Below are 42526 nucleotides of genomic sequence, written 5' to 3'. Positions count from 1 at the left end.
CCGCCGATGTGGATCGTGCGGTGGTTGCTGCGCGGGCTGCGTTTGAGCGGGTGTGGGGGCCGATGCCGGGTCGGGAGCGGGCGAAGTATTTGTTCCGGATCGCTCGGATCATTCAGGAGCGTGCCCGGGAGTTGGCTGTGCTGGAGTCGGTTGATAACGGTAAGCCGATCCGGGAGTCGCGGGATGTGGATGTGCCGTTGGTGGCGGCGTATTTCTTCTACTACGCGGGGTGGGCGGACAAGCTGGAGCATGCCGGGTTCGGGGCCGATCCTGGGCCGGTGGGGGTGGCCGGGCAGATCATCCCGTGGAACTTCCCGCTGCTCATGCTGGCGTGGAAGATCGCCCCCGCGTTGGCGTGTGGGAACACCGTGGTGCTCAAGCCGGCCGAGACGACGCCGTTGACGGCGTTGGTGTTCGCTGACATCTGTCGGCAGGCCGACCTGCCGGCGGGGGTGGTCAACATCGTCACCGGGGCGGGGGAGACCGGCCGGGTGTTGGCCGCTCACCCGGGGGTGGACAAGGTGGCGTTCACCGGCTCGACGGAGGTGGGTAAGCAGATCGCCCGCGCGGTGGCCGGCAGCCGCAAGCGGCTGACGCTGGAGTTGGGTGGTAAGGCCGCCAACATCGTGTTCGAGGATGCCCCGTTGGATCAGGCGGTGGAGGGGGTGGTCAACGGGATCTTCTTCAACCAGGGGCAGGTGTGCTGCGCCGGCTCGCGGCTGCTGGTGCAGGAATCGATCGCCGAGGAGTTGCTGGAGCGCCTCAAGGCGCGGATGGCGACGCTGCGGGTGGGGGACCCGTTGGATAAGAACACCGATGTGGGGGCGATCAACTCCGCCGCCCAACTCGCCAAGATCCGGGAGTTGGCGCAGGCCGGTGAGGATGAGGGCGCGGCGCGTTGGTCGCCGGCGTGTGTGTTGCCGCAGCGGGGGTTTTGGTTTGCGCCGACGGTGTTCACCGGGGTGGCGCAATCGCATCGGATCGCGCGGGAGGAGATCTTCGGGCCGGTGTTGTCGGTGTTGACCTTCCGCACTCCGGCCGAGGCGGTGGAGAAGGCCAACAACACCCCCTACGGGCTGTCGGCGGGGGTGTGGACCGACAAGGGGTCACGGATGTTGTGGATGGCGCAGCGGCTGCGCGCCGGGGTGGTGTGGGCCAACACCTTCAACAAGTTCGACCCCGCCTCCCCGTTCGGCGGCTACAAGGAATCCGGTTTCGGCCGCGAGGGCGGACGCCACGGACTGGAGGCCTACCTCAATGTCTAACCCAACCCCCAACACGCCGGTGCCCGATTCGCCGTCCGGTTCGCCGATGCCTGCTTCGCCGAGGTCTGGTCCCAGGTCTGGTGCGCCGCGCTTGGCCGTGCGTAAGACCTACAAGTTGTTCATCGCCGGGGCCTTCCCCCGCTCGGAGTCCGGCAGGTCGTACGTGGTCAACGACGCCAAGGGCGCCTTCCTGGCCTATGCCGCCCACGCCTCCCGCAAAGACGCCCGCGACGCCGTCACGGCGGCGCGTAAGGCGTTCGCCGGCTGGGCGGGGCGTGCCGCCTACAACCGGGGGCAGATCCTGTACCGCATCGCCGAGATGCTGGAGGGCCGCCGCGCCCAGTTCATCGACGAACTCCGCGCCGCAGGATTGGCCAAGACCGCCGCGGCCGGTGAGGTGGAGGCGGCCATCGACCGGTGGGTGTGGTACGCTGGCTGGGCCGACAAACTCACCACCGTCGCCGGGTCGGCCAACCCGATCTCCGGGCCGTTCTTCAACGTCTCCACCCCCGAACCCACCGGTGTCGTCGCCGTCATCGCCCCCGACTCCCCCCTGCTCGGCCTGGTCTCGGTCCTCGCCCCCGTCATCGTGACCGGTAACACCTGTGTGGTCATCGCCTCCGAGCCGGCGCCGCTACCGGCGATCACCCTGGCCGAGGTGCTGGCCACCTCCGACCTCCCGGGCGGGGTGGTCAACATCCTCACCGGCCACCGCGAGGAGTTGGCCCCCATCCTGGCCAGCCACATGGACGTCAACGCCCTCGACCTGGCCGGCACCCCCACCGACCAGGCCGGCCCCCTACAAGAGGCCGCCGCCGGCAACCTCAAACGGGTGCTGCCCCCCACCGGCGACGAGTGGACCACCGACCCCGCAACCACCCGGATGACCGCCTTCCTAGAAACCAAAACCGTCTGGCACCCCATCGGCATGTGAGAGACGGTCAGCAGGTGTGACCCGGAAACGGGTGTAGTGCAACGGTAACCGTGGAATGGAACCCCCAGGCTGATCATTACGGGGGGTAGATCAGGTGCCTGCGAAAACCACATCCCGCACGGGCCGCAGCACGGCCACACGTGCGAAGAGCACGGCCGCCGGGAAGACCGGCACCGCCCGGAGGACCACCGGCGGGCGGACGAAGACCACCGCCGGCAAGAGGTCCACCCGGGCGGCCACGTCCGGCAGGCGGCGGACGACCGCGCCGGCCGCCGAGACCTCGGCGACCGAGCAGATGAAGTCGGTGGCCGCCAAGACGGCCTCCACCGCCAAGACGTCGGTGGGCGTCGTGACCAAGGCGGTCACCACCGCCGGCAAGGCGATGGTCGGCGCCACCAAGACGGTGGTCGGCGTGGCCAAGGCCCTCGGCACGTCCGGGGCCACCGACACCAGGAGAGGAACCTCCAGGGGCAGGAAGACCACGACCGGCCGGGCCGCCGGGGGGAGGACCACCGCCGCCAGGCAGCCCGCGCGCAAGTCCACCACGTCCAGGACGACCACCGCCAAGAAGTCCACCAGGACGAAATCCGGCGCGGCCAAGACAACCGGGGCCAAGACGACGGCCCGCAAGCCGGCGGCCAAGAGCACGACGGCCAGGGGGAGGACGTCGGCGGCCGGCGGCGCCAGGAGCACCGCCACCGCGCGCTCGGCCGCACCGAAGGCGTCCGCCGGCGGCACGGCCGCCGGGCCCGGGTCGGTGACGGGCGGAACTACGGCCGGGCGCGGACCGGTGGGCGGGCGGTCGGCCGCCGAGACCGAGCGGACGGCCGGCTCCGCCGGGCGCGCGGGCGAGACCACCGGGTTCGTGGAGCCCAAGACCGACCTCGGCGCCATGCAGCATTCGACGGAGACCAGCGGAGGCTTCCTCAGCGGGCTGACGAACGCCGACGAGCCGGAGAACGGATGAGCGGCCGTCCGGTCGCCAGAGCCCCGTCCTGAGCCGGGAGGGGGCTCTGGCGCTCCTCGAAGGGAGGATCGTCATGGACGAGCGGGACATCCTGGTACGCATCGGTGAACTCGTGGAGGAGGAGCGCCGGCTGCGCGATCTGCACGAGAGGGGCGAGCTGAACCAGGCGGAGGAACAGCGGCGCCTGATGCGGCTCGAGGTGGCGCTCGATCAGTTCTGGGACCTGCTCAGGCAGCGCCGCGCCAAGGACCGCGCCGGGGAGGACCCCGACGAGGCCGACGTCCGCCCGCCCGGCGAGGTGGAGGGCTACCTCCAGTAGCGGGGGACGTCCGCGGCGCTCACGGGGAACGGAGCGTTCCCGGGGAACGGGGCGGCGGGTCCGTCACGGGCCGGGTTCCGGCCGGGCGGGCGGCTCCTGCTCCGTCCTGTGCTCCTTGGCCTCTTTGGCCTCCTTGTCGGCCTTCTCGCCGAGGCGCAGGACGAAGCGGGAGGTGCGGGTGGCCGCGATCTGGTCGCGGATCCGCTCCACGATGTGCCCGGCGGCCAGTTCGTGGGCGAGCAGGCAGGCCGAGGTGATCGCCCGTGCCCGTGAGGCCCCGTGGGCGATGACCACCGTGCCGTTCAGTCCCAGCAGCACCCCGCCGCCGTAGGTCTCCGAGCTCAGCCGGTCCCGAAGCGCCTGGAGGCGGCGGCGCTGCAGCAGCGCGCCCATCTTCGCGGTCGTGCTCGACCTGAGCGTCTCCTGGAGCTCGGCCATCGCCATCCGGGCCGCGCCCTCCATCGTCTTGAGGGCGACGTTGCCGGTGAAGCCGTCGGTCACCACCACGTCCACCGCGCCCGTCAGCAGGTCGTCGCCCTCGACGTTGCCGGCGAACTCGATCCCGTGCTGGCCCCCGGCCAGCAGTTCGTGCGCCCGCCGGACGACCTTGTTGCCCTTGCCCGGCTCGGCGCCGATGGTCAGCAGTCCCACCCGGGGCCGTTCGACGCCCAGCGCGACCTGGGCGTAGGCGGTGCCGAGCGCGGCGAACTGCACCAGCGCCTCGGGCTTGACGTCGGCGGTGGCGCCCGAGTCCAGCAGCACCGTGGGCCGGGGCCGGGTGGGCAGGGTCACCGCGATGGCCGGGCGCAGCACCCCCTGCTGGGCCTTGAGCCGCAGCCGGGAGGTGGCCACCACGCCGGCGGTGGTGCCGGCCGACACCAGCGCCGAGGCCCGGCCGGTCTTGATCAGATGGCACGCCACCGCCACCGAGGAGCGGGGCTTGCGCCAGCTGGCCAGCGCGCCCTCGTCCATCGCCAGCGTCTCCTCGGCGTGCACGATGGGGATCTCCCGGGTCACGCCGTGCCGGTCCAGCTCGGCCCGCACCCGGGGGGCCTGCCCGACCAGCACCAGCCGCACCCCGTGCTCGCGCACCGCGGTCACCGCACCGGCGATGATCTCCTCGGGCGCGTGATCGCCGCCCATGGTGTCGATCGCCACGGGACGCGCGGGCGCGCCCGTGTCATCGCCGGTCATTCACGGGCTCCAAGATCGGTCGCCGCCGAGGGGCGGCAGGGATGGGGGGCGGTTCACCGAAGGCGGCTCAACGCATGTTAGGTCACGGCCGGCAGCGGTCGGGCACGGCTGGGCGCGCCGGTGGCCTCAGTTCTCGGTGCGGCAGTCGGAACCCAGGCACGGCACGTTCTGCACCACCGGCCGCCCGTCGACCAGGATGGTGAAGAACTCCTGCTTGCCGACGTGCTCGGCGGCCCCGATCACCTCGACCGGCTTGTGGTCCGTGGTGGTGCCGGCGCACCGCACCCGCATCTTGCGTTTCGTCCATCCCGCCATGTCGGCGCACTTCAGCGGGCCGTTCAGGGCGTGCCCTCGGGACCGCAGCTCGGCGGTGGCCAGGGCGGGCATGGCCGTGCGCAGCGCCACCTGGGTCTCGTGCCGCAGTTCCCGGCGATCGGAGAACACCAAGTACGCGATCGTGCCGCTCACCACGAGGACGACGGCGGCGACCGCGCCGATGAGCACCTTCGCCCGCACACCGTCGAGTGACTTCACACCACTGAGTACCTTCACATCACGTAAGGTCACCGATCGGGCACGGGCTCATCCGTCGTGGCGGGCGGGCTTTTCCGGGACTTGGCCGTTCTCGTACCGGGGCTCGTGCTGGTGCACCGGTGTGTGCTGTGCGGTGCAGCCAAGCCCCAGACAGGATTTACGCAGCACCTCCCGGCCTGCGACGGTGATGACGTAGTGCTCGTCCGGGCGGGAGGTGTCGGCGGCTGTGACGACGCCCCGCACCCCGATCGGCTGGCCGGTGACCGTCCGGCCGGTGCAGGTGATCCGCACGACGGTGGGGGAGCCGGTGTCCGGCATGTGGCACTGCGGGCGCCGTTCCGCCGTGATGCCCAGCCGCCGCAGCTCGGCCACCGTCCCGTCCGCCACGGCGGTCCGGTAGGCGCCCGCCGAGATGGTTCGGGTCACCGAGCAGCCGGACAGCAGGAGCGCCAGGCCGGCCAGGGCGGCGCAGGCCGGGAACGGCCGGATCGTCACTGTGGCCCGTCCTCGTCCGCCGGGACGCCCGCGATGACCTCGGCGACGGCCTCGGCGACGGCGTCGGGCCGGTCGAGCTGCACCAGGTGCAGGGCGTCCGGCAGGTCCACCTGCCGCCCGTACGGGCTCATCGCGGCCAGTTCGCGGTGGTCGGCGGTCCAGCCCGCGGCCTTCTCCCCGTCCCCCAGGTCGGCAAGCGCGGTGAGCACCACCAGCGGAACGGGCGGGAACGGCAGTCGCTTGCGCAGCGCGAGCACGTCCGCGGCCATCTCGCGGTAGGCGGCGTTCTCGGCGAGCAGGGTGCCCAGCACCGTGCCGCGCCCGTACACCGCGCGCACCGTTTTGTCCGGCACCGGCGGCTTGCGTCTGCTGGTGAACCGCAGCAGCGATCGGCGGGCTCGGGGGGCGGTCAGCCAGGGGATGCCGGTGAGCCCGAACGCCCGGCCGGCCACCTGGAGGACGGGCTGCATCGCCGCGGAGATCCGTACGCCCGACCACGGCGAGGTCTCGTAGCTGGGGTCCAGCAGCACCAGCCCGCGCACCAGCCGGGGATGGACGCGCGCCAGCGCCTCGGCTTGGAAACCGGCCATGGAGTGGGCCACCACCGTCACCGGCGGGCCCGCCCACCGGGCCAGGGCGGCCAGCAGCCGGACCTCCCGGCGCAGGCTGGGCCTGCTGTGCGCGGCCGGGCTCAGCCCTGTGCCGGGACGGTCGAAGCACAGCACCCGGTTGCCCTCCAGCGCCTCGATCACCGGCTCCCAGTCGAACCAGGCGCCGCCCAGCCCGGAGGTCAGCAGCACCGGCGGGGCGTCCGGCGGGCCGGTCTGCACCAGGTGGATCCGCTCGCCGGCGAGATCGACGAACGTCCCGTCCCGGCGGGTGTCACCGTTCTGGCTCATGGCATCTCCTCGCGGGGCCGGCGGCGAGCACGGACGGGCGGGCCACCCGGTCCTCATGCAGTGCTCGGGCGATGACCAGCAGCCCGGCGCACAGGATGCCGATCTGGACCTGTTGCATCAAGCCCAGCCAGCTTCCGCGGATCATCAACAGCAGGGTGCCCAGCCCGCACAGCGCCTCGGCGACGGCCAGGATCCGGCCCCAGCGGGCCAGCGTCGGCCACCAGCCGTACCGGCGGGCCGCCAGCGACAGGGTGAACAGCGCCAGCACCCCGAAGACGATGACGAAGCTGCTGGTCACTGCGTGGAACTGGTGGGAGAAGGACACCTGCTGGGCCTGCTCGCGCAGCGCGCACCAGGTCTGCAGGCTGGGGGCGCAGTCCAGCGGGAAGACCGCGTCCCCGATGGCGCACGCCCCGAACAGCAGCAGGAACGTCCAGCCGGCCCGGGCCAGCGAACGGCGGGCCAGCCGGGCCAGCGCGGTGACGGCCACCAGCACGGAGCAGACGCCGGTCACCAGGTCGCCGGTGTTGAAGACGGCGCGAAAGGGCTGGTTGACCGCCGACAGTTCGCTGACGTAGGCGTTGATCAGGTCCAGGTCGGGGTTGAGGAAGTGGCCCAGCACGAACGTGCTGTAGCTCAGCCCGGCGATCACGGCCAGGACCACGGCATGGCCCGGCATCCGGCCCGGCCCGGCCTCGTGACGCCCCGGCTTCACCTGTTCCCTCAGTCCCCGCGCTCGCATCGGCATCTCCCTGCTCAGGATAGGGAGGGCTGACCGTGCGCAGCGGAGGGGCGACACTTTCCCGCCTTTGGATCGTTGTACAGATGGCCCCCCTGTTGCCCGACTCGTGTTGGTTCCGGCCGGAAACATGCGCGTTGACCAGTATCTTTACCGAGCGGAGAGGGTATCTGTACATCGTGACGGGGGCGCAGGGGTGAAGGGGTGCAGGGGGCCTTCACATGAACACAAGGAGTACTGCCACGTGACCTTGGTCAATGACGCGGTGCCGTCCACGGAGCGGTCCACCGGCCGCAAGTTCCGTGCCTTCACCGCCAAGCACCTGGACGAACTCACCGTCCGCGCCGGGCTGCCGCCGGAGCAGCGCCTGGCGATCCGGGCGGTGGCCACGGTGCTGCCATTCCGGACCAACAGCTACGTCGTCGAGGAGCTCATCGACTGGTCGGCCGTGCCGGACGACCCGATCTACCGCCTGGTCTTCCCGCAGGAGGACATGCTCCCCGCCGACGACGTCGCGCACATCGGTGACCTGCTGCGCCGCCAGGCCCCCCGGCAGGAGATCGAGGCCGCCGCAAACCGGGTGCGGATGCGGCTGAACCCCCACCCGGCCGGCCAACTGGAGCTCAACGTCCCCAGCTTCGGCGACGGCGCGGTGCCCGGGATGCAGCACAAGTACGACGAGACCGTGCTGTACTTCCCCAAGCAGGGCCAGACCTGTCACGCGTACTGCACGTACTGCTTCCGCTGGGCCCAGTTCGTCGGCGACCCCGACCTCAAGCTGGCCGGTGACGACACCACCCAGCTGCGCGACTACCTGATCGCCCACCCCAAGGTGACCAGCGTGCTGTTCACCGGCGGCGACGCGATGATCATGGGTGAGCCGGTGCTGCGCCGGTACGTGGAGCCGCTGCTGGACCTGGAGCAGCTGGAGTCGATCCGGATCGGCACCAAGTCGCTGGCCTACTGGCCGCAGAAGTTCGTCACCGACCCCGACGCCGACGCCATGCTGCGGCTGTTCGAGCAAGTCGTGGCGGCGGGCAAGAACCTGGCGTTCATGGCGCACTTCACCCACCCGCGCGAGCTGGAGCCGGAGATGGTGCACCGGGCGGTGCGCCGCATCCGCGACACCGGCGCGGTGATCCGCACCCAGGCCCCGCTGATCCGCTCCATCAACGACGACCCGGCGGTCTGGGAGTCCATGTGGCGCACCCAGACCCGGATGGGCATGGTGCCGTACTACATGTTCGTGGAACGCGACACCGGCCCGCAGGACTACTTCGCGGTGCCGCTGGCCCAGGCGCATGAGATCTTCAGCGACGCCTACCGCAACGTCTCCGGGCTGGCCCGGACCGTGCGCGGCCCGTCGATGTCGGCCACCCCCGGCAAGGTCTGCGTGGACGGGGTGGTGGAGCTGGGCGGTGAGAAGGTCTTCGTGCTGCACTTCATCCAGTGCCGCGACGACGCGCTGGTCAACAAGCCCTTCTTCGCCAAGTACGACCCGGCGGCGGTGTGGCTGGACGACCTCAAGCCGGCCTTCGCCGACCGGTTCCCCTTCGAGGACATGGTCCTGCCGTCCCGCTGACCGGCGCTCCGCCGCGTCCGGACGGGCCGTGCGGGCCGTGCGGACTCTGGCGGAGCGCACGGCCCGGAGGGAGCGCACGGCCCGGAGAACGCGCGGGCCCCGCCGTGCCACAGTGGTCACGGCGGGGCCCGCATGTCATGGGTGGGAGCCGGTCAGGACTCGTAGACCGGCACGATGGACGCTCGCGCCAGGGTGTGCGCGGTGATGTTGAAGCCCGCCACCGCCGGCATCACCTCGGAGTCGATGCCCAGCGACTCGGTGTCCAGGGCGTGCACGGTGAACACGTAGCGGTGCGGCTTGCCGGGAGGCGGCGCCGCCCCGCCGTAGGCCTTGTTGCCGTAGTCGTTGCGGGACTGGACGCCCACCGTGGAGTCGGCGGCCCCTGCCCCGGCGGGCAGCTCGGTCACGTTCGCCGGGATGTCGAACAGCACCCAGTGCCAGAACCCGCTGCCGGTCGGGGCGTCGGGGTCGTAGCAGGTCACCGCGAAGCTCTTGGTCTCCTCCGGGAAGCCCGACCAGCGCAGCTGCGGGGAGACGTTGCCTCCGGAGAAACCCCAGTCGTCGAAGACCTGCGCCTCGGCCATGCGCTCGCCGTCGGCGATGTCGTCACTGGTCACCGTGAACGACGGGACCTCGGGCAGATACTCGTGCGGAAGCGGCGGCTGTCCGGGCATGCAGACCTCCTACGGAACGCGCGGTGCGGGATATGGGTTACTTGCCGGTGGCCTCGGTGTAGGCGGCGATGACCTCCTTGGTGTCGCCGTCCATCCGGATCCTGCCCTCGTCCAGCCAGATCACCCGGTTGCAGGTCTCCTCGACCTGGTCGAGGTTGTGGGCGACCAGGAACACCGCGCCGGCGTCCTTGCGCAGCTCGTTGATCTTGGCCTTGCTGCGCCGCTTGAACTTGGCGTCCCCGGTGGCCAGCGCCTCGTCGATGAGGAGCACGTCGTGGGTGCGGGCGGCGGCGATGGCGAAGCGCAGCCGGGCGCCCATCCCCGAGGAGTAGGTGGACATCGGGTACTGGATGAAGCCCGGCTTGAGGTCGGCGAACTTGACGATCTCGTCGTACTTGGCCCTGGTCTCCTCGGGGGTCAGGCCCATCGCCAGGCAGCCCAGCACGATGTTGCGCTCGCCCGACAGCTCCCGCATCAGCGCCGCGTTGACGCCCAGCAGCGATGGCTGGCCCTGGGTGTAGACGCCGCCGCGGGCCGGCGGCAGCAGGCCCGCGATCGCCTTCAGCAGCGTGGACTTGCCCGAGCCGTTGGTGCCGATCACGCCGATCGCATCGCCCCGGTAGGCCACGAAGGACACGCCGCGCACGGCGTGGACCTCCTTCATCTGCGGGCGGTTCTGCCGGCGCAGCACCCGCATCAGCGCGGTGGCGGCGGTGCCCTTGCCGCCGCCGGCCCCGTAGACCCGGTAGACGATGTGCAGGTCGTCGACCACCACGATCGGCTCGCGGGTCGGGTCGATGACCACCTGGGGTTGGGGTGCGGAGTCGCTCACCCGAGCCCTCTCCTTGACCTCAGCCACGGCCGTACCTCTCCTCCGCACGGTGGAAGTACCAGAATCCCCCGACGAAGGCCACCAATGCCCAGGCCAGCGCGTACCACCACAGGTGGGTGTGGCCCCAGTGGTGGGCGGCCAGGTCACCCCGGTAGCTGTCGAGCAGCGAGGTGCGTACCAGCTCGATGTACACCGACGCCGGGTTGGCCTCCAGCACCTTGGCTATCCATGGATAGTCCTGCAGCGCGTCCTTCTCGGCCAGGCTCGCCGTCATGAAGAAGATCCCGGAGAAGTACAGCCAGGTCCGGGTGACGAACGGGAGCAGTTGCTGGATGTCGCGCACGAAGGCGCCCATCCGCGCGATCACCAGGCTGATCCCCATGTTGAAGATCAGCTGCAGCACCAGCACGGGCAGCACCAGCAGCCAGTGCCACGACAGCGGCTCGCCGGTGACCACCACGATCACCGCCAGCACGCACATGGAGACCAGCAACTGCTGCAGCTCCACGATCACCATCGCGAACGGCAGCGACGCCCGGGGGAAGTGCAGCGCCCGGATCAGCGACAGGTTGTTGCCGACCGACCTGGCCCCGGCGGTCAGCGACCGCTGGGTGAACGTGAACACGAACACCCCGGTGATCAGGAAGGCCGAGTAGTTGCTGACGCCCTTGTTGGTGCCCAGCAGCAGTCCGAAGATCAGGTAGTAGACGCCCGCGTTCAGCAGCGGGGTCAGCACCTGCCAGACCTGCCCCAGCCGGGACGAGGTGTACATCGACATGCTCTTGGCCGACGCGAAGTTCCAGATGAACGTGCGTCGCTGCCAGAGGTCCTGGATGTATGTGCGCAGCGGGGGGCGTGCCGCGCTCTGCGTCAGTCCGTGCCGGGCGGCGAATTCGGCCAGGGACTCGGCGCTCTTTCCAGCCAAGGTAGGGGGCTCCGGGATCGTGTCTACCGACTCGCCACCCGGCGGAGTGAACCGGTCCGGGTGACTCATGGGCCGAAGCCTATTGCAGTCACGGAGACCAGGGGGACGTTCACCCCTATGTGACCCCTGATTCGTGATCTTCGGGAGATTCCGCCGGAGTCAGGTCCGTCCTGCGGGGGATATCCGTCGCATGCGCGTCAACCTCCGGCGGCTGGACGCCGCACGTCCCGGCGGATCTTCCGCATCCCGCCCGTTCACCGACCTCGCCCGGCAGGCTCCCGGCACCGGCCGCGGCCGGCGCCGCGCCCGCCTGCGCCACCATCGCGCGCTGCGCGGGCTCTCGGCGATCGACCGGTGGGCGTTCGACGCGGTGGCGACCGCGCGCCTGCCCGGCCTGGAGTACGTCCTGCCCAGGCTGTCGCGGGCCGCCGACAACGGGGTGCTGTGGTTCACCACGGCCGCGGTGCTCGGCACCACCCGCCGGCCCCGGCTGCGCCGCGCCGCGCTGCGCGGCTCCATCGCGATCGCGCTGGCCAGCCCGGCGGTGAACCTGCTGGGCAAGCACGCCTTCCGGCGCCCGCGCCCGGTCGTGGACCTGGTCCCTCAGGTGCGGATCCGCTGGAAGCTGCCGACCTCGCACGCCTTCCCGTCCGGGCACTCGGCCTCCGCCGCCGGGTTCGCCACCGGGGTGGCGCTGGAGGCGTCCCCGATCGTGGCGGTGCCGGTGGCGGTGACCGCCGCCGCGGTGGCGTTCGCCCGGGTCTACACCGGCGCGCACTACCCCGGGGACGTGCTGGCCGGGATCAGCATCGGCGTGGCCGCCGCGCTGGGCACCCGGCTGGTGTGGCCGGCCCGCCCGCCGGTGGCCACCACCGTCCACGGCCTGTTCGTGCCCGGACTGGTCACCGAGGACGGCCGAGGCGTGGTCGCGGTGGTCAACACCGGCGCGGGCGGCGGTGACGGGGTCACCGGGCTGCTGGCGCGCGAACTGCCCGCGGCCGAGATCGTCCGGGCCGATCCGCAGGACGACCTGACCAAGCTGCTCGATGAGGCGGCGGGACGCGCCCGGGTGCTGGCGGTGGTGGGCGGCGACGGCACGGTCAACGCCGGCGCCCGGGCGGCGCTGCGCCACGGGGTGCCGCTGCTGACCGTCCCCGGCGGCACGCTGGACCACTTCTCCCGGGCGCTGGGGATCGAGCATCCGGCCGACGCCGTGGCCGCCTACCGGGCGGGCCGGCTGACCCGGGTGGACGTGGGGACGGTGCGGCAGCCCGGGGAGGAGGCGATCTTCCTCAACACCGCGAGCTTCGGCGCGTACACCGACCTGGTCGACCGGCGCGAGCGGCTGGAACAGCGGATCGGCAAGTGGCCGGCGACGGCGGTGGCGGCGGTCCGCACGTTCCGCCGCGCCGCGCCGATCGAGGTGAGCGTGGACGGCCGGCCACGCCGGGTGTGGCTGGCGTTCGTCGGCAACGGCGTGTACGGGTCGCACGGGCCCGCGCCGACCTGGCGCAGACGGCTGGACGACGGGCGGCTCGACGTCCGGCTGATCTCCTTCTCCGGCGGGCACGTGTCCAGGCTGCGCGCGCTGGCCGCCGTGCTGTTCGGCCACCTGCACCTGACCCCCGGCTACTCGCGCTGGAAGACGACGTCGCTCACGCTGACCGCGCCCCACGGCGACCTGCGGGTGGCGCGGGACGGGGAGACGCACGCGGTGAGCCCGCCGGTCGAGTTCGGCAAACGGCCCGCCGCGCTGACGGTCTTCTGCCCCGCCCACCGGCCGGGGATGACCCCGGCCCGTTGACGCGCTCCCTGGCCTGAAAGGCCGGGATTCAGTCTCGTCCCGGCGGATGCGCGCCGAGTTCCCCGAGCTGGCCCGCCACTACTACCGGGCCAATCGGTTGTGGTCGGCGTCCTACTTCGCCGGATCGGTCGGCGGCGCACCCCTCACGGTGCTGCGGCAGTACATCGAGCAGCAGAACCGGCCGGTCTAGAACGCGACCGGGCCTGACGGCCCGGCCGCGCGGGGCCTTCACCCCCGGGCCTGAAGGCCAGAGCACTGGCCCGGCTCGCGGTAGCCGCGGATACGCGCGGGATGTCCGCAGGATGTTTGCGCGCCGGCGATCGGGTAGGGGCCGGTCCGACCCGTTCAGTGACATACGGCCGATGGGGGAAGCCGATGGGGATTGGTGTCGAGCCCGCCCTGCTCAATGACTCCGACCTGATGCGTGAGCTGAACAACCTGTACGAGACCCGGATGGACGCGCTGCGGCACGCCTCGGATCACGCGCTGGCCGAGCACACGCGGCGTACGGCCGAGCTGGAGGCCGAGTACATACGGCGCAACCCCGCCCGGGAGATCGACCCTGAGCGTCTGCGGGAGGGCGCCCGGGCGAGGGGGCAGTGAGCCATGCCGAGGTTCGGCTACCACCAGGAGTCTGCCGTATGGCCGACTCCCCGAACTGATTAGGAGCCAGACCATGCCCCGTGACAGTGCCAAGCGAAGCCCGCGCGTCGACGACGAGCTCAAGCACGAGACCGAGGGGATGATCCGCGGCGGCGGCCCCACCCACGTCGAGGAGTGGCGGCAGCCCGAGCCCACCGGCGAGCCCCCCGCCTCCGCCCAGATGCCGCCCGAGCGCCAGGGCGGCGGCGTCGATATGACCGCCCGCGAGGTCGAGTGGCGCTCGCAGATCGCCCAGGTGCTGGCCCCGCTCGACTATCCCGCCGACCGCGGCAAGATCCTGGCGTTCCTGGAGCGCAACCACGCCCCCGGCAACGTGGTCACCGCGATGACCGGGCTGCCCAAGGACCGCAAGTTCCACAACGTCGGCGAGATAGCCCGCGCCATCGGCATCCACACCGAGCAGCACCGCATCTGAGGGTCGCAAGCTTCGCCGGAAGCGGCCACACGCGGCCCGGAACGTGCGCGCCGCACCGCGCGCACGGGGCCGCGGCGGCCGGAAACATCGGGTAAACGCCGGGTCATCGGCGGTCCGGCGGGAAAGGTCTCCGGGTAAGCGGACGGCGGTCCCCGGCCGGGATCCGGCCGGGGACCGCCGGTGTCCGGGCCTGCGGCGGTACGGGCAGTGAGTACCCTCGTCTGCGTGAGTCGTGAAGGTGTGACGCCGCAGAGCGAAGATTTCTCCGCCTGGTACAACGAGCTGGTCATCAAGGCGCAGCTGGTGGATCGCGGGCCGGTGCGGGGCACGATGGTCATCCGGCCGTACGGGTACCGGATCTGGGAGCTGCTCCAGGCCGACCTGGACCGGCGGATCAAGGAGGCCGGGCACGACAACGCCTGCTTCCCGATGTTCATCCCCGAGTCGTACCTGCGGCGGGAGGCCGAGCACGTCGAGGGGTTCTCGCCGGAGCTGGCCGTCGTCACCGTCGCGGGCGGCAAGGAGCTGGAGGAGCCGCTGGTGGTGCGGCCCACCTCCGAGACGGTCATCGGCGAGTACATGGCCAAGTGGATCGGCTCGCACCGCGACCTGCCGCTGCTGCTGAACCAGTGGGCCAACGTGGTCCGCTGGGAGATGCGGCCCCGTATGTTCCTGCGCACCACCGAGTTCCTGTGGCAGGAGGGGCACACCGCGCACATCGACGAGGCCGACGCGATGCGCGAGACCATGTGGGCGCTGGACGCCTACGCGGCGGTCGCGCGCGACCTGGCGGCCATGCCGGTCGTGCCGGGGGAGAAGACCCCCGGCGAGCGCTTCGCCGGGGCCGTGCGCACCTACACGATCGAGGGCATGATGCGCGACGGCCGCGCGCTGCAGGCCGGCACGTCCCACTACCTGGGCACGAACTTCGCCAAGGCGTTCGAGATCCAGTACCAGGACGAGGCCGGCAAGCTCACCCTGGCGCACACCACGTCCTGGGGGATGAGCACCCGCATGATCGGCGGGGTCATCATGACGCACGGCGACGACACCGGGCTGGTGCTGCCGCCGCGGCTGGCGCCCTACCAGGTGGTGATCGTGCCGATCGGGCGCAAGGAGCAGGGCGAGGCCACCGCCGCCGAGGCCCGCCGGCTGGGCGCGGCGATCAAGTCGATGGGCATCCGGGTGCACGTGGACGACAATCGGCCGCAGCTGTCGCCCGGCTTCAAGTTCAACGACTGGGAGATGCGCGGCGTCCCGATCCGGCTGGAGATCGGCCCGCGCGACCTAGAGAACGGGGTCGCCACCCTGGTCCGCCGGCTGCCGACCGTCGAGGGCCAGGGCAAGGAGGCCGTCCCGCTGGAGCGGGTGCCGGAGATCATGCCGCAGATCCTGGCCGACTTCCAGGCGTTCCTGCTGGCCCGGGCCGAGACGTTCCGGGGCGACCACACCCGGGCGGTGGAGGTTTGGGACGATTTCGGCGCGCAGGTCGCCGAGGGCTGGGCGCTGGCGTTCCACTGCGGTCGCGCCGAGTGCGAGGACGACATCAAGGCCGACACCGCCGCCACCCCGCGCTGCATCCCCGCCGAGGGCCCGGCCGAGCAGGGCGTCTGCGTCAAGTGCGGCCAGCCGTCGGCCTACGGCAAGCGCGTCATCTTCGGCAAGGCGTATTAACGGTCGCGGCTTCGCCGCGACGGCGAGCGGGCGTGCTCATGGTCGCGGCTCCGCCGCGACGGCGAGCGGGCCTGGGAACGCGCGGTCTTCCCTCGTCGCGGTGAAGATCGCTCGTTCCTCGCGGTCTTCACCGCTCCTGCCGGAGACGATCCGGGTGACGCGTAACCGCAGGTCAGCGGCATGTCCGTGTGACCGGAGCGGTTACGCGTCATCATCTTGTCACCATCTCGCGTTTGTGCTGGTCAGAGCTTCGCCAGGTGCCCGCCGTTCAAGAGGCTGAACGCCGGAACCCTCAGGGATCACGACTTCGTCTCCCCGTGGAGGGCCAGGCACAACGTCACGTGCAGATACGCCAACGCCATGGCCGGAGCCATCGCAGCGTCGGCCGGAGGTGGTGACCATGCGGCACCGGCAGGGGTACGCATGACCTCGGCCATCCATTCCCGAAGCCCGTCATCGGAGCAGAACCCGGTATGCGCGGCGGCAATGGCCTCTGGGGACCGGCCGCTCACCCGCGCCAGTTCCCTTGCCCCGCTTTGCACGATGCCCGCCAGCATCCCCAGGAACCGCAACCGGCCGTGCCGACGAGTCAACGTGGCGGCAAGCCGCTCCACCTCCAAGAACGCCTTTTCGGTGCTCCCGATGCCCTCGGACCCGGTGTACGGGAGGCGCAAACTCGCCTCCAGCAGCCGACGAACATCACGCTCCGCGCCGGCCCGCCCCATCACTGCCCCGCCTCAGAGCCCAGCCGGGCACGGGCTTGAGCGCGCAGCCGCCGCCACCGGCCCCGCCACCCGTCCACCCCCCGGCAGTCCCGTGACGGCCTAGGCCACGGTGCAGGAGGCGACCCCACCGGCATCTCCCGCAGACAGGCCAGCAGTTCCAGCGCCGCCCGGTCCACCTCCACCGCCGGGCACCGCTGGGAGCGGCCCGGCCCCCACGCGATCCACCGCCGCCCGCCGCCGCGCCAGGAGTCGTAAGTCACCACGTACGCCCGCACCATGTCCCCGGACCGCTCCAGCCACGCCACCATGCCCTCACCGAAGGGTGTGACCCGCACCCCGTGCAGGCACAGCAGCCGCGACAGCTCATCCATCTCGCTCACCGAGGCCACTCCCCAGCCCCACCGGTACGCGGCACCTCGAACCACACCGTCGTGAAGCCCTCACCGTTGCGCGCCCAGTCCCACCGGGCCGACAACTCCTGAACGATCAGCAGGCCCCGCCCGCCCAGCACCGAATACGCCGGGATGCGCGGCTCGCCCGCCGTCCCGCCCTGATCGGTGATCTCCACCCGGATCACCTCATCGGTGGCGATCACCGCCGCCCACACCCGCCCGCCCGGCCGACCGCTAGCGGTGTGCAACACCGCGTTCGTGACGATCTCCGAGGCCATCAGGTCCACGTCATCCAGGTCCACCCCCGCGCCGTCCAGTACCTCGCGTAGGTAGGCCCGTACCTCACGCACATGCACCTTGGCGTCCGGCGAGTCATCCTCGGCCGGGAAGCGAAGAGCTTCCACGAACCGCACCCCCGCACCCGCCAGCAGGCCCGCCGTGATCACAGCCGCACCCCCGCGAGTTCCGCCGCCGCCGCTCTCACGTCGTCCATGTCGCTGATCGGCCGACGCCGGGACCCGTCCCACAGGTACGCCCAGTTCTGGCCACGCCGGATCACCACCACCCCAACTGAGTTCCGGCCCCACGCCGACCGCAGCATCAGCACCGCCTCGCCGTTGGCCTCCACCACCATCCGGGACGCCTGACCACGCTCCACCAGCGCGATCGCCAGATCCGCCAGCAGCCGCACCCGCATTTGCGTCAGCGCGGGGTCGGCCCTCCACCGCCCCGTCTGGCCCTTGTCAGGCTCGGTTGCCCGTACCACTGCCACGTGTTCGACCTCCCTACGGTTTGGCGGAGACGCTGACAGCCCAAGCGCGGCCAGCACGGAGGCCGCCGCTTCCTCTGGGGAGACCGCCGAAATCACGTCGCCCCCCGCCCAGGCGAACAGCACCCGCCCGGGGACCCCCTCATCGAGGTGACAGGACACGGTGGCGTTCACCTGCGCGTTCGCCGCGTTAAGAACCCGCAGCGCCGTGCTCTTACGCCCACCACCGCTGTTGAGCATGATCTTTCGGACGACCACGCCCCCGGCCCTCTCAAGGCATGAGGCAAGCGAGTCGAGCGCGCACCGGCATGCCGGATCCTCGGGTGACATAGAATCTTCCTCCGAAAGATCTAACGTCTAAGGTTTCCGGTCGAAGCGTTGCACTCTCGTGACGGGCAGTCAAGGGAAACGTTTAACGTTTGCGAAGTCGTCTATGATCGGGGGACCCGAACGGAGAGAGGCGAGGATGAGCAAGCCGTCGTACCGAGACATCGCCGCGATCTTGCGCCGTGAGATCGAAGCGGGCGACTACGAGCGCGGCTCGCTGTTCCCGCCAGAGCCGGCGCTCGCAGAGCGGTTCAACACCACCAGAGCCACGATCAACAACGTGTTGCGGGTTCTTCGAGCCGAAGGGCTGGTCTCCACGCAACAGGGAAGGGGCACCACCGTGACCGCCATGACCCCCCGCATCAACCGTGACGCCGTGTCGCGGTACCGCAAGGACTCCCGGGAGCGCGCCCGGGGAGCGTTCGACTCCGAGGTTCGCAAGCTCGGGATGGAGCCCCGGTCAGACCTCACCGTGGGCAGGGTGGTACCGCCCGCAGAGGTCGCCGCGATCTTGAACATCGAGCCCGGACAGGAAGTGGTCGTCCGGTCGCGACGCATGTACGCCGACGGCGTTCCCGTTCAGATCGCGCCCAGCTACATCCCGCTCGACATCGCCGCAGGCACCGTGCTGGAGGAGCAGAACCAGGGACAGGGCGGCATGGTCAGCCGGATGGCCGACCTCGGTTACCGCCAGGTGCGGATGACCGAGAGCATCACCGTACGGCCACCGAACGACGACGAAGCGGACTTCCTCCAGATGTCCGCCGATCAGCGGGTCTACGTCATCACCCACGTTGGCTGGACGGCCGACAACCGCCCGGTCGAGGTATGCGTTCACGTCATGCCGACGCATTACTGGACGCTCGAATACGGCTGGGACGTAGACCCGGCCGAGTGACGACACGGCCTGTGTGAGGGATTTCCCTACCAGGTCAAGGAGCGCGCCCGCCAGGCCGGGCGCGCTCATCGCGCGTGGCCGGTCCCGCCCACAGCAGCGGCCAGTGATCGACATCCGGCGGCGGGGCCCCTACCCCACCGGCGGTGTCGATCATTTCCGCACTGTGGACGGACCAGAAAGCGCGAGCGGTCCCAACGGACGGGCGCGCCCGGCGAGAATCCCTTCACCTTGCGCACCCTGTTTCCGGCCGCCCCGTCTCGCCACCTGCACCAACCGCACCGCTCGCCGTGACGACGATCGGCCGGGCTCAGATTCATGACCGCAGGCGCCCGAGTGCCCTCTTCCACACGAACTTCACCGTGACCACTCCCAGCGCGACCAGCCCCACACTGGCGAAATGCTGCCAGGGCGCCACACGGACGGAGAAGCCGAAGAAGAGAGCCGCGATGGCAACGACTACGAACACCGAGCCGACGAGGAAGAGCCCAAAGCGATCAAAGTACTCCTCCATGGACTTCCGATCGGGTCGGCCAGATCCGGAAGATCGCAGGTTCGACACGGCCGCCCTCATCGCTATCAGGCCGCACAGTCCGAAAGCTACGAGCACCAATCCGTCCCACATGGCGAAGGCCCTCCCTGCTCCGCGACCACCGCCAGGATCCCGGTTCGCCGTCTGCACTTCAAGAGGACCCAAACCGGCTGGCACAGCAAGCCGCGATGCTCGCTATCGAGCACAGCACCCCTCAGCCGCAAACGCGGGGGATGATGTGGTACCCACACCCACCCCACCAGCCCCGCCCTGACAACGGCCGCCGCGAAGCGGCCTTTCCCATTCGGGGCGCCCCTCACCGCGCGGGCAACCGAGCACCCGCTGTGATGTCTTGGGACATCGGTGACAGTTCTGTGCCAGGACATCGGGGGCAGTGCCTGCCTTGTGTCGACTTCGTCGCGGCGCGTAGGATCTGTCTCGGCCCGAGCGTTTCGGGCCATCGACTACGAGCAACTTCAGGAGCGCCGACCACTTTCCGGTCACCGCCGAGGTGTCTGCCTTGGCGTGCCCTCGTTTCGGCTGCGCTCCTGTTCGTTGGTCACTCTTGCATCTCCAGGTCGTGCAGTCTTCCCAACACGATTGGAGATTCCGCATGTCGTCTTACCCGCAGGTCCGTCTTCTAGCTGCAACCGAGTCGTTGCTGAACGCGCTGAACGACAACCGAGCGCTGTTCGGCGAGTTGATCGGCTCATCTGTCCCGGACGGATGGCCCGAGTTCCCCGAGGCCATTGGCTTCACCTTGGAGCACCTGCAGACCGCATCCGAAGCTGACCGCTCGTGGTCAATGCAGTTCTTTCTCGACCCGGCGACGGGACAGCTCCTCGGCTCAGGTGGCTTCGCGGCCCCGCCGGCAGAGCGCACCGTCGAGATCGGCTACGAGATCGCCCCGGAGTTCCGGGGCCGGGGTTTCGGCGTGGCCGCTGCCCGGGCACTGGTCGAGCGCGCTGTCGCCAGCAGCGAGGTCGATCACGTCCTTGCTCACACACTGCCCGGCCCGAATCCGTCGACGGGTGTGCTCGTGTCGCTCGGCTTCGAGCACACCAATGACCAAGAAGACCCCGAGGTCGGCGTCGTCTGGGAGTGGAGATGGACCCGACCGTTGGACGTGTAGTCCGGCAGGACTCTCAGTCGGGGGCCTGGGGAGGCTCCGGGCTAGTTGAGGGTCTGGGGGAGGACGCGCAGGGCGAGGATGGACACGTCGTCGCTCAGGTCGCCGTCGCAGAAGTCCATCAGGGCGCGTTCCACCGCCAGCAGCATCTCGCGGACCGGGAGGGCGGCGCTGGCGGCCAGGGTCTCGATCAGCCGTTCGTGGCCGAACCGCTCGCGGGTCATGGTGCAGGCGTCCAGCACCCCGTCCGAGTGCAGGAAGACCGTGTCGCCCTCGGCCAGGTCGATGGACTCGATGGCCGGCTCGAAGTCCTCGAACAGGCCGAGGGGGACGCCGCCGCCCCCGGTGGTGCGGATCAGGCCGTCCTGGCGGACCACGATCGCGGGGGGATGGCCGGCGGTGGTCAGGGTGAGCCGGATGCCGTCGTCGAGTGTCTCCATCCCGGCGAGGATGGCGGTGACGAAGCGGTCCTCGCTGAGCAGCGCCAGGTTGACCATGCTCATCACCTCGGCGGGCTCGGTCTTCCAGCGTGACAGCAGACGGACCCCGTGCCGGGCGGTGGCGGTGACCGCGGCGGCCTCCTCGCCCTTGCCGCACACGTCGCCGAGCACGAAGCCCCAGCCGGTGCCGGTCGGGAACACGTCGTAGAAGTCGCCGCCGACCTCCACCCCCCGGGTGGCCGTCAGGTAGCGGGCGTCCACCTCCAGGCCGGGGATGGCCGGCAGCGCCTTGGGCAGCAGGCTGGCCTGCAGGGACGCGGCGACCTCGGCGCGGCGCCGGTACAGCCGGGCGGCCCGGATGACCAGCCCCAGGTAGCGGCCGAGCCGCTGGACGACCCCCAGGTCCATCAGGTCGAACGGGCCGTGCTCGCCGCTGCCGGTGAGGGTGATGGTGCCCAGGCAGCGGCGGCCGTCCTCGATGGGCACGCACAGTACGGAGGTGGCGCTGATCGCGCCGCACACCGGGCTGCCGTCGGGCAGCGAGCCCAGCATCGACAGTTCGGCCACGTGCGGGTGCAGGGTGCCCTGCCGGCCGGTGAACACCGACTGCGGCAGGGTGCCGGGCGCCGGGTTCAGGTCCTCCAGCAGGTGGGTGAGCTCCTCGGCCCGCTCGCCGCCCGGCCCGATCACGACCTGGCGGCGCAGGTCGGGGGCGCGCCCGGTGCCGGCCGGGGTGTCCTGGGCCACGTCGACGATCACCCAGTCGGCCAGCTCGGAGGCCAGCAGCCGGGCGCAGCGGCGGACCGCGACCTGCTCGTTGAACACCGGCTCGTCCAGCAGTAGTTCGCTGGCGGTGGCGAGCACGTCCATCCGGTGCACGACGGTGGCGACCGCCTCGTCCTCGGCCTCCTCCCGCCTGGGCTTGTCCGGGACGGGCATCCCGCCGGAGGCGGGGGTGGCCGCGGCCACCACCATGGGGTCGGGCTCGCCCCTGATCCACACCCGGGCCAGCGTCACCACGGCCTCGACGGGCTTGTTGCGGCTCAGGAAGCGGACCTGGGCGTGGCGGCGGCGGCCGGTGCGTACCACGGCGGCCAGCTGCGACCGCAGCGCCGCCCGGGTGGGCAGGTCGCAGAAGACGGTGAACGACTTGCCGGAGACGTAGCCGGGGGAGGTGCCCAGCAGTGTGGCGGCCTGCCGGTTGACCCGCCGCACGCTGCTGTCACGGTCCAGCAGGAACAGCGGCACCGGGGCGTCCTGGAAGACGGTGCGCAGCACCCGGCGCTCGGCCTCGGCGGCGGCGGTGCGGCCCTCGGCGCTGGACTGGCCGGTGCCCATGGTGCGCAGCGCGGCCAGGGCCAGTTCCAGCTCGACGAGCGCGGCGTCCAGGGTGGCCCGCAGATCCGGTTCGGGCATGGCGGCGGCCTGCCGCAGATCCCCGATCCGCCCCTCGAGGTCGCTGATCTCGCGCATGAGAACGCCCGGTTCGAGCTGTTCCGGCATGCAGGACTCCCTCTTACCACTCGGTTCTCCGGCGCGGCGGGCGCCGGATCCACTGCGCGGACCGATGAGCGCAGCTTATGCCTGCCAGGGGCATGTTGCGGGTCCCGTTAAGGTGATGCCCACTACAGGCGCTGGTCAGGCCCGCTCGGCCTCGTCCCGGCCAGGCGGCGGATCGTCGGGCAGGCCCTGGCCGGAGACGATGCGCTGGGCGATGGCGGTCAGCTTGACATGGCGGGTCTGCGAGATCCGGCGCAGCTCGGCGAACGCCCGCTCGGCGTCGCAGCCCAGCGCGTGCATCAGGATGCCCTTGGCCTGGTCGACCACGGCCCGCGCCTCCACCGCCTGCTGGAGCTGGACGGCCGTGCGGTGGACGTCGTCGAACTGGTGGGTGTTGGAGACCGCCGCACCGCCCTGGGCCAGCAGCAGCGAGGCCAGCGCCTGCTGGCGGGGGTCGAGCGCCCCCGGCACCACCCCGTACACGGTCAGGGTGATCAGCACCTGGTCGTACTCGTGCACGGTGGTGGTGAAGCAGCGCACCCCGCGCCGCAGCATGGCGGCCACATGGCCGGGCCAGCGGGTCTCGGCGAGGGCGTCATCGCAGCTGACCGGGCGGCGGCTGCGCACCGCGTCGAAGATCGGCCCCTCCCCGCGGGCGAGCTGCAGGTCGACCAGCTCGGCCAGGTCGGGATGGCTGCTGGCGACAGTCAGCGGCTCGGGGGCGCCGCCCGTGCTCCAGCGCAGGCTGGTGGCGCCCGCGCAGCCGGTCACCGCTCGGGCGGCCAGCTGGGTGACCCGGTGCAGGGTCGCCACGTCGGACGACTCGCGGACCAGGCCCAGCCGGGCGATCTCGATCGCCAGCTCGTCGGTGATGACGGTGTCCGAGGTGGCCATGGGTCCCACGGTATCCACTGCGGGGCCGTCGTCCCAGTCCGGACGGGCCGGCAGGCCCGCCCGGCCGGTGCGGTGGCGGCGATCCGGCTGCGTCATCTGGTTCGCTTCCTCTCCCCGCGCACGGCCCGTCACACGTTGGGCGGGGCCTTGCTGATGTCGGCCAGCACCGGGTCGTCGCCGTGCACGATCGCCAGGTCGCCGATCGACACGATGCCGACCGTCCGGTGACCCTCCACCACCGGCAGGCGGCGGACCGCGTGCCGCCGCATCAGCGCGGCCGCGGCGGCGGTGTCGTCGTCGGGGCGTACGGTGGCCGGCCCCGCGCTGCAGATGTCGCCGACGGTGGTGACGACGGCCGACAGACCGTCGGCCACGGCCCGGACCACGATGTCCCGGTCGGTGACGATGCCGCACAACCGGCCGGCGGAGGTGACGAGAACGTCGCCGATGCCCCGGTCGCGCATGAGGCGGGCCACCTCGGCCAGGGTCGTCTCCAGGGGCACCATGATCGGTGCGGCTGACATGACTTCCCTGATCCTGGGTGGCACGGCACCCGCCTTCCTTCCGGGTGAAGGCGCCTTACCCATAGGGACCGCTCCTATGCGGGCGCTCGGCGGGGATGCCGGATTCCGGCCCGTAGACGCCCGGCCGGGCCGGGCCAGACGTCTGCGGGCCGGCCGGGTCGGGCCGGGTGTGCCGCCGGGCTGGGTGTGCCGCCGCGTCGGCCGGGCCGCCGGGCCGGGTGTCTGCGGGGCCGCGGCGTTCAGAAGCGGAAGACCGCGCCGGTGCGGGCGTCCATCACGCAGGCGTTGGGGAACGACTTGGTGAAGCTGACGGCGCGGCCCTGCCACCTGCCGGTGGCCTTGGCGGTCACCGGCCGGTACTCCATCGTGCAGATGGTCTGGCGCGGGTCGTGCAGGAAGCGGCCGTGCGAGCGGTCCAGGTCGGCGCACGCCGCGGCCGCGTGCGGATGATCCCGGCCGGCCGGGTCGCACCGCAGCGTGACGGTGCGGGCGCTGGAGACCGGCGCCCCCGGGTAGGTCACGGTCAGCTTCAGATGCGTCCCGTGCGTCCCGGCCGCGGGCCGGTCGTACCGGGACGGCGTGTCGGCCAGGACGATCCCGGCGGGCAGCAGCGCGACCAGCGCCGCGCCGGTGAGTGTGGTGGCGGCCAGATGAGGCATCGACGCTCCCGAGAACAGATGACAGTACTGTCACCTAATGTATCGAGAACATCACCCTATGTGTTGAACGCGGGGCGCCGGACCCGCCGGTGTCAGGCGGCCAGGGCGGCGTTGCGGTACCTGGCGAGGGATTCCCGCAGCTGCTTGCGGCCCCGGTGCAGGCGCGACATCACGGTGCCCAGGGGCGTGCCCATCATCTCGGCGATCTCCTTGTAGGAGTAGCCCTCCACGTCGGCGAGGTAGACCGCGTCCCGGAACTCCCGGGGCAGCGCCCGCAGGGCGGCGATGATGTCGTTGTCGGGCATGCGGTCCAGCGCCTCGGCCTCGGCGGAACGGAATCCGGCCGCCTGGGAGGCGCTGCGGGCCAGCTGCCACTCCTCGATCTCGTCCTGTCCGGCGCGCTGCGGCTCCCGCTGCTTCTTGCGGTAGGAGTTGATGAAGTTGTTGGTGAGGATGCGATGCAGCCAGGCCTTCAGGTTCGTGCCCTCTTTGAACTGGTGGAAGTTCACGTACGCCTTGGCCAGGGTCTCCTGTACCAGGTCCTCGGCATCGGCCGTGTTACGGGTCATGCGCACTGCGCTGGCGTAGAGCGGGTCGGTGTACGGAAGCACGTCGCGCTCGTATCGCACGAGATCCTCTGCGCGCGGCGTGGCGGCAGCGGCCATCATCGCTCCTGTAGGTTGACTCGTCACTGGGCGGACCCCCTCCGCCCCCTTACTGGATGGGCTCCTCGGCGTTCGTGGCGGTGGTCCACCGCGGACACCTGTATGAGAACTCGTGAACTCCCTGACGTACGTCGTTCGGATGTACGTCCTGCCCCGCCCACGGGTTCGAAACCGGCGCGCGGCCGGGGGCGGATCAAGCGCGGGAGATGTCGTCCGGCCTCGCGGGGACGGGGCCGGGCGGCGACGTGATCGGCGGGGCCGGACGGCCTCCCGGGAACGGGACGTCGCGGGCCACGTGCGATCAGGTGTGGTCGCCCATCGGTTGTGTTCTGCTCATGAAGACGCCTGGAAACGGCAAAGAGGTTGCGTGGCGTGCCTCACAATCTTGTTCAAAACCTTGTCGCGATGATCGCCGGACGGGGCGGGCACCGCCCGGAGCCGGTGCCGGACAGGCCGAAGGCCCCGGCCGGTGGAGGCGGCCGGGGCCTTCGGGGTTCGGGTGCTGCGGTGGTCAGCCGAGCAGGTACCGCAGCGCGCGGCCGACCAGCAGGTTGCGGTCGGCCTGCGTGGCGGCCTGCTCGACGCCGAAGCCGAGCAGCACCGTGTCCCTGGTCACCACCGCCGAGACGGAGTCGATCAGGGCCTGCGAGCGGACGAACTCACTGGCGTTGCCGGGGCTGCCCTCAGGTGCGCCGTTGATGGCCCACGGGCCCAGGCCCGACTCGAAGCCCTCGGCGTCCAGTTCGCCGCCGGTGGTGGTGACCCGGGTGTCGTCGATGAACACTCCGGTGCCACCGGTGAACGGGTCGGTCACGTACGCGATCGACACCTCCACCTTCTTGCCGGCGTAGGCGGACAGGTCGAAGGCCCCCGGAATCCATCCGCCGGACTCGCCGGTGAAGGAGTTCCAGCTTCCGGACGAGCCCGTGGCCGAGCAGGGGTTGCCGCCGGTGATGTAGTGCCGCAGGTGCGGGTGCATCGCCAGCAGGAAGCCCGCCGAGCACTCGGCCGGCAGGGCCGAGGAGGTCCGCCCGTTCTTGTCGGCCAGCGTCGTCCAGTCGTCGCCGCCCTCGGTGCGCGCCTCGACGATGACGTGGTCGTACCCGGTCTCGGTGCTGAAGGTCAGCTGCGCCTGCAGGGTGGGCGCCTGCGCGGCGGTGACCGAGGTCAGGTCGATCGTGCGGGTCAGCCGCCGGTAGAGGGCGTCCTGGTGCGTCCCGGCGACGTACCACTGGCCCTCGATCGGCTCGTACGGCCCGGCCGCCCCGACGTAGTCGCCGCCCTTCCAGCTGCGGAACTGCGGGAACTCGTCGGACGGCAGCACCGTGCTGGTCACCTGGAAGCCGCCGACCTCGTTGAGCGGGTTGGTGGCGGTGCCAGCCAGCCCGGCGTCCCGGCCGTCGTAGGGACGGCCCTCGCCGGTGAACCCGGTCGGGGCGCCCACCACGGCCCGGTCGTAGGCGCCGAGGTAGTACTGCACGAAGTCGTCCGACAGCAGCTCACAGTCGTCGCGGAAGCTGGAGGACAGGAAGCACGGCTGTTCCGGGTGACCCTTGAGGCCGTAGTAGATCCCGCCGCCGTTGGCGCCGCGCAGCGGGCCGAAGTAGCTGGTGGTCTCGCCGGTGTGCAGCAGCTTGCCGCCCTCGTTGAGGTAGGAGCGGACGTTGAGCACCAGATCCTTGGCGCGGTCGGCGACCTGGGAGTCGGGGAACGGCCCGACCACCGAGTTCACCGGGTCGTCCACCGCGTCCTGGGTCAGCCGGTTGTCACCGAGGTACCACACCACCGCGTCGAAGTGCCCCAGCACGCCGAGGTCGTGCGGCACGCCGTCCCGGTCGATGTCCCAGACCACCGACTTGATCTTGTTGGCCTTGATCGCGTCGACGTACTGCTGGGCGTAGCGGGGCGTGTTGGTCCCGGCCGGATAGGTCGGGTTGACGCCCTTGTAGTCCTCGTCCGCGATGACCAGCACCTCGGCGCCCTGGTCGGAGCGGACGGTGTAGGTGAAGTGCTTGCTGGCGACCTGGCCCCCGCCCTTGCCGGACCGGACGCCGGAGAACCACACCTCGACCTTGTCACCGGGCTTCTGGCCCTTCACCTTGCCGCGGTACTCGGCGAAGTAGTGGGTGCCGTCCCGGCCGAAGCGCTCGCCTCCCTTCCACTCCTGCACGTCGGTGGAGCGGGCCTTGCCGCCGTTGATCCGGTAGTGCATCCGCTTGTCGCGCAGCGACCGGCGGATCACCGACGCGGCCGTCTGGGAGGAGCCGTAGGACGTGCCGAACTCGTCGACGGCGAAGTCCGGCACGGTCCGGCCGACCGGCGAGTACGGCCTGTCCGGGGCGTGCGCCGACTTGGCGACGTCGATGGCGTAGCGGTAGTTCTTCTCCACCTCGGTCTTGATCAGCGTCTCGTCGTCGGGGAACTCGAAGACGCTGCCGCAGTCCTCCGGCTCCCAGGCGTCGTCCGGATCGGAACTGGCGGCGGAGTCACAGGTGGACATCTCCGGCGTCTGGGTCAGCGTGCCGAAGGAGTTCTCCATGTGGCCGTCGGTCTCGCCGTTGGTGGTGTAGAGCTGGGCGCCGAGCTGCGGGATGTAGCCGGGCACCGCGGGGTTGTCGGTGTCGCCCACGATGGCGGTGTGGATCAGGTCGTCCGGGCTGGGGGTGAGGGCCTGCCAGCCCACCCCGTACAGCAACAGCTGCGCGGCCGAGTGCCAGTTGATGGCGTACGTGGGCCTGACCCGCTCGTACAGCTTGATCTGGGCCTGCGTCTCCGGCTCGGAGCCGGGCGAGGCGCCGCGGTAGGTCTCGCTGGTGCGGACGTCGGAGGAGCCCTCGTTGTCGTAACCCCACTTGTAGGGGAAGTTGCGGTTGAGGTCGACGCCGTCCTGGCCGGTGATCTGTCCGTCGCCGTCGTTGTCGCGCAGGTTCTTGCGCCACAGCCGGTTGTCGTCGGTGAAGGTGTGGTCGTAGCCGTCGACGTTGACCACCGGGACGAACCACAGGTCGGTGGTGTCGACGATCCTCGTCAGCTCGGCATTGGTGCCGTAACCGTCCACATAGTGGTGCAGCAGCCGGCGGACCATCTCGGGGGTGATCCACTCGCGGGCGTGCTGGGTGGCCTGGTAGACCACGGCCGGGCGCTGCCGGTCCTTGAGCTTGGCGACGCCCTTGCTGACCCGGACGGCGGTGATCGGCTTGCCCTGGAGGCTGCGGCCGATGTCGACCGTCTTGGCGATGTCCGGGTGGTCCTTGGCGACCTGGAGCAGTTCCTCGCGGATGTTGCCCTCGCCGCTGTAGGGGCGGAAGACCTTCTCCTGGGCGGCGGCCGAACGCTGCGCGGCCGTCTTGCCCTCGATCTTCTTGAGCGTCAGCTTGACCCCGCGCTTGGCCAACTCGCGGGCCTGGACGCCGGTGATGGTGAGCTCGACGCGGATCCGCGCGTCGCGGGCGTTGCCGCGGGCGCCCTTGGTGACGACCACGTCGGCGTGGTCGATCCCGGCGGTCTGCAGCGCCTTGAGCTGCTCATTGCCGAGGTCGCCGGTGTAGACGTCCACGCGCTGCAAGGCGGCGTCGGCCGGTTTGGGGGACGCCTGGGCCGGGGTGGCGGCGAGTGCTCCGGTCAGGAGCGCCGCCACGGCGACCATGGACAGGGGGGTTCGTTTCCGGAAGTGTCTGCGCATCATCGCGCCTCCAGCGGAGGGTCGTCGGGGCGGCGGGGGGCGGGGCGATCGTCCGTCCGGGCCGGATGTGTGTCAATGCGTGACAAGCGGCTTTTGCCGCTTGTGGTCAGGGTGTTGCAATCGCGGCATGAGTGACCGGTTGTAACGCACGCGTTCTGGGGTCACGCGGGCGGAAGAGTGCGCTGTACGCGGTTGGAAGATTTTTGTCGCCTTTACGACAGATTCTTTCTAAGATCCTTTTTGTTGTTGATCGGTAGGGTCTGTCCCATTGACGACGCGGGTTCGGGGGATCAGTTGGGCGAGGTGCTGACGCTGCCGGTGCCGGAGATGGTGCACGGCACGTACGCCGTGGCGGCCGGGGCGCCGCCGGGCGATCCGATGGAGCTGGCCCGCGAGCAGGTGACGCGGCGGGTCCCGGCACCGCTGCGGGAGCTGGCGCTGGGCATGCTCGGCAGCCCGCTGCTCACCCTCGACCTGCGGCCCGCCGGCAAGTTCCCGCCGCTGCCGACCGACCTGCTGGCCGCGTTCGGCGCGTCCTCCGGGCAGGTCGCCGAGGTGTCCGCCGCCACCCATGTGTGCGCGGTCCGCGCGGCCTACCAGCCGGGCTGGCCGCCCGCGCACGAGTGGGCGGCCCGCGCGGTCGCCGGTGCGCTGGGCGCCGCCCTGGACGCCCCGGTGGTGGACGTCTTCACCCCGCAGGTGCTCGACCCGGACCGGCTGTGGCGCTCGCTGCCCGACGAACGCGGGCACACCCGGCTGGTCGACTGGATGCTGCTGGCGCATACCGAGGGCCCGGCCGGCTTCTGGTTCAACACCAAGGGGCTGGCCCGCTTCGGGCTGCCGGAACTGCATGCCGAGGACGTTCCGGCCGACCTGGTGGAGCCTTGCGGGCAACTGCTCAACGGGCTGGCCCGCAGGCTGCTGGACCTGTGGGTCGAGGAGCTGCGCGCCGGGCAGCGCTCGGCCTTCGCGGAACTGCCCGAAACCGTGCCGATCGGCCCGGCCGACGTGGCCGCCGCGCACGGCGCCCCAGACCCCCGGGAGACGCGCCGCGACGTGCGGGTACGGCTACGGCTTGACACCACCGAGTCCCAGGCCCTGCTCACCGTGCTACCGCCCGGCCCGGACGCCGCCGACGGCGTGGCGGGCCTGTGCACCCGCCTGTTCGGCTGAACCGACTTGCCACGGACGGCCGGTGGGACCGACGATCGACCCCATGAGTATGGGCGCCTCCCCGACCCCGGAACGACCCGAGCCGGCCTCCGCCGCGGACCAGCCCGCGGCGGCCACGCCACCGGGTACCCCGACGGCGCCACCGCCGACCGCGCCCACAGAGCCGGCCCCGGCCACGCCTGCGACGCCTCAGGACACCGCACCGGCAACGCCGGACGCATCGCCGACACCACCATCGGGCGCTACGGCGACCCCGCCGGACGCGCCGTCAGCGCCCCTCCCTGAAGCCGCTGGGTCGCCGTCACCGGATGTGTCTGCGGGGTCGGGACCGGATGCGTCGCCGACACCACCATCGGGTGCGTCTGTGCCGTCTGCGGACGCCGCGGCGACGTCGCCGGATGTGCCGTCAGCGTCCCTGCCTGAGGCCGCTGGGTCGCCGTCACCGGATGCGTCTGCGGGGTCAGGGTCGGGTGCGTCTGCGTCGTCTGCGGATGCTGCGGCGACGTCGCCGGGTACGTCAGAGGGGTCAGGGCCGGGTGCGCCTGCGGCGTCGGTGCCGGGCGTGTCCGGGAGGCCATCGGACGCGGCGGCGTCACCGGATGTGCTTGTGGCGAGGGCGCCGGATGGGCCCCCGGCGTCCCCGGCCGGCTCTGCTGTGGCGTCAGGATCGGACGTGTCCGGGACGTCGTCGGACGCGGCAGGTGCGTCTGCGGTGGCGTCGGGTGGGTCGGAAGGCGAGGCGTCCCAGGACTGGGCGCCGGTGGTCGATGATCCGCAGGCTGCCGCGGCCGAGCGGGTGGTGTCGGTCGGGCGGCATGCCAAGCCTGCCGAGGACGCGCAGGAGCCGGTCCCCGAAGGGCGCCGGGTGTACTCGCCGGCGCACGGGCTGTCCGCCGAGCCGACCGCGGCCACCCCGGCGCAGGTGACACCGCTGGAGGAGGCGGGGCCCGATCCGCTGCTGCCCGGAGAGTTCGTCCGCTCGTACGCGGCCACCGTGACATGGAAGGCCATGCTGGTCGTCGCCGACGGCGCGTTCCCGGGGCTGGGCGTCACCGGGACGCTGACCCGGCGGATGGACGAGCTGCTCGGCGCCGCGTTCCTGCCTGCCGGAGGCGACGGCGGCGCGCCCTTCCCGGTGTGGCCGGACGACTCCGGCCTCGCCCTCGACCTGAGCGTCCACTTCGCCGGCGCCGGTGTGCGCGGCCTCGGCGGGGGCACCGCGAGCCGTTCCGCCGAGCCCGGATGGACGGCGCTGGGCGTGGGGCCGGGCAGCGGCCGGGGCGCCCCGGCTGGGTTCCGGCAGCGTCACCACGGTGTCCTGGTGATCGACACGCTCAACCCGCAGTCGCTGTACCGGCCGTTCGGCGGCCCGATCCAGCCCGACCACGAGCCCGCCGACCGGTCCGGTCCCGCCGACGCGGCGGACGGCCCCGACGCCGGGGTGGTGATCGTCGCCGACCTGCGCGGGGCCGGGACGCGGGTGGTCAACGCCGGCTCGCTGTGGCGGCATGCGTGCCGGACCGTGACGTCGGCCCTGTACGACCCGGCCCGGCCCGAATCCTGGGCGCAGACCCGTGAGGAGCTGCGCTCGCTGCGCCATGTCGCCTATATCGACCCGGCGCTCGGCCTCGGCCTGGTCGTCTACGTGGACGCCGCCCGCCGCCCCTGGTGCCCGCTGGGCTTCGTGATCGAGGAGGACACGGTCACCACCCAGGCGAACGCCCGCATGCTCTGGCCCTGACCGGCCACCCGAGCCACCCGGCTCGTACCGAGCCGTCTGAGCCACCCGGCTCGTACTGGGCCACCCGGCTCGTACCGAGTGGCCCCGGGCGGCGGGACGGGGAAGGGTCGTCGGAGGCGGCTCAGCCGGTGAGCGGGAAGCGGGCGGGGTCCCAGCGGACCGTGGTGGCGTGGCCGTCGAGGCGGGCGGCCAGTTCGACCGGGTCGGCCCCGCCGGGGTCCTCGCCGAGGATCCCGCAGACCAGCGTGCCGCGGATGCGGACGGCGGTGAACGCGCCGATCCGTACGACCCCGGTGCCGCGCAGCCCGGCCAGCTCGGTCAGCAGTGCGTTCAGCGGCGCCGGGTCGCCGGGCTCGCGCAGCGACCGCGCCTGCGCCACCAGCCGGGCGGCGACCTCGTCGGGGTCTCCTCCGGACAGCAGGTAGCCGGTCCACCAGGGGCTGCCCGCGGCGGGCTCCTTGGCCCGCACGCGCAGGCCGGAATCGGCCACACAGCGCTCATAGGCGAGAGTGAGCACCGGCTCCAGCGCGGCCTCCTCGGCGAACAGCAGGCCCCGCACGGCGCCGTCCTCGCGCTCCAGCCGGTCGATCATCTCCCGGTACAGGGTGCCGACCGTCTGCTCCAGCGCGTCCAGCGAGGCCGCGCGGGCGGCCTCGGCGTCGCGGGCGACGCCCACCTGGTGCTCCAGGGCGGCCAGCCGGGCCGTGAGCTCCCCGAGTTCGCGCTCCAGCCGGCGGATGAGCGCCGCCGAGACCGCCGCCGCGGCGGTCGCCTTGGCCGGGGCCGGCCGCGGCGGCTGCGGCGCCGTCCCGCGCGTCAGCGGCCCCGCCGCCGGCGGCCCCTCGGCCTCGGGAACGGGCTCGGGCTCCTCCGCCCCGGACTGCGGCGGGGGATCGTCGAGCCGCCGGCTGAGCTCGGCCACCTGGTCACGCAGGTACACGATCTCCGCCTGGGCCTGCGGAAGCCTGCGATCGAAGGCCAGGTACAACTCCCGCCCGGCCACGGCCAGGCAGAGCAGGATCACGATCCAGGTGGTCATACCGCTCCTCCCGCTCCTCGGGACATGGCCGCGACACGACCCTAACCACCTGCCACGACCGTATCGCGGTGATCGCGCGGCGGGCCCCGGCGTGTCCCGGTGTTCCGGCGCCCCGATCCGGGGCCGAGAGCGCCCTCCCGGCCCCGGACAGGACGACGATCAGCCCTCGACGACGGTCACGGAACCCTGCCCGAGATCCTCCAGCGGGCCCCGGATCTTGCCGGCGTCGCCCACGACCACCACGGTGAGGGCGTCCTGGGAGACGTGCTCGGCGTAGGCGCGGACGATCCGCTCGGGCGTCACCGCCCGCAGCTCGTCAAGGTAACGGCGCGGATAGTCGACGCCCAGCCCGGAGGCCGCCGCGTCGGCCAGCTCGGAGGCCACCGCGCGGGAGGTCTCGTAGTCGGCGGGCGCCCGGTCGGCCAGCGCGCTCACCGAGGCCCGGCACTCGCCGTCGCCCACCCCGTCCAGCACGCTGCGCAGCGCGCCCAGCGCGTCGGTCACCGCGTCGGCGGTGACCTCGGTGTGCACCGCGCCCTGCGCGATGAACACCCCGCAGTGCCGCATCCGCAGCAGGCCCGCGCGCATCCCGTAGGTGTAGCCCTTCTCCTCGCGCAGCAGCGCGTTCAGCCGGGACGTCAGCCCGCCGCCCAGCACGTGGCAGGCCACCGTCAGCGTCGGCCAGTCGGGATGGGCCCGGCCCGGCACGCCGTGGCCGATCGCCAGGTAGCTCTGCACCGACCCCGGCCGGTCGACGACCACCAGCCGCGGCCCCGGCGTGGGCGGCGTGGTGTCGGGCGCCGGCAGCGGCGCGGCGGTGGTCCGCCAGCCGCCGAACGCCGAGGTCAGCAGATCCTCGGCGGCCACTCCGGTCAGGTCGCCGGCGATCACCGCGGTGGCCTCGGCGGGGGAGGCGGCGGCGAAGAACGCGCGTACGTCGGCACCGGTCAGCCGCTCGACCGAGTCCGGCGAGCCGCCGGTGGGCCGGGCCGGGCGGCTGTGGTCCGGGAACAGCCGGGCGCGCAGCTCCCGCATGGCCCGCGAGCCCGGGTCGGCGTCCTCCTGCGCGATCTCCTCCAGCCGCTCGCGCACCAGCCGCCGTACGTCGGAGTCGGCCAGCGCCGGGCCGCCGAGCACCTCGGCCAGCAGTTCCAGTGCCTCGCCCAGCCGGGTCACCGGGGCGTCCAGCCACACGCGCAGCGCGGTCAGGTCGGCGAAGGCGTGCAGGCTGGCGCCGATCCGCTCGAAGTGGGCGGCCAGCCTGGTGCCGCCGCCGGGCTCGGTGCCCTCCAGCAGCGCGCGGGAGGTCAGGGTGGCGACCCCGTCCAGCCCGTCGGGCTCGCGGCCGGCCCCGGCGTCCAGCACCAGCCGGACGGCCGCCAGCCGCCGTCCCGGCAGGTCGCAGCGCAGGGTGGCGGGGCCGCCGGGGATCTGCCCCTCGGTGCCGGTGGGGAACGCCCACGGCGGGATCGGGCCGGGCACCGGACGCGCCGGGAAGTCCGGGATCAGCGTGGTCATTTGGCGCCTCCGTAGCTGAGAGCGGTGCGGGTGCCGGGGGCCAGCCAGCGCCGTGCCGCGTCCTTGATCTCCGCGCCGGTGACCGCGGCGGCCCGCGCGGCGGAGGTGAACACCCGCGCCGGGTCGTCGAACTGGGTGGCGTTGGCCGACAGCGCGTTGGCCAGCCCGGTCACCGTCTCGGTGCGCTCCAGCAGGCCCCGCTCGGCCTGTGCGGTCGCCCGCGCGGTCTCGTCCTCGGTGGGGCCGTCGGCGGCGAAGGCGGCCAGTTCCTCGTCCAGCACCTCGGCGATCTTGGCGGGGTCCGGCCCGATCGCCTCCACGATGGCCAGCGACGGGCCGCCGACCAGCCGGGTCACCCCGGTCCACACCTCGGTGGCGATCTGGTCGCGGCGCACCATCCGGTCGTAGAGCCGGGAGCCGGAGCCGCCGCCGAGGATCTCGGCGGCCAGTTCGGCGGCCTCGATCGCGTGCCCGCCGTCGGGGGGCAGCGGCAGCATCGCGAAGTAGGCCGGGGAGGGCACCTCCTCGTCCACCTCCTCCAGGATCACCCCGGCCAGTGGGGCCACCTCGCCGGGCCGGGCGGGCGGCGCGGCGGGCCCGGCCGGGATGCCGCCGAAGCAGCGCTCGGCCATCGCGATCGCCGCCTGCGGGTCCACGTCCCCGACGATGGACAGCACCGCGTTGCCGGGGGCGTACCAGGTGCGGAAGAACTCGACGCAGTCCTCGATGGTGGTCGCGTTCAGGTCCTCCATCGAGCCGATGGGGGTGTGCGCGTAGGGGTGGCCGGGCGGGAAGGTCAGCCGGCACAGGCGCTCGAAGGCGGTGCCGTACGGCTGGTTGTCGTAGCGCTGGCGGCGCTCGTTCTTGACCACGTCGCGCTGGTTGTCCAGGTTCTCCTGGGTGAGCGCGGCCGGCAGGGTGCCCATCCGGTCGGCCTCCAGCCACAGGGCCAGCTCCAGGTGGCTCACCGGGACGGTCTCGTAGTAGTTGGTGCGCTCGAACGAGGTGCTGGCGTTGAACGTGGCGCCGGCGCTCTCCATCAGCGCGGCGTGCTCGCCCTCGGCGACGTTGGCCGAGCCCTGGAACATCAGGTGCTCGAAGAGGTGTGCCAGCCCGGTGCGGCTCTTGCCGTCCACCCCGGTCTGCTCGTGCCGCGAACCCACCCCGTACCAGATGTTCACGGCGGCCAGCGGCACGACATGGTCCTCGCAGACCACCACGCGCAGCCCATTGCCGAGCGTGTGCTCATGCAGCGGCTGTTCAGCCACGAAACGCTCCCGTCCCGTCGATGCCCGCGACCGGAGGTGGCCGCGGCACGGCGTTCGCCTGATCTAGCGCCTGATCTAGGCTCACCGTACCCGGACCCGAGCGTCCCGTGGCCGTGCCGGGACGTGTGAAGGGGCCGGTCAGGAACCGGCCCGGCTGTCCTCCCGCTCGGCGGCGAGGGCCTCCTCCAGGGTGTCGTGGAGGACGAAGATCTTGGTGAGCTGGGTGACGTGGAACACCCGGCGCACCCGTTCGTTGGCGCCCACGAACGCCATGGAGCCGTTGCGGGCGCGCAGCCGGTGGTAGATGCCGACCAGCACGCCGAGGCCGGTGGAGTCCAGGAAGGTGACGTCACCGAGGTCCACCACCAGGCGCAGGGGGCCCTTCTCGATGACGTCGAGCAGCATCTCGCGAAGCCGGGGGCTGCTGAAGACGTCGATCTCCCCGGAGACCTTGACGATGTTGACACCCTGCTCGACGTGTTGATCGACCGCGAATTCCACGGATACTCCTGTGCTTTCGGTGCGCCGGGAGGGTCGGGGCCTTCCGGCGGGGGGTGTTTCGGCCGGTGCGGTAGCTGTCCATACCCATACGGTCGGGGGTTATCCGGCGGCCCGATTCATCGGAGCCCCCGAGGGCGGAGGCCCCCTGTTTCGGGGGGTCGATCAGTGGAACGCCCGCGTACCCACGGGGAGGCGGGGCCGAACACCGCGGCAACCGGTAGGACCCCGGAACGCTCGCGTACCCGCGGGCAGGCGGAGGCCCCTGGTCGTGGGGCCGCTGCCTTCGGAAGGGGGAGAAGGTCAGCCGGTGGGACGCCCGCGTACCTGTAGGGAGGCGAGCAGGTCGGCGGTGGCCGCCGCGACCTGGGCGACGGCGCGGTCGAACGCCTCGGCGTTGTGCGCGGCCGGGGCGCGGAAGCCGGACACCTTGCGGACGTACTGCAGGGCGGCGGCGTGGATGTCGGCGTCGGTGGTCTCGTCCTGGAAGGGCGGTCGGAGTGTCTTGATGCTGCGGCACATGCCGCGATTCTTCCTCCACCCTCCGACAGTGTTCCGTCCGGCGGCCGTCAGGGGTGCCGGAACAGCGCCCAGACGATCTTGCCTGCGGTCATCGGCCGCCAGCCCCAGCAGTGGGTGAAGGAGTCGACCAGGTGCAGGCCGCGGCCGGTCTCGGCGATGTAGTCGGGCTCCTTGCGCCGGGGAGCCTCCTGGCCTCCGTCGAGGATGCCCGCCAGCAGCCAGGGTGTCTGGTGGACCCGGCCGTGGAGCAGGCGGAGCCGTATCGCGTCGTCGCAGCCGGGCACGGAGGACGCCAGGGGAGATAGGGGAGCCGGCGGCCCCGACGGAAAGTGGGGGTGGGTCGGGACGCCGTGCCGCAGGGCGTTGGTGACCAGTTCGGTGACGACCAGCGCGACGTCGTCGGTGAGCCCGCCCAGATCCCAGCCACCGAGCATGGAGGTGGTGAAGTGCCGTGCCGCGGTGACGGCCTCCGGGTCGGGGCGGACGATGTAGGTGACCGTGCCCTCGGTCCCGTCCATCAGCAGGCGTAGTCCCCGTTCGAGCGCGGGGGGCAGATCCCGGGACTCCGGTATCGGGGCCGCTGCCGCGCTGTGCTCCCGGTTTTCGGCAGGCTCGTAACCGGCCGAAACGACAGGAGCCCAGCCCCACCGCGGCTCGTCGCGTGTGTGGCGTGACGTCATCCCCAGACCCCGCAGAGTGATCTCGTGGTGTAGCCATGGCTCGGAAGTCCCGTGCGTTATCCTGCGCATCGTAGCGTGCGAATGCAAGGCCCAATGCACGTGCATTCAGATCGTGCGGCGTGGGCCGGTCCAAGATCGGAGGGAGCACCCGGAGACAGCACGGGAGTGGCACACTTAGTGCGCTGTCCGCCATCTAGCGGGAGGTTGGGCGTGACTCCGGAGACGCCGGGAGCCGGTTCGACGGTCCGTCGGATCCTGCTCGGCTCGCAGCTGCGCCGCCTGCGCGAGCGCAAGGGCGTGAGCCGGCAGGAGGCGGGGTATGTCATCCGTGCGTCGGAGTCCAAGATCAGCCGCCTTGAGCTGGGGCGGGTCAGTTTCAAAGAGCGAGACGTGGCCGACCTGCTCACGCTGTACGACGTCACCGACGAAGCGGAGCGGGAGGCGCTGTTGCAGCTGGCGCGGGACGCCAAAACCCCGGGATGGTGGCACCGTTACAACGAGGTGCTGCCCAAGTGGTTCCAGGCCTATGTCGGCCTGGAGGAGGCCGCCGCGCTGATCCGGACCTACGAGTGCCAGTTCGTGCCGGGGCTGCTGCAGTCGGAGGAGTACGCGCGGGCGGTGATCCGGCTGGGCAACGCGGGCGCCACCGAGGACGAGATCGAAGATCGTGTCACGGTGCGCATGCAGCGCGCCCAGCGGCTGACCGCCCCTCACGCCCCCCGGCTGTGGGCGGTGCTGGACGAGGCGGCGCTCAAACGGCAGATCGGCGGGCCCGAGGTGATGCGGAGCCAGTTCGAACATCTCATTGCGATGTCGAAACTGCCCAACGTCACCATCCAGGTGATGCCGTTCCGGTTCGGCGGTCACGCCGCCGAGGGCGGGGCGTTTTCCATCCTGCGGTTTCCCGAGCCGGACCTGCCGGACGTGGTGTACGTCGAGAACCTTGTCGGAGCCCTCTATCTGGACAAACGCGATGACGTCGACAACTACCTGCAGGCGATGGAACGCCTGTGCGTCGACAGCGAGACTCCGGAGCGCACCGTCGAGATGCTCGGCGACCTTCTCAGGAAGACATAGATGCTCAAGACCTACAACGGAATGCCTGCCGCCGAGCTGCACGGTGCCCGGTGGCAGAAGTCCCGGCGCAGCAACTCCCAGGGCAACTGCGTCGAGATGGCAGAGCTCCCCGGCGGGAGCGTGGCGATGCGCAACAGCCGGCACCCCGAGGGCCCGGCGCTCATCTACACGCGACCGGAGATCGAGGCTCTCATCCTTGGTGCCAAGGACGGCGACTTCGATCACCTGATCGGCTCCAACTAGCAGCCGATCCCTCCGATACCGGACCCCGCCGCATAATTGCGGCGGGGTTTTTCGTCGTCCGGCGCGGCACCGACGCGGCATGTGCGGTGCCGGCCGTTCCCCGACCCGGCATCAGGGCGGGGGCGGCATGTGCGGTGCAGGCCCTTCCTCGACCCGGCATCGGGGCAGACGCGGTATGTGCGGTGCCGGTCGTTCCCTGGCCCGGCATCGGCGTGGACGCCAGGCGGTTCGGTGCTGCCGGTCGCTCGTGCCCCGGTCCGGGTGTTCCGAGGTCAGCCGCAGTTGCCCCAGGACGCGCTGCCGCTGCCGGCGGGGGTGCCGCCGGAGTAGCGCACGCACTGGCCCTTGGCGTAGACGAACACCGGGCCGGCGTAGTACTGGAAGGAGCCGCTGTCGCTGTCGGAGCTGCCGCTCCGGCTCTCGATCTTGGCCCAGACGCTGGTGGACTTGCCGACGTCCCTGGTCTTGATGGTGACCGCGCAGTTGTAGCCCGAGCTGTTGTAGAGCTGGTAGGCGATGCCGCCGGCGAACGTCGTGGACCGCTGGACGTAGTAGCCGCCGCCGTGGCCGCCGGAGTCGCAGACCGCCTGCGGGCTGTACGGGTTCGAGGGCTCGGGCGTGGAGTCGTCGCCGCCGCGGCCCGAGCCGCCGGCGTCCGTGTCGCCCCCGCCGCCGGGCCTGTTGGCACGGGGCTTCTCACCGGCCGGGGAGCTCTGGCCGGTCTTCGGCTTCGTGGAGTTCCCCGGCCTGCCGGAGGGGGACGTGCCGGGGGTACGGTGCCCGTTCGGTGCCGCGCCAGCCGCTCCTGCCGAGCCGGCCGTGCCGGCCGCGCCGCTGGGCGCGGCCGTGCCGCCCCCGGGCCCGCCGGGGACCACCGCGGCCGCGCCGGTGTTCGCCTCGGCCTCGCCCTCACCGCCGGAACGGGCGACCATCCACACCGAGCCGCCGACCAGCATCACTGCGATGGCCACGGCCGCCACCGCGGGCACGAGCAGCCCACGCCGGGACCGCTTCGCAGACGGCGGACCCGCCGGACCCGCCGATCCGATCGGCCCTGTGGGACCACCCGGCCCTGTGGGACCACCCGGCCTCGTGAGGCCTCCCGGTCCTGCGGAGCCCATCGGGCTTGCGGAGCCCGCCGGTCCTGCCGATCCCGCAGGGCTCACCGCCCCTGCCGACCTCGCCGGGCCTTTCGGTCCTGCGGTCCTCGCCGTTCCTGCGGCGTCTGCCGGCCTGCTCGGGCCTGTGGCGCCCGCCGGGCCGTACGCGGGGCCGGGCGGTGATCCGAAGGGCGTGACGCCGCTCGGGTGCTGGGCGTGCCGAGGCGGTGGAGGGTATCCCCCTCCGATGGAGGAGGCCTGTGGGCCGCTCGCGCCATCGGCGGGATCGGTGTGCGTGATGGCGGGTGGCTGAGGGATGGGGCCGGGGACGGTGTCCGCGCCGACCAGGCGTTCCTGGGCCTGCCGTGCGCTGGGCCGCAGCGCCGGGTCCTTGGCCAGGCAGGCGGCGACCACTGCGCGCAGCGGCTCGGGCAGGTCGCCGAGGTCCGGCTCGGCGGTGAGGATGCGGTGCATCACCGCGCCCATCTCGTCATTGCCGAACGCCGGATGACCGGTTGCCGCGAACACCATGGTGGTGGCCCAGGCGAACATGTCGGCGGCGGGTCCGACCGGGCCGCCGTTGAAGTGCTCGGGGGACATGTAGGCGGGGGTCCCGACGTTCTGGGTCTCCCCGCCGCCGAGCGCCCGCGCCACCCCGAAGTCGATCACCCGGGGGCCGTCCGGTCCCAGCATGACGTTGTGCGGCTTGAAGTCGCGGTGCACGATGCCCGCCTGGTGGATGGCGGTCAGTGCGGTCAGCGTGCTGATGGCCAGCCGTTCCAGCGCGCCGCCGGTGCGCGGCCCGCTCTCGGTGACCATCTTGTACAGGGAACTGCCGGGGACGTACTCGCTGACGATGTAGGGCTGTTCGCCGTCCACGTCGGAGTCCAGGATCTGCGCGGTGCAGAAGCGGGCGACCCGCTTGGCGACCTCGAGTTCGCGGGCGAACCGTCCCCGGGCGGCCGGGTCGGCGGTCAACCCCGCGTGCAGCAGCTTGATCGCGACGAACTCCGCGGACGCCGCCGGGCCGAGGGGACGGCCGAGGAAGACCGAGCCCTGGCCGCCCTCGCCCAGCCGGCCGAGGATCTCGTAGGCGCCCAGGCGGGCGGGATCCCCCGCGCGCAGCGGATGGGCATCGGGCATGGTCCTGTCCGTCACGCTGCTCTCTTTCGTCACATCAGGCTCAAGGGCATCACATGTGAGTCGTACCAGCCTATTTGCCTTGACGAAGCGCCTGGGCCGCGGTGCCGGGGAGGGCGCGGGCAAGAACCGGCCGGGCGACCGTCGCCGCGGTCGCCCGGCCGGTGCGGATTCGTGGTCAGGCCGTCTCGGACTCGGTGCACTCGACGCTCGGCTCGTCCCGGCCGGGCGGCCCCTCGGCGGCGAGGCCGCGTTCCAGATGGGCGGCTACGGCGAGGGCACGCAGCGAGGTGGACCTGATCGGGCGCCGGTCGTCACCGGACTTGGGGCGTGGAATACTACTCGTGGTCATCGAGTGCCTCCCTGTGATCGTGGGGGCCGCTTCGATCGGCCTCGCCTGGCTGGTGGAACGTCCAAGATCGCCGAGTTATTCCGTCCATACGGGATCTTCGTACGATCTTGGTCGCGGGGTCGCGATGCTGTGCTCAGGCTTCCCGGAAATCACGCGGCCATGCCTGCGCATGGACCGCTTCAATCCGCCTGTCGGGGGCGGGGCCGCTCAAGAGGGCTGCCACCATTGGTCTTCGTGGATCCCGACAGCCTGGAGAGCGGAGGCGCCCCGACGCTGGGCGAACCCCTGGCCGTGGAGTTCGGCAACACCCGGTACGCGGTGCGCGGCAACCCTCAGGAGGGCCTGGCCAAGCCGGAACACCTAGCCGCCTGGCTGCGCGACTACGCGGGCGCCTTCGTCCCCGGCGCGGCCGACGCCGCCGTCACCGCGCTCGCCCCTGACGACCTCGGCCGCTTCCTCCGGCTGCGCGACGTCGTCCGGGACTGCACCCGCGCGATCGTCAACGGCCACCACCCGTCCGCGGCACTGATCGACGAGCTCAACGCGGCGTCGGCGCTGGCCCCCGCCTGGCCCCGCCTGGAACCCTCCGGCGACGACCTCACCGTCACGGCCATGACCTCCGCGAACCCGGTGGACGCCGTGCTCGGCACCATCGCCCGCTCTGCCATCGAGATCTTTGGCGGCCCTAACCGCACCGCGCTACGGGCCTGCGGCGGCCCCGGCTGCATCCTGTTCTTCGTCAAGAACCACCCGCGCCGCGAATGGTGCTCCCCCGGATGTGGCAACCGCGCCCGGGTGGCCCGCCACTACGACCGCCACCGCACCACCAGGTCCCGCTGACCTCACCCGACGGGCTTTTCACCGTCCACCGTCTCCCGACCGCCCGGACCGGCCTCTCCCCGCTCCGCAGACGCCCCCGGCGCCACCCCCGGCCCGGCCACGACGCCCATCGGCCGGGTGGCGTCCCCCGGACCGGAAACAGCCCGCGTACCCGCCGAGCCGCCGTCCACCACCGCCGAGCCCTCTCCCGACGCCTCAACGGACCGGACACCACCCGAACGGACGGCGTCATCCGTCTCAGGCTCAGTCCGTTCGCCCGGGTGCTCTGTCGCAGAGCTGTCCCCTGG

At 71.7% G+C, this 42526-nt stretch carries 44 protein-coding genes and 1 pseudogene; 17 read left to right on the top strand and 28 right to left on the bottom strand.

Annotated elements, in window-relative coordinates; translation table 11 throughout:
* Together C4U03_RS37745 and C4U03_RS37740 are read left to right on the top strand one after the other, a co-directional pair.
* On the top strand, positions 1-1265 hold a 1265-nt coding region (locus tag C4U03_RS37745), incomplete at its 5' end, for an aldehyde dehydrogenase family protein (protein ID WP_103944601.1).
* 46 nt (positions 1266-1311) lie between these two features.
* Positions 1312-2199: an aldehyde dehydrogenase family protein gene (locus C4U03_RS37740; protein WP_103944595.1), complete on the top strand. Its 888-nt coding sequence runs from the start codon at positions 1312-1314 to the stop codon at positions 2197-2199.
* 90 nt (positions 2200-2289) lie between these two features.
* On the opposite strand, the gene C4U03_RS40210 is transcribed toward C4U03_RS37740, so the two are convergent.
* Complete coding sequence (locus tag C4U03_RS40210; RefSeq protein ID WP_146087677.1) at positions 2290-2514, bottom strand: hypothetical protein; 225 nt, start codon at positions 2512-2514, stop codon at positions 2290-2292.
* Here C4U03_RS40210 and C4U03_RS40205 point away from each other — a divergent pair.
* Positions 2504-3166 carry a hypothetical protein gene (locus C4U03_RS40205; RefSeq protein WP_146087676.1) on the top strand — a complete coding sequence of 221 codons (663 nt, stop codon included), beginning with the start codon at positions 2504-2506 and terminating at the stop codon, positions 3164-3166. The two genes, C4U03_RS40210 and C4U03_RS40205, sit on opposite strands and share 11 nt — an antisense overlap.
* A 73-nt stretch (positions 3167-3239) precedes the next feature.
* A complete protein-coding gene (locus C4U03_RS37730; protein WP_103944593.1) occupies positions 3240-3485 on the top strand; it encodes a DUF2630 family protein in 246 nt (81 codons plus the stop codon).
* Between the two features lie 63 nt (positions 3486-3548).
* On the opposite strand, the gene plsX is transcribed toward C4U03_RS37730, so the two are convergent.
* The 5 genes from plsX to C4U03_RS37705 form a co-directional block, all read right to left on the bottom strand.
* A complete protein-coding gene (gene plsX, locus C4U03_RS37725; RefSeq protein WP_103944592.1) occupies positions 3549-4679 on the bottom strand; it encodes a phosphate acyltransferase PlsX in 1131 nt (376 codons plus the stop codon).
* Between the two features lie 126 nt (positions 4680-4805).
* Positions 4806-5213, bottom strand: coding sequence for a hypothetical protein (locus C4U03_RS37720; protein ID WP_235018372.1), 408 nt, complete (start codon positions 5211-5213; stop codon positions 4806-4808).
* A gap of 48 nt (positions 5214-5261) precedes the next feature.
* A complete protein-coding gene (locus C4U03_RS37715; protein WP_200827744.1) occupies positions 5262-5708 on the bottom strand; it encodes a hypothetical protein in 447 nt (148 codons plus the stop codon).
* Entirely contained in the window at positions 5705-6607 is a 903-nt protein-coding gene (locus C4U03_RS37710) for an alpha/beta fold hydrolase (RefSeq protein WP_103944591.1), read from the bottom strand. Before C4U03_RS37710 ends, C4U03_RS37715 begins: the two co-directional genes overlap by 4 nt.
* On the bottom strand, positions 6591-7349 hold the full coding sequence (locus C4U03_RS37705) for a DUF998 domain-containing protein (protein ID WP_103944590.1): 759 nt from the start codon (positions 7347-7349) through the stop codon (positions 6591-6593). Before C4U03_RS37705 ends, C4U03_RS37710 begins: the two co-directional genes overlap by 17 nt.
* 241 nt (positions 7350-7590) lie before the next feature.
* On the opposite strand from C4U03_RS37705, the gene C4U03_RS37700 reads away from it, so the two are divergent.
* Entirely contained in the window at positions 7591-8928 is a 1338-nt protein-coding gene (locus tag C4U03_RS37700; RefSeq protein WP_103944589.1) for a KamA family radical SAM protein, read from the top strand.
* 152 nt (positions 8929-9080) lie between these two features.
* Here the strand turns inward: C4U03_RS37700 and C4U03_RS37695 are convergent, their stop codons facing one another.
* From C4U03_RS37695 to C4U03_RS37685, 3 genes are read right to left on the bottom strand one after another with little or no spacing between them, the layout of a single operon-like run.
* Positions 9081-9602 carry a YbhB/YbcL family Raf kinase inhibitor-like protein gene (locus C4U03_RS37695; protein ID WP_103944588.1) on the bottom strand — a complete coding sequence of 174 codons (522 nt, stop codon included), beginning with the start codon at positions 9600-9602 and terminating at the stop codon, positions 9081-9083.
* A gap of 37 nt (positions 9603-9639) precedes the next feature.
* On the bottom strand, positions 9640-10434 hold the full coding sequence (locus C4U03_RS37690) for an ABC transporter ATP-binding protein (protein WP_103944587.1): 795 nt from the start codon (positions 10432-10434) through the stop codon (positions 9640-9642).
* 19 nt (positions 10435-10453) lie between these two features.
* A complete protein-coding gene (locus C4U03_RS37685) occupies positions 10454-11428 on the bottom strand; it encodes an ABC transporter permease (protein ID WP_103944586.1) in 975 nt (324 codons plus the stop codon).
* Positions 11429-11549: 121 nt separating this feature from the next.
* Here C4U03_RS37685 and C4U03_RS37680 point away from each other — a divergent pair, with 121 nt between their 5' ends.
* From C4U03_RS37680 to proS, 5 genes and pseudogenes are all read left to right on the top strand, one after another.
* A complete protein-coding gene (locus C4U03_RS37680) occupies positions 11550-13163 on the top strand; it encodes a bifunctional phosphatase PAP2/diacylglycerol kinase family protein (RefSeq protein WP_103944585.1) in 1614 nt (537 codons plus the stop codon).
* A gap of 28 nt (positions 13164-13191) precedes the next feature.
* Positions 13192-13353, top strand: a pseudogene (locus C4U03_RS37675) (transposase); the annotation flags it as partial.
* Between the two features lie 185 nt (positions 13354-13538).
* Entirely contained in the window at positions 13539-13766 is a 228-nt protein-coding gene (locus tag C4U03_RS37670) for a DUF6158 family protein (RefSeq protein ID WP_103944584.1), read from the top strand.
* 73 nt (positions 13767-13839) lie between these two features.
* Positions 13840-14241, top strand: coding sequence for a DUF2795 domain-containing protein (locus C4U03_RS37665; RefSeq protein ID WP_103944583.1), 402 nt, complete (start codon positions 13840-13842; stop codon positions 14239-14241).
* A 225-nt stretch (positions 14242-14466) separates the two neighbouring features.
* The gene (gene proS / locus C4U03_RS37660; RefSeq protein ID WP_235018371.1) at positions 14467-15915 is read left to right on the top strand and encodes a proline--tRNA ligase; all 1449 of its coding nucleotides are present in this window, start codon (positions 14467-14469) and stop codon (positions 15913-15915) included.
* A gap of 299 nt (positions 15916-16214) precedes the next feature.
* Here the strand turns inward: proS and C4U03_RS37655 are convergent, their stop codons facing one another.
* From C4U03_RS37655 to C4U03_RS40200, 4 genes are read right to left on the bottom strand one after another with little or no spacing between them, the layout of a single operon-like run.
* Positions 16215-16640 carry a hypothetical protein gene (locus tag C4U03_RS37655; RefSeq protein ID WP_146087675.1) on the bottom strand — a complete coding sequence of 142 codons (426 nt, stop codon included), beginning with the start codon at positions 16638-16640 and terminating at the stop codon, positions 16215-16217.
* Complete coding sequence (locus tag C4U03_RS37650) at positions 16640-17020, bottom strand: hypothetical protein (protein WP_146087674.1); 381 nt, start codon at positions 17018-17020, stop codon at positions 16640-16642. Before C4U03_RS37650 ends, C4U03_RS37655 begins: the two co-directional genes overlap by 1 nt.
* Complete coding sequence (locus tag C4U03_RS37645) at positions 17017-17478, bottom strand: ATP-binding protein (RefSeq protein ID WP_103944579.1); 462 nt, start codon at positions 17476-17478, stop codon at positions 17017-17019. The genes C4U03_RS37650 and C4U03_RS37645 overlap by 4 nt, the downstream gene beginning before the upstream one ends.
* Positions 17475-17804 carry a hypothetical protein gene (locus C4U03_RS40200; RefSeq protein WP_146087673.1) on the bottom strand — a complete coding sequence of 110 codons (330 nt, stop codon included), beginning with the start codon at positions 17802-17804 and terminating at the stop codon, positions 17475-17477. Before C4U03_RS40200 ends, C4U03_RS37645 begins: the two co-directional genes overlap by 4 nt.
* 463 nt (positions 17805-18267) lie before the next feature.
* Between C4U03_RS40200 and C4U03_RS37635 the strand changes: the two genes are divergently transcribed.
* On the top strand, positions 18268-19026 hold the full coding sequence (locus C4U03_RS37635; protein ID WP_160147236.1) for a GntR family transcriptional regulator: 759 nt from the start codon (positions 18268-18270) through the stop codon (positions 19024-19026).
* A 313-nt stretch (positions 19027-19339) separates the two neighbouring features.
* Here C4U03_RS37635 and C4U03_RS40195 read toward each other — a convergent pair whose 3' ends face one another.
* Positions 19340-19537: a hypothetical protein gene (locus C4U03_RS40195; protein WP_146087671.1), complete on the bottom strand. Its 198-nt coding sequence runs from the start codon at positions 19535-19537 to the stop codon at positions 19340-19342.
* A 631-nt stretch (positions 19538-20168) separates the two neighbouring features.
* Between C4U03_RS40195 and C4U03_RS37625 the strand changes: the two genes are divergently transcribed.
* The gene (locus tag C4U03_RS37625; RefSeq protein ID WP_103944575.1) at positions 20169-20687 is read left to right on the top strand and encodes a GNAT family N-acetyltransferase; all 519 of its coding nucleotides are present in this window, start codon (positions 20169-20171) and stop codon (positions 20685-20687) included.
* A gap of 41 nt (positions 20688-20728) precedes the next feature.
* Here the strand turns inward: C4U03_RS37625 and C4U03_RS37620 are convergent, their stop codons facing one another.
* The 6 genes from C4U03_RS37620 to C4U03_RS37595 form a co-directional block, all read right to left on the bottom strand.
* The gene (locus C4U03_RS37620; RefSeq protein ID WP_103944574.1) at positions 20729-22627 is read right to left on the bottom strand and encodes a SpoIIE family protein phosphatase; all 1899 of its coding nucleotides are present in this window, start codon (positions 22625-22627) and stop codon (positions 20729-20731) included.
* 135 nt (positions 22628-22762) lie between these two features.
* A complete protein-coding gene (locus C4U03_RS37615; RefSeq protein ID WP_103944599.1) occupies positions 22763-23518 on the bottom strand; it encodes an ANTAR domain-containing response regulator in 756 nt (251 codons plus the stop codon).
* 128 nt (positions 23519-23646) lie between these two features.
* On the bottom strand, positions 23647-24042 hold the full coding sequence (locus C4U03_RS37610; RefSeq protein ID WP_235018370.1) for a CBS domain-containing protein: 396 nt from the start codon (positions 24040-24042) through the stop codon (positions 23647-23649).
* Between the two features lie 239 nt (positions 24043-24281).
* Complete coding sequence (locus C4U03_RS37605) at positions 24282-24701, bottom strand: SSI family serine proteinase inhibitor (RefSeq protein WP_103944572.1); 420 nt, start codon at positions 24699-24701, stop codon at positions 24282-24284.
* Positions 24702-24793: 92 nt separating this feature from the next.
* Positions 24794-25366 carry a sigma-70 family RNA polymerase sigma factor gene (locus tag C4U03_RS37600; protein ID WP_200827741.1) on the bottom strand — a complete coding sequence of 191 codons (573 nt, stop codon included), beginning with the start codon at positions 25364-25366 and terminating at the stop codon, positions 24794-24796.
* Positions 25367-25877: 511 nt separating this feature from the next.
* On the bottom strand, positions 25878-29051 hold the full coding sequence (locus C4U03_RS37595; protein ID WP_200827740.1) for a M14 family metallopeptidase: 3174 nt from the start codon (positions 29049-29051) through the stop codon (positions 25878-25880).
* A 300-nt stretch (positions 29052-29351) separates the two neighbouring features.
* Here C4U03_RS37595 and C4U03_RS37590 point away from each other — a divergent pair, with 300 nt between their 5' ends.
* Both C4U03_RS37590 and C4U03_RS37585 read left to right on the top strand, forming a co-directional pair.
* Positions 29352-30221: a hypothetical protein gene (locus C4U03_RS37590; RefSeq protein ID WP_268817581.1), complete on the top strand. Its 870-nt coding sequence runs from the start codon at positions 29352-29354 to the stop codon at positions 30219-30221.
* A 712-nt stretch (positions 30222-30933) separates the two neighbouring features.
* Entirely contained in the window at positions 30934-31962 is a 1029-nt protein-coding gene (locus tag C4U03_RS37585) for a hypothetical protein (RefSeq protein WP_146087670.1), read from the top strand.
* A 121-nt stretch (positions 31963-32083) separates the two neighbouring features.
* On the opposite strand, the gene C4U03_RS40865 is transcribed toward C4U03_RS37585, so the two are convergent.
* The 6 genes from C4U03_RS40865 to C4U03_RS37555 all read right to left on the bottom strand — a co-directional run bounded on the left by C4U03_RS40865 (position 32084) and on the right by C4U03_RS37555 (position 37325).
* Positions 32084-33001, bottom strand: a complete 918-nt coding sequence (locus C4U03_RS40865) for a hypothetical protein (RefSeq protein ID WP_160147235.1) — start codon at positions 32999-33001, stop codon at positions 32084-32086.
* Between the two features lie 159 nt (positions 33002-33160).
* Positions 33161-34519, bottom strand: a complete 1359-nt coding sequence (locus tag C4U03_RS37575) for a M16 family metallopeptidase (RefSeq protein WP_103944569.1) — start codon at positions 34517-34519, stop codon at positions 33161-33163.
* Complete coding sequence (locus C4U03_RS37570) at positions 34516-35787, bottom strand: M16 family metallopeptidase (protein WP_103944568.1); 1272 nt, start codon at positions 35785-35787, stop codon at positions 34516-34518. The genes C4U03_RS37575 and C4U03_RS37570 overlap by 4 nt, the downstream gene beginning before the upstream one ends.
* A 138-nt stretch (positions 35788-35925) precedes the next feature.
* A complete protein-coding gene (locus C4U03_RS37565; RefSeq protein WP_103944567.1) occupies positions 35926-36288 on the bottom strand; it encodes an STAS domain-containing protein in 363 nt (120 codons plus the stop codon).
* A gap of 300 nt (positions 36289-36588) precedes the next feature.
* The gene (locus C4U03_RS37560) at positions 36589-36807 is read right to left on the bottom strand and encodes a DUF2277 domain-containing protein (RefSeq protein WP_103944566.1); all 219 of its coding nucleotides are present in this window, start codon (positions 36805-36807) and stop codon (positions 36589-36591) included.
* 47 nt (positions 36808-36854) lie between these two features.
* Positions 36855-37325, bottom strand: a complete 471-nt coding sequence (locus C4U03_RS37555) for an ATP-binding protein (protein WP_103944565.1) — start codon at positions 37323-37325, stop codon at positions 36855-36857.
* Positions 37326-37697: 372 nt separating this feature from the next.
* Here C4U03_RS37555 and C4U03_RS37550 point away from each other — a divergent pair, with 372 nt between their 5' ends.
* Entirely contained in the window at positions 37698-38564 is an 867-nt protein-coding gene (locus tag C4U03_RS37550; protein WP_200827739.1) for a helix-turn-helix domain-containing protein, read from the top strand.
* On the top strand, positions 38565-38807 hold the full coding sequence (locus tag C4U03_RS37545; protein WP_103944564.1) for a DUF397 domain-containing protein: 243 nt from the start codon (positions 38565-38567) through the stop codon (positions 38805-38807).
* A gap of 272 nt (positions 38808-39079) precedes the next feature.
* Here the strand turns inward: C4U03_RS37545 and C4U03_RS42745 are convergent, their stop codons facing one another.
* Positions 39080-41065: a serine/threonine protein kinase gene (locus tag C4U03_RS42745; RefSeq protein ID WP_268817580.1), complete on the bottom strand. Its 1986-nt coding sequence runs from the start codon at positions 41063-41065 to the stop codon at positions 39080-39082.
* A gap of 160 nt (positions 41066-41225) precedes the next feature.
* Positions 41226-41399, bottom strand: coding sequence for a hypothetical protein (locus tag C4U03_RS40860; protein WP_160147234.1), 174 nt, complete (start codon positions 41397-41399; stop codon positions 41226-41228).
* 234 nt (positions 41400-41633) lie between these two features.
* Here C4U03_RS40860 and C4U03_RS37535 point away from each other — a divergent pair, with 234 nt between their 5' ends.
* Entirely contained in the window at positions 41634-42239 is a 606-nt protein-coding gene (locus tag C4U03_RS37535) for a CGNR zinc finger domain-containing protein (RefSeq protein ID WP_200827738.1), read from the top strand.
* Positions 42240-42526 lie beyond the last annotated feature (287 nt).

This window comes from Thermomonospora echinospora (genome assembly GCF_900108175.1).
GTDB lineage: Bacteria > Actinomycetota > Actinomycetes > Streptosporangiales > Streptosporangiaceae > Thermomonospora > Thermomonospora echinospora.
Note: the sequence above shows the minus strand (reverse complement) of the source record. Positions and strands in the feature narration are given on the sequence as shown.

Bases quoted from the DNA above. Each gene is read 5' to 3' on its own strand.
- C4U03_RS37655 (WP_146087675.1), bottom strand. From the start codon at position 16,640: ATGGGGCGGGCCGGCGCGGAGCGTGATGTTCGTCGGCTGCTGGAGGCG.
- C4U03_RS37555 (WP_103944565.1), bottom strand. From the start codon at position 37,325: ATGGACGGGACCGAGGGCACGGTCACCTACATCGTCCGCCCCGACCCG.
- C4U03_RS37575 (WP_103944569.1), bottom strand. From the start codon at position 34,519: ATGACCACGCTGATCCCGGACTTCCCGGCGCGTCCGGTGCCCGGCCCG.
- C4U03_RS37695 (WP_103944588.1), bottom strand. From the start codon at position 9,602: ATGCCCGGACAGCCGCCGCTTCCGCACGAGTATCTGCCCGAGGTCCCG.
- C4U03_RS37635 (WP_160147236.1), top strand. From the start codon at position 18,268: ATGAGCAAGCCGTCGTACCGAGACATCGCCGCGATCTTGCGCCGTGAG.
- C4U03_RS37705 (WP_103944590.1), bottom strand. From the start codon at position 7,349: ATGCGAGCGCGGGGACTGAGGGAACAGGTGAAGCCGGGGCGTCACGAG.
- C4U03_RS37620 (WP_103944574.1), bottom strand. From the start codon at position 22,627: ATGCCGGAACAGCTCGAACCGGGCGTTCTCATGCGCGAGATCAGCGAC.
- C4U03_RS37600 (WP_200827741.1), bottom strand. From the start codon at position 25,366: ATGGCCGCTGCCGCCACGCCGCGCGCAGAGGATCTCGTGCGATACGAG.
- C4U03_RS37670 (WP_103944584.1), top strand. From the start codon at position 13,539: ATGGGGATTGGTGTCGAGCCCGCCCTGCTCAATGACTCCGACCTGATG.
- C4U03_RS40195 (WP_146087671.1), bottom strand. From the start codon at position 19,537: ATGGAGGAGTACTTTGATCGCTTTGGGCTCTTCCTCGTCGGCTCGGTG.
- C4U03_RS40865 (WP_160147235.1), bottom strand. From the start codon at position 33,001: ATGACCACCTGGATCGTGATCCTGCTCTGCCTGGCCGTGGCCGGGCGG.
- C4U03_RS37605 (WP_103944572.1), bottom strand. From the start codon at position 24,701: ATGCCTCATCTGGCCGCCACCACACTCACCGGCGCGGCGCTGGTCGCG.
- C4U03_RS37680 (WP_103944585.1), top strand. From the start codon at position 11,550: ATGCGCGTCAACCTCCGGCGGCTGGACGCCGCACGTCCCGGCGGATCT.
- C4U03_RS37740 (WP_103944595.1), top strand. From the start codon at position 1,312: ATGCCTGCTTCGCCGAGGTCTGGTCCCAGGTCTGGTGCGCCGCGCTTG.
- C4U03_RS37615 (WP_103944599.1), bottom strand. From the start codon at position 23,518: ATGGCCACCTCGGACACCGTCATCACCGACGAGCTGGCGATCGAGATC.
- C4U03_RS37560 (WP_103944566.1), bottom strand. From the start codon at position 36,807: ATGTGCCGCAGCATCAAGACACTCCGACCGCCCTTCCAGGACGAGACC.
- C4U03_RS37730 (WP_103944593.1), top strand. From the start codon at position 3,240: ATGGACGAGCGGGACATCCTGGTACGCATCGGTGAACTCGTGGAGGAG.
- C4U03_RS37595 (WP_200827740.1), bottom strand. From the start codon at position 29,051: ATGATGCGCAGACACTTCCGGAAACGAACCCCCCTGTCCATGGTCGCC.
- C4U03_RS37685 (WP_103944586.1), bottom strand. From the start codon at position 11,428: ATGAGTCACCCGGACCGGTTCACTCCGCCGGGTGGCGAGTCGGTAGAC.
- plsX (WP_103944592.1), bottom strand. From the start codon at position 4,679: ATGACCGGCGATGACACGGGCGCGCCCGCGCGTCCCGTGGCGATCGAC.
- C4U03_RS37710 (WP_103944591.1), bottom strand. From the start codon at position 6,607: ATGAGCCAGAACGGTGACACCCGCCGGGACGGGACGTTCGTCGATCTC.
- C4U03_RS37625 (WP_103944575.1), top strand. From the start codon at position 20,169: ATGTCGTCTTACCCGCAGGTCCGTCTTCTAGCTGCAACCGAGTCGTTG.
- C4U03_RS37665 (WP_103944583.1), top strand. From the start codon at position 13,840: ATGCCCCGTGACAGTGCCAAGCGAAGCCCGCGCGTCGACGACGAGCTC.
- C4U03_RS37545 (WP_103944564.1), top strand. From the start codon at position 38,565: ATGCTCAAGACCTACAACGGAATGCCTGCCGCCGAGCTGCACGGTGCC.
- C4U03_RS40860 (WP_160147234.1), bottom strand. From the start codon at position 41,399: ATGACCACGAGTAGTATTCCACGCCCCAAGTCCGGTGACGACCGGCGC.
- C4U03_RS37610 (WP_235018370.1), bottom strand. From the start codon at position 24,042: ATGTCAGCCGCACCGATCATGGTGCCCCTGGAGACGACCCTGGCCGAG.